This window comes from Massilia sp. Root133 (genome assembly GCF_001426525.1).
Taxonomy (GTDB): Bacteria; Pseudomonadota; Gammaproteobacteria; order Burkholderiales; family Burkholderiaceae_D; genus Telluria; species Telluria orientalis.
In genome coordinates this window covers 111291-158044 of sequence record NZ_LMEW01000009.1, presented here as the reverse complement: position 1 = coordinate 158044, position 46754 = coordinate 111291, and the positions used below count along the sequence as shown (strand labels likewise).

39 protein-coding genes and 1 pseudogene are annotated in these 46754 nt (G+C 65.7%); 7 read left to right on the top strand and 33 right to left on the bottom strand.

Features of this window, described 5'->3' with window-relative positions; genetic code table 11:
• Window positions 1-106 precede the first annotated feature (106 nt).
• Window positions 107-1750, bottom strand: coding sequence for an acid phosphatase (locus tag ASD28_RS09660; RefSeq protein ID WP_056126719.1), 1644 nt, complete (start codon window positions 1748-1750; stop codon window positions 107-109).
• Between the two features lie 190 nt (window positions 1751-1940).
• Between ASD28_RS09660 and ASD28_RS09655 the strand changes: the two genes are divergently transcribed.
• Window positions 1941-3311: a S41 family peptidase gene (locus ASD28_RS09655; protein WP_056126716.1), complete on the top strand. Its 1371-nt coding sequence runs from the start codon at window positions 1941-1943 to the stop codon at window positions 3309-3311.
• Window positions 3312-3582: 271 nt separating this feature from the next.
• On the opposite strand, the gene ASD28_RS09650 is transcribed toward ASD28_RS09655, so the two are convergent.
• Entirely contained in the window at window positions 3583-5103 is a 1521-nt protein-coding gene (locus ASD28_RS09650; RefSeq protein ID WP_056126714.1) for a CYTH and CHAD domain-containing protein, read from the bottom strand.
• A 303-nt stretch (window positions 5104-5406) separates the two neighbouring features.
• Between ASD28_RS09650 and ASD28_RS09645 the strand changes: the two are divergent.
• A pseudogene (locus ASD28_RS09645) lies at window positions 5407-6716 on the top strand (RNA-guided endonuclease InsQ/TnpB family protein).
• A 111-nt stretch (window positions 6717-6827) separates the two neighbouring features.
• On the top strand, window positions 6828-7043 hold the full coding sequence (locus tag ASD28_RS09640; protein ID WP_056126712.1) for a hypothetical protein: 216 nt from the start codon (window positions 6828-6830) through the stop codon (window positions 7041-7043).
• 9 nt (window positions 7044-7052) lie between these two features.
• Here ASD28_RS09640 and ASD28_RS09635 read toward each other — a convergent pair whose 3' ends face one another.
• The 5 genes from ASD28_RS09635 to ASD28_RS09615 all read right to left on the bottom strand — a co-directional run bounded on the left by ASD28_RS09635 (window position 7053) and on the right by ASD28_RS09615 (window position 12588).
• Entirely contained in the window at window positions 7053-8006 is a 954-nt protein-coding gene (locus ASD28_RS09635) for a hydroxymethylglutaryl-CoA lyase (RefSeq protein WP_056126710.1), read from the bottom strand.
• The gene (locus tag ASD28_RS09630) at window positions 8003-9214 is read right to left on the bottom strand and encodes a CaiB/BaiF CoA-transferase family protein (RefSeq protein ID WP_056126733.1); all 1212 of its coding nucleotides are present in this window, start codon (window positions 9212-9214) and stop codon (window positions 8003-8005) included. The genes ASD28_RS09635 and ASD28_RS09630 overlap by 4 nt, the downstream gene beginning before the upstream one ends.
• Window positions 9215-9230: 16 nt before the next feature.
• Window positions 9231-10508: an MFS transporter gene (locus ASD28_RS09625; protein WP_229412151.1), complete on the bottom strand. Its 1278-nt coding sequence runs from the start codon at window positions 10506-10508 to the stop codon at window positions 9231-9233.
• A gap of 191 nt (window positions 10509-10699) precedes the next feature.
• The gene (locus ASD28_RS09620) at window positions 10700-11596 is read right to left on the bottom strand and encodes a LysR substrate-binding domain-containing protein (RefSeq protein ID WP_056126732.1); all 897 of its coding nucleotides are present in this window, start codon (window positions 11594-11596) and stop codon (window positions 10700-10702) included.
• Window positions 11597-11616: 20 nt separating this feature from the next.
• Window positions 11617-12588 (bottom strand): AraC family transcriptional regulator, encoded by a 972-nt coding sequence (locus ASD28_RS09615; RefSeq protein WP_056126704.1) that lies wholly within the window; start codon window positions 12586-12588, stop codon window positions 11617-11619.
• A gap of 90 nt (window positions 12589-12678) precedes the next feature.
• Between ASD28_RS09615 and ASD28_RS09610 the strand changes: the two genes are divergently transcribed.
• Window positions 12679-13512 carry an oxidoreductase gene (locus ASD28_RS09610; RefSeq protein ID WP_056126703.1) on the top strand — a complete coding sequence of 278 codons (834 nt, stop codon included), beginning with the start codon at window positions 12679-12681 and terminating at the stop codon, window positions 13510-13512.
• Window positions 13513-13589: 77 nt separating this feature from the next.
• Here the strand turns inward: ASD28_RS09610 and ASD28_RS09605 are convergent, their stop codons facing one another.
• The 16 genes from ASD28_RS09605 to ASD28_RS09530 all read right to left on the bottom strand — a co-directional run bounded on the left by ASD28_RS09605 (window position 13590) and on the right by ASD28_RS09530 (window position 32063).
• Complete coding sequence (locus ASD28_RS09605; protein WP_056126701.1) at window positions 13590-14363, bottom strand: enoyl-CoA hydratase; 774 nt, start codon at window positions 14361-14363, stop codon at window positions 13590-13592.
• Between the two features lie 78 nt (window positions 14364-14441).
• Entirely contained in the window at window positions 14442-15638 is a 1197-nt protein-coding gene (locus tag ASD28_RS09600; protein WP_056126699.1) for an acetyl-CoA C-acyltransferase, read from the bottom strand.
• Window positions 15639-15667: 29 nt separating this feature from the next.
• Entirely contained in the window at window positions 15668-18085 is a 2418-nt protein-coding gene (locus tag ASD28_RS09595) for a 3-hydroxyacyl-CoA dehydrogenase/enoyl-CoA hydratase family protein (RefSeq protein WP_056126697.1), read from the bottom strand.
• 170 nt (window positions 18086-18255) lie between these two features.
• Window positions 18256-20046 (bottom strand): acyl-CoA dehydrogenase C-terminal domain-containing protein, encoded by a 1791-nt coding sequence (locus ASD28_RS09590; RefSeq protein ID WP_056126695.1) that lies wholly within the window; start codon window positions 20044-20046, stop codon window positions 18256-18258.
• Between the two features lie 35 nt (window positions 20047-20081).
• A complete protein-coding gene (locus ASD28_RS09585; RefSeq protein WP_056126731.1) occupies window positions 20082-20711 on the bottom strand; it encodes a TetR/AcrR family transcriptional regulator in 630 nt (209 codons plus the stop codon).
• Window positions 20712-20855: 144 nt separating this feature from the next.
• On the bottom strand, window positions 20856-21239 hold the full coding sequence (locus tag ASD28_RS09580; protein ID WP_056126693.1) for an RNA-binding S4 domain-containing protein: 384 nt from the start codon (window positions 21237-21239) through the stop codon (window positions 20856-20858).
• A 12-nt stretch (window positions 21240-21251) separates the two neighbouring features.
• Window positions 21252-22412, bottom strand: a complete 1161-nt coding sequence (gene clsB / locus ASD28_RS09575) for a cardiolipin synthase ClsB (protein ID WP_056126691.1) — start codon at window positions 22410-22412, stop codon at window positions 21252-21254.
• Between the two features lie 2 nt (window positions 22413-22414).
• Complete coding sequence (locus ASD28_RS09570; RefSeq protein ID WP_056126690.1) at window positions 22415-23242, bottom strand: endonuclease/exonuclease/phosphatase family protein; 828 nt, start codon at window positions 23240-23242, stop codon at window positions 22415-22417.
• A 107-nt stretch (window positions 23243-23349) separates the two neighbouring features.
• On the bottom strand, window positions 23350-23541 hold the full coding sequence (locus ASD28_RS09565; protein ID WP_056126687.1) for a hypothetical protein: 192 nt from the start codon (window positions 23539-23541) through the stop codon (window positions 23350-23352).
• A 279-nt stretch (window positions 23542-23820) separates the two neighbouring features.
• Entirely contained in the window at window positions 23821-25497 is a 1677-nt protein-coding gene (locus ASD28_RS09560; RefSeq protein WP_056126684.1) for an ATP-binding protein, read from the bottom strand.
• Entirely contained in the window at window positions 25494-26777 is a 1284-nt protein-coding gene (locus tag ASD28_RS09555; RefSeq protein ID WP_056126682.1) for an HD-GYP domain-containing protein, read from the bottom strand. The genes ASD28_RS09560 and ASD28_RS09555 overlap by 4 nt, the downstream gene beginning before the upstream one ends.
• 107 nt (window positions 26778-26884) lie before the next feature.
• Entirely contained in the window at window positions 26885-28561 is a 1677-nt protein-coding gene (locus ASD28_RS09550; RefSeq protein WP_056126680.1) for a diguanylate cyclase, read from the bottom strand.
• Between the two features lie 78 nt (window positions 28562-28639).
• Window positions 28640-29095, bottom strand: a complete 456-nt coding sequence (nudB, locus tag ASD28_RS09545; protein ID WP_056126678.1) for a dihydroneopterin triphosphate diphosphatase — start codon at window positions 29093-29095, stop codon at window positions 28640-28642.
• 79 nt (window positions 29096-29174) lie between these two features.
• Window positions 29175-30968 carry an aspartate--tRNA ligase gene (gene aspS, locus ASD28_RS09540; RefSeq protein ID WP_200948878.1) on the bottom strand — a complete coding sequence of 598 codons (1794 nt, stop codon included), beginning with the start codon at window positions 30966-30968 and terminating at the stop codon, window positions 29175-29177.
• Between the two features lie 85 nt (window positions 30969-31053).
• On the bottom strand, window positions 31054-31677 hold the full coding sequence (locus ASD28_RS09535; protein WP_056126674.1) for a DUF502 domain-containing protein: 624 nt from the start codon (window positions 31675-31677) through the stop codon (window positions 31054-31056).
• Window positions 31678-31754: 77 nt separating this feature from the next.
• Window positions 31755-32063, bottom strand: coding sequence for an FmdB family zinc ribbon protein (locus tag ASD28_RS09530; protein WP_056126672.1), 309 nt, complete (start codon window positions 32061-32063; stop codon window positions 31755-31757).
• A 292-nt stretch (window positions 32064-32355) separates the two neighbouring features.
• On the opposite strand from ASD28_RS09530, the gene ASD28_RS09525 reads away from it, so the two are divergent.
• The gene (locus ASD28_RS09525; RefSeq protein ID WP_056126670.1) at window positions 32356-33246 is read left to right on the top strand and encodes an AraC family transcriptional regulator; all 891 of its coding nucleotides are present in this window, start codon (window positions 32356-32358) and stop codon (window positions 33244-33246) included.
• Between the two features lies 1 nt (window position 33247).
• Here ASD28_RS09525 and ASD28_RS09520 read toward each other — a convergent pair whose 3' ends face one another.
• From ASD28_RS09520 to ubiE, 6 genes are all read right to left on the bottom strand, one after another.
• On the bottom strand, window positions 33248-34003 hold the full coding sequence (locus ASD28_RS09520; protein WP_056126668.1) for an SDR family NAD(P)-dependent oxidoreductase: 756 nt from the start codon (window positions 34001-34003) through the stop codon (window positions 33248-33250).
• A gap of 90 nt (window positions 34004-34093) precedes the next feature.
• Window positions 34094-34699 carry a methyltransferase gene (locus ASD28_RS09515; RefSeq protein ID WP_056126666.1) on the bottom strand — a complete coding sequence of 202 codons (606 nt, stop codon included), beginning with the start codon at window positions 34697-34699 and terminating at the stop codon, window positions 34094-34096.
• Entirely contained in the window at window positions 34699-36267 is a 1569-nt protein-coding gene (ubiB, locus tag ASD28_RS09510) for a ubiquinone biosynthesis regulatory protein kinase UbiB (protein ID WP_056126665.1), read from the bottom strand. Before ubiB ends, ASD28_RS09515 begins: the two co-directional genes overlap by 1 nt.
• Window positions 36267-36920, bottom strand: a complete 654-nt coding sequence (locus tag ASD28_RS09505; protein WP_056126663.1) for an SCP2 domain-containing protein — start codon at window positions 36918-36920, stop codon at window positions 36267-36269. Before ASD28_RS09505 ends, ubiB begins: the two co-directional genes overlap by 1 nt.
• A gap of 112 nt (window positions 36921-37032) precedes the next feature.
• Window positions 37033-37977, bottom strand: coding sequence for a Tim44 domain-containing protein (locus ASD28_RS09500; RefSeq protein ID WP_056126661.1), 945 nt, complete (start codon window positions 37975-37977; stop codon window positions 37033-37035).
• Window positions 37978-37986: 9 nt separating this feature from the next.
• Window positions 37987-38721, bottom strand: a complete 735-nt coding sequence (gene ubiE / locus ASD28_RS09495) for a bifunctional demethylmenaquinone methyltransferase/2-methoxy-6-polyprenyl-1,4-benzoquinol methylase UbiE (RefSeq protein WP_056126659.1) — start codon at window positions 38719-38721, stop codon at window positions 37987-37989.
• A gap of 274 nt (window positions 38722-38995) precedes the next feature.
• On the opposite strand from ubiE, the gene ASD28_RS09490 reads away from it, so the two are divergent.
• Window positions 38996-39199, top strand: a complete 204-nt coding sequence (locus tag ASD28_RS09490; RefSeq protein ID WP_036238916.1) for a cold-shock protein — start codon at window positions 38996-38998, stop codon at window positions 39197-39199.
• 52 nt (window positions 39200-39251) lie between these two features.
• Here ASD28_RS09490 and ASD28_RS09485 read toward each other — a convergent pair whose 3' ends face one another.
• From ASD28_RS09485 to ASD28_RS09470, 4 genes are all read right to left on the bottom strand, one after another.
• Window positions 39252-39677: a gamma-butyrobetaine hydroxylase-like domain-containing protein gene (locus ASD28_RS09485; protein ID WP_056126657.1), complete on the bottom strand. Its 426-nt coding sequence runs from the start codon at window positions 39675-39677 to the stop codon at window positions 39252-39254.
• A gap of 126 nt (window positions 39678-39803) precedes the next feature.
• Window positions 39804-40247, bottom strand: coding sequence for an HIT family protein (locus tag ASD28_RS09480; RefSeq protein WP_056126654.1), 444 nt, complete (start codon window positions 40245-40247; stop codon window positions 39804-39806).
• Complete coding sequence (locus ASD28_RS09475; RefSeq protein WP_056126652.1) at window positions 40244-44251, bottom strand: FAD/FMN-binding oxidoreductase; 4008 nt, start codon at window positions 44249-44251, stop codon at window positions 40244-40246. The genes ASD28_RS09480 and ASD28_RS09475 overlap by 4 nt, the downstream gene beginning before the upstream one ends.
• A 218-nt stretch (window positions 44252-44469) precedes the next feature.
• Window positions 44470-44973, bottom strand: a complete 504-nt coding sequence (locus ASD28_RS09470) for a YqaA family protein (RefSeq protein WP_056126651.1) — start codon at window positions 44971-44973, stop codon at window positions 44470-44472.
• A gap of 179 nt (window positions 44974-45152) precedes the next feature.
• On the opposite strand from ASD28_RS09470, the gene ilvA reads away from it, so the two are divergent.
• Window positions 45153-46685 carry a threonine ammonia-lyase, biosynthetic gene (gene ilvA, locus ASD28_RS09465; protein WP_056126649.1) on the top strand — a complete coding sequence of 511 codons (1533 nt, stop codon included), beginning with the start codon at window positions 45153-45155 and terminating at the stop codon, window positions 46683-46685.
• Window positions 46686-46754 lie beyond the last annotated feature (69 nt).

Below are 46754 nucleotides of genomic sequence, written 5' to 3'. Positions count from 1 at the left end.
ACAGCTATGCATGCACCAGCTTTTTTCACCGGAAGCTAACAGCAACCCCGTCCACCTACAAGAAAAATATGTGGGGAAGGGTCAGGCTCTGACCCCGAATTGTCGTTCAGCGGAAGCTCAGCGCACCGGTCAGGTCGCCCGGCGGACGCGCCCCGCGCGCCGCGAACGCCGCATTGCGTGCGGCCAGGCCTTCCAGCAGCGGCAGGCCGTGCAGGCGCGTGATGAAGCGCAGGATCGACGTCGTGTCGTAGAAGTTGTGGTCGACGGCGCCCTTCTTCGCGTACGGCGAGATGACGATCGCGGGGATGCGCGAACCCGGGCCCCAGCGGTCGCCCTGCGGCGGCGCGACGTGGTCCCACCAGCCGCCGTTCTCGTCGAAGGTGACGACGACGACCATGTCCTTCCATTGCGGCGACTTCTTGAGGTGCTCGATCACGTTGGCCACGTGGGCATCGCCGGACTCGACGTCCGAATAGCCCGCGTGCAGGTTCAGATTCCCTTGCGGCTTGTAGAAGCACACGGCGGGCAGCTTGCCTTTGACGGCGTCGGCGATGAATTTGTTCGAGATCGGGCTGTCGCCCATGCCGCCGTCGCGCAGGTGTTCGGCGCGCGCCGCGGTGCCCGGTCCGAACTGCCTGAAATAGTTGAGCGGCTGGTGATGGAACTGGAAGTTCGGCCGTTCGCCTTCGCCGCGGCCGTCCAGCGCCGCCTGCCATGCACCCGCATACCACGCCCAGCTGACGCCCTTCCCGGACAGCAGGTCGCCGATCGTTCGATACGTTTGCGGCGGCAGCACGGCCGGGTCCTGCGGATCGGCCAGGTGCGCATCGCCGCCCGGCGCCGGGCGCACCCAGCTCGGCTGGAACGGCGGCGCCATCGTGTTGACCGCGTAGCCGTCCGGCGTGATCGCGCCGTTGTTGACGAACTTCGGCTTGCCCTCCAGCGCGGACTTCGGCGAATCCGGCGCGAGCGCGAGGCGGACGCCCGTCGGGCCGTCTTCCAGCACGGCGATCTTCTTCGCGGCCGGCGTCGACGCCGCATCGAAGAACTCCGGCACGCGGCCGCTGATCAGGAACTGGTGGTTCAGGTAGGAGCCGCCGAACGCGCCCATGAAGAAGTTGTCGCACAGCGTGAATTCGCGCGCGATCTGCCACAGGCCCAGGTTCTTCGACGTCTCGCCGTAATGCCCCATCGTCAGCGCGCCGTTGTCGCCCCACGCGACGAAGCCGTCGTTCTTGCCGCCGTTGATCTGCATCTGGTTCTGGTAGAACAGGTGCCACAGGTCGCGCGTGATGATCGCTTCGGGCAGCGGCTTGCCGGCGGCGTCCGTCAGCCTGAAGGGCGCGTTCGGCAGGTGCTGGATGTCGTCTTCCCTGATCAGGTAATCCTTGCCGCCGATGTTCTGGCGCGCCGGCACCATGCCGCCCCAGATCTTCGGCAGCTCCGGCAGGACGCTGCCGTCGCGGTCCTTCTGCGGGACGGCGTTCGCCGCCGGCAGCGGTTGTGCGAGACCGGGGAAGTCGGCGAACAGGTTGTTGAAGCTGCGGTTCTCCAGGTAGATCACGACGACGTTCTTGACGTGCGCCTTCAGCTTGGCGTCCAGCGAGCCGGCGACCGGCTTGACGGCCCTGGCGGCGGGCTTCGCCTCGCTGGCCGGCGCGATCGATGCCGACAGGCCCACGGCGGCGGCGGCCTGGAAGATGCGGCGGCGCGCAGGGCTGGCGGGGTGGTCGTCGTCGTGATCCTGCATGGCGTTCTCCTGGGGCGCAAAGCATCGATTATCTGTTCTTTTTGCCATCAGGAAAAGAAAAAAGCCCGTCAATACGGGCAAAAACGACAGCAATCGCTTACAACGCCTTAACGCCGATTTACCCCCCTTTAACCGCGCTTAACACCGCCGCAAGCCAGAATCCTGGGAACGAATCGACGAAAGGAACACCATGAAACGCACCGCGCTCGCCGTCCTCGGCGCCCTCTCCCTGGCCTGCGCGCCCCTCGCCCACGCCGACGACACGGCAACGCCCTCCCTGAAGCTGCCGCAGGCGCAGGTGGAACGGCTGCTGGAGGTCTACGCCCTGATCAAGCAGAACTACGTCGGCGAGGCCGACGACAAGGCGCTGTTCGACGGCGCCCTGTCCGGCATGCTGGCCGCGCTCGATGCGCATTCGCGCTACCTGGACAAGGACGCCATGCGCGACGTCGGACGCGAGAACAGCGGCGAGTACGTGGGCATCGGCATCGAGGTCGAAGGCGACCGCAAGCAGTTGCGCGTGGTGTCCGCCACCGAAGGCTCGCCGGCCGAACGCGCGGGCATCCGGGCGGGCGACACGATCGTCTCCGTGGATGGCGCACCCGTCGCCGCGATGGCCAACGACGACGTCGCGCGGCGCATGCACGGCGCGCCGGGCACCGTGGTCGCCGTCGGCATCGCGCGCCGCAACAAGGTCGAGACGCTGCGCATCACGCGCGCCGACCTGCACAACGACACGGTGCGCGTGAAGATGGCGGCGCCGGGCCTCGCGTGGATCCGCATCTCGGAATTCGGCGGCGCCACGGCGGCCGACCTCGCGGCGGCCCTGAAAAAACTGGACAACCCGCGCGGCCTGATCCTCGACCTGCGCAACGACCCGGGCGGCCTGGTGTCGACGGGCGTCGCGGTCGCGGGCGCGTTCCTGCAGCCGGGCACTGTGCTGTTCTCGGCGCGCGGACGCGAACCGGGCGCCAACGCCACCGTCACCGTCGACGAGCGCTACTACCGCCAGCAAGGCCAGCCCGACGTGCTGGCCGGCCTGCCCGCGTGGGCCCGCACCGTGCCGCTGACGGTGCTCGTGAACGGCGCGTCCGCGTCGGCCGCGGAACTGGTCACGGGTGCCCTGCAGGACCAGCACCGCGCCACCGTCATCGGCACGCGCACGTTCGGCAAGGGTTCGATCCAGTCCGTCATCGGACTGGACGCGGACAGCGGCATCAAGTTCACCGTGGCGCGCTACTTCACGCCGAACGGCCACGAGATCCAGGCGCGCGGCGTCACGCCCGACATCGTCGTGACGCCGGCCGTCGCCGCCGACGACGACCTGCTGCTGCGCGAAGCGGATCTCGCGAAGCACCTGCCCGCGACGCAGCCGCTCGGCACGATGGCCGAAGCGAAGCGCGAGCCGGTCGAGTCCACGCGCACGTTCGGCACGCGCGACGACAAGGCCCTGCAGACCGCGGTGGCTGTCCTCACGCCCGAAAACAAGCGTTCGTCCACGCTCGCGGCCCTGTTGCGCCGCTGGAGCGGTGCGCCGCTGGCGGCGACCGCCGCGCCGTAACGATCACGTCACAATCCCGCGTCAGAATACGCATCGCTCCCAGGGAAGAGAGCACATGGCGGCTCGGCCGCCCTACCGGCGCCGGCGGTCGGGAAACATACCGGCACCAACACACCGTCGTTTCCGGCACGGCCGGAAACGACTTCTCGCGAAAGCGGGAACCTATGCTGAAGTTCTGCAGTCGGTACGTCGGAAGCATGCTGGTGCTTCCGACGTTCCGACTCCTGTTGCTCAGTATGGATTCCCGCGTGCGCGGGAACGACACGGCGTCTCAGAAGCCAGCCCTGGCGCGCAGACTCTCCTTGACGTGTCGGCGCGCGCGCGGCATCGCATCCAGCGCGCGCGCAGCCAGCACGCCTTCGATGAAGCCGAGCAGCCCCGCCTCCTGCGGCACGCGGTCGCGCAGTTGCGCGACCAGTTCGCGCGCGACGAACGCATCGTTGATCTCTCCCAGCTCGTCCTGCATTCCGCTCAAGAGATCGTGCCGTTTCGTCGCCTTGCGGTCGTGCGACAACGCGGCGAAGAACTCGCGCGCATAACGTTCCTTCTTGGCCGCGATGCGCACCTTGTGCAGGCAATCCGGCCGTTTCAGGTCGTAGCCGCGGGCGCGCTTGCGCACGCGCGCTGCCGCGTGCTGCACGAGCTGCGGCGCGGCCTTCGCGATCTGTTGTTCGAGCGGGTCGGCCGGCAGCGCAGTATGCTGCCAGCCCTTGCCCGCGATCCAGCCGCCCAGCGCCAGCATCAGGGTCGTGTAGCGCGGGCTGCCGACGGCCGAGCGCACGCGCGCCCGATGACGCTCCGCCTCCTCGCGCGCCGCCGCTTCCACGCGCGCCAGCGACGGCTTCTGTTCCTCGGTCAGCGGCAGGCGGGGCAGCACGGATTCGAGGAACACATCCCAGTTGCGCGCGTCGCCCAGTTCGCCGGCGAGCCATTCGATGTCGGCCGCCAGCGGTTCCGGCAGCGTCACGAGCCCGTCGACCATGTCGTGCGCCGCGCGCAGGCGGCGCAGGCCCACGCGCATCTGGTGCAGGCTCTCGACGTCGCCCGCCAGCACGCCCCGTTCGTTGGCCTGCATCTGCTGCAGGCAGTTTTGCAGGATGCTGCCCAGCGCCTCGCCCAGCGTGGCCTTGCGCTTGAGCGTCACGGGCGTGGCCTTGACGGCGTGCGCCTTGTCCTCGGTCGCCAGCGCATAGCCGCGCTCGGCCTTGCTGATGTTCTCGATGCGCACGGGTATCGCCTCGTGCACCCGCTGCGCCAGTTCGTACAGGCAGGCCGGATCGCCATCCTTCACTTCGAGCTCCAGCTCGCGCACGGCGGTCTTGCGCTCGCCGCGCTGCAGTTCGCCCACGTCCAGCGCGCACTCGACGTGCGTGCCGTCCGGCAGGGCCAGCATCCACGTCGTGCGCTTCGTGCGGTTGACGAAGACCGGCTCGGGGGCGAGCTGCTGGCCGTCCAGGCTGTGGGCGAGATCGGGCAGGGCTTCACGCAACTGCTTGCCGAACAGGTCCTGGTCGGGCACTTCGGACGCAATCTCGGCTTCCAGCTCGGTTCTCCGGTGCAGGCCGGCCACGGCGCTGCCGCCGCCCTTCAGGGTCTGCACGTGACGCGCGCCGGCGCTGCGCACGCGCAAGGCAAAACCATGCTTCCACAAGTCGAAGGCGCCGGTGTCGAAATAGCGGTCGACGTGTTCCTGGTCGCGTGGCTTCGATACGGCGTGCTCGCGCAGCACGGCGGATTTTTTCAGCTGCGCGGCGCTCGTCGCGCCCACGGCCAGTTTGATTTCACATTCCATCGGAGTCTCCTGTCATCCATCCTCTTACTGTAGCGCATCGCCTTCGAGGTCGACACACGAATCGGCGCTCACGTACCCGCATTGGATCAACACTGCGCGCAAGCGCGCGTGATGCAGAACAGGCCGGCGCTGGCCACACGCGCGCGTTCTACTGGGCCAACACGGATGTCTGGGAGTACGACTTTAGTCAAACTAAAAATAATTGAACGTGTCCAATCGTGATCATGGAACAGACGATTTCGAGCAGACTGTACAGTCTGCGCAACTTCCACCGCCAGCTGCGCGCGGCCCTGGAGAGCGAATATGCTGCTGGCGCACCGGATCAGGATTGACGCGACAGCGATCCAGCGTGATTATTTTGCGCGCGCGGCCGGCACCGCCCGCCGGGTCTGGAACTGGGCGCTAGCCGAGTGGAACCGTCAGGCCGCCTGTGGCCTGCGGCCAAACGCGATGGCACTCAAGAAGGTGTTCAATCGCATCAAGTATTCGGATCCCGACTGGCCCGACGCCGACGGCAAGCCGTGGCTGCGCGCCATCCACCGCGACGCCCATGCCCAGCCGTTCGCCAACCTCGCAAAGGCGTGGAGTCGTTACTTCGAGCAGCGCCGCGCCAGCCAGCCGGCGCACGCGCCGCGCTTCAAGAAGAAGGGCCGTTCAGCCGACGCCTTCTATTTGGCAAACGACAAGTTCCGGCTCGAGGGACGCAGTGCCGTGCTGCCGAAGGTGGGCCGCGTCGCGCTGCGGGAAGCGCTGCGTTGGGACGGCAAGATCATGGGCGCGAGTGTCTCGCGCGAAGCAGGTCACTGGTACCTGGCGGTTCAGGTCGACGTGCCGGACCACTTGACCCGGCGACGTCGCACGGGTGACGCCGTCACCGGCATCGACCTGGGCGTGACCAGCGCTGCCACGCTGTCCAGCGGCGAGAAGATCGCGGCGCCACGGCCGTTGAAGGCGGCGCTGCGGCGCCTGCGCATCCGCTCGCGCCGGCAGTCGCGCAAGCTCGATGCGGCCAAGGCCGCGGCCGGGATCGTCGGCCGTATCGGCAAGGGCACGCGCCTGCAGGCGTCGAAGAACCGGACCAAGGGTGCGCTGGCCCTGGCGCGGCTGCATGCGCGCATCGCGCGCGTGCGCATCAGGCGCTGGTGATCGAAGACCTGAACGTGCGCGGCATGCTGGCCAACGCGCGCCTCGCACGCGCGATCGCCGATGTCGGCTTTTACGAATTCCGACGCCAGCTGACGTACAAGTCGGGGCGCTACGGTACGCACATCGTGCTTGCCGACCGCTGGTACCCGTCCAGCAAACTGTGTTCGGGTTGCGATACCCGCAACGGGGTGCTGGCGTTGGGCGACCGGGCGTGGACCTGCGCCGGTTGCGGTGCGCGGCACGACCGCGACGTGAACGCGGCCATCAACCTGCAACGGCTCGCCACCGGCGCCTTCGCGGCGCGCACGGCGCTACCCGAGGCGAGCCAGGCGGTAACGCGTGGCACTGCCGCCGGCCTGGGGCCGGCGGGAGGCGGGGAAGTCACGCCGGTCAGGCACGAGCACGGTCAGCAGGACGGCTCGGGGCAGGAAGAGAACGCTGTGCACATTTGCACGCGAAATCGATAGCAGACCGACATCCGCGATAGCGACCAGGGCGGTAACGACCGCCACTGGGCCGACGCCATCGACCTGTTCTGGATCGAAACCTGTGGCAACCACGACGATGCGTGCCGCGTCGTGCTGATTTACGACACGCCCGCTACGGAATGGCTCGCCAATTCGGCGGCGATCCCGCAGTTCGGCTACCTCGACCTAGGCAAGCGCGAGTCGCAACGCGTGCTGGCCGTGCGCGCGACGGAACGGGCCTACCTCGACCTGCCCGTGTACGGCAGCGAGATCGTGGCCGGGCACGGGCGGACGGAGATCGCGCGTTGCGAGCGGGCGATACGCTGACGGGAGCGCTCAGGCCGCCGGCCGAGGGTGCAGGTCCAGCCTGCGGCCGGCCTTGACGATCTGGCTGGGCACCTCGTGGCCGACGAGGTCCTGCAGGCGAACCGCCGCCTGCAGCAGCCTGGCCAGGTCGACGCCGGTGTCGTAGCCCATCAGCTGGAGCGCGTGCACGACTTCCTCCGTGCACACGTTGCCGGTGGCACCGGGCGCATAGGGGCAGCCGCCGATGCCGCCGAGGGACGCGTCGAAGCGGTCGGCACCCGCGTCGATGGCGGCCAGCACGTTCGCGAGGCCCATGCCGCGCGTGTTGTGGAAGTGCAGCGTGAGTTCGATGCCGGGCCAGCGCGCGCGTACGGCTTCCGTCAGCGCGCGCACCTGGGTCGGATAGGCCATGCCGGTGGTGTCGCACAGCGTGATGCCCTGCACGCCCAGTTCGTCGACGAAGCGGGCGCACCAGTCCATCACGTCCTGCTGCGGCACGTCGCCTTCCATCGGGCAGCCGAAACTGCACGACAGCGACACGTTGACGGCGATGCCGTGGCGCCGCGCCAGTGCCGCGACGTCGGCCAGTCCGGCGAAGGATTGTGCACGCGTCATGCGCAGGTTGGACAGGTTGTGGCTTTCGCTGGCCGACATGACGAGATTCATCTCGACCACGCCCGCCGCGACGGCACGCTCGGCCCCGCGCACGTTCGGTACGAGAGCGCTGTAGACGACGCCCGGTGCGCGCGCGATGCCGGCGAACACGTCGGCCGCATCCGCAAGCACCGGCACGGCCTTCGGCGACACGAAGGAGCTGACCTCGAGCTTGGCGAGTCCCGCGCCCGACAGCAGGTCGGCCAGGGCGATCTTGTCGGCCGTCGGCACGAAGCGGCATTCGGCCTGCAGGCCGTCGCGCAGGCCGACTTCCTGGATGTGTATGCGGCGGCCGGCGATCCGGCGGCCGGCGCCAGTCCAGGCACTCATGCGACCACCTTGCGCGCGCGCAGCGCCGCGATCTGGTCCTCGGTGAGGCCGATCTCGCGCAGCACGGCATCCGTGTCCTCGCCCAGCCGCGGCGCCGCCGAGCGCACGCTGCCCGGCGTGCCCATCAGCTTCGGCACGATGCCCGGCACTTCCACCTCGTAGCCTTCCCGCGTCTGCTGCGTCAGGATCATGTCGCGGGCCCGGTAGTGCGGGTCTTCCGCGATGTCCTTTGCCGTGTAGACCTTGCCGGCCGGGACTTTCGCCGCGCCCAGCACGTCCAGCACGTCCGCCACGGTACGCTCCGCCGTCCACGCACCGATGGCCGCATCGATCTCGTCCACGCGCGCGACGCGGCCCGCATTGTTCGCGAGGTCAGTCGCGTCACCCAGGTCGGGCCGGCCGATCGCCTGCATCAGGCGCTTGAAGATGCTGTCGCCATTGCCCGCGACGAGCACATAGCCGTCGACGCAGCGGTAGGCGTTCGACGGGGCGATGCCCGGCAACGCGCTGCCCGCGGCCTCGCGCACGGCGCCGAACGCGCTGTATTCGGGGATCAGGCTTTCCATCACGTTGAACACGGCTTCGTGCAGCGCGACGTCGATCACCTGCCCTTTGCCGCCGTTGACCTTGCGGTGGTACAGCGCGGTCAGCACGCCGATGGTGCCGTGCAGCGCGGCCAGGGTGTCGCCGATCGAGATGCCGCAGCGCACCGGCACGCGGCCCGGCTCGCCGGTCAGGTGGCGCAGGCCGCCCATCGCTTCGCCGATCGCGCCGAAGCCCGGCAGGTCGCGATAGGGTCCCGTCTGGCCGTAGCCGGAAATGCGCAGCATGACGAGGCCGGGATTCAGTTCGGACAGCACGTCCCACCCCATGCCCCAGTTTTCCAGCGTGCCGGGACGGAAGTTCTCGACGAGCACGTCGGCTTCGGCGATCAGCTTGCGCGCGATGTCCTGCCCTTCCTCGCTTCTCAGGTCGAGGGCGAGCGAGCGCTTGTTGCGCGACTGGACCTGCCACCAGACGGAGGTGCCGTCCTTCATCATGCGCCAGTTGCGCAACGGGTCGCCCGCGCCCGGTGCCTCGATCTTGATCACGTCGGCGCCGAAATCGCCCAGCGTCTTGCCGGCGAACGGGCCGGCGATCAATTGTCCCATCTCGATCACGCGCACGCCCTGCAGGGCGTTGGCGGACATCGTGCCTGAAGCCGTCATGCTCATCTTGTCCTCGTCAGTTTGCAGATTGTTCGCGCTGGCGCAGCCGTTCGGGCAGGCCGAACGCCAGCACACCGGCGCAGACCACGCTCAGCGCCGCGATCACGTACAGGGCGGGCGTCGTGCTGCCGGTGACGTCCTTGATGCGTCCCACCATCACCGGGCTGACGATGCCGCCCAGCTGTCCCAGCGTATTGATCAGCGCGATGCCGCCCGCCGCGCCGGCGCCCGTCACCAGTTTCGGGGGCAGCGCCCAGAACGCGGGGATCGACGCTACCACACCCGCGCCCATCACGGCCAGTGCCGCGACCAGCAGGCCGGGTTGGTGGTCGAACAGGCCGGCGCCGCAAAAGCCCACGGCGCCCAGCAGCACGAGCCCGATCACGAACTTCGTGCGCTCGCCGCTGGCGTCCGACAACCGGCCCACGGCCACCATCGCGATCGCGCCGCACAGGTAGGGCACCGCCGTGAGCAGGCCGATGGTCGTCGGGCTCGTGGTGCCGGCGCTGCGGATCATGTGCGGCGCCCAGAAGTTCAGGCCATAGGAACTCACCTGGATCAGGAAGTAGACGAGGCCCAGCGTGAAGAAACCCGGCGTCTTGAGGGCGCCCAGCAGCGAGTGGCTGCCGATGCTCCGGTTCTGTTCGGCGATGCGCGCGGCCAGCAGCGCGCGTTCCGCGGGCGCAAGCCAGGACGCATCCTCGACGCGGTCCTTCAGCACGAGGAACACGACGGCGCCCAGCAGCACGCACGGCAGGCCGCCCACGAGGAACAGCCAGTGCCAGCCGGACATGCCCAGCACGCCGTCCAGGTGGGCCAGCACGAGACCGGCGGCCGGTGCGCCGACGAGGCCGGAGAATGCCGACGCGAGGAACAGCATCGACGTGATGCGGCCGCGGTAGGCGGTCGGGAACCATAGCGTGAGGAAATACAGCACGCCGGGCGCGAAGCCGGCCTCCATGGCGCCGATCAGGAAGCGCAGCACGTAGAACTGCCACTCGGTCTGCACGAGCGCCATCAGCGCGGTGGCAAGGCCCCACGAGACCATGATGCGTGCGATCCAGCGCCGCGCGCCGACCTTGTACAGCATCATGTTGCTGGGGACTTCGAACAGGACGTAGCCGACGGAGAACAGGCCGGCCCCGAGGCCGTACGCCGTGTCGGACAGCGACAGGCTGCTCTGCAGCGCGAACTTGGCGAAGCTGATGTTGATGCGGTCGAAAAAGGCGAACAGGTAGCAGATCATGATGAGGGGCATGATGCGCCATGCCACCTTCGCCACGATCCGCGCCATGTCCGGCACGGCGGCGTCGGCCGCGCCCGCCGGGGCGGAAAGAATCTTGCTCATTGTTGTCTCCGGATGGATAGTCGTCGAATGAAACACGCTCTTGGTGGCGTGATGGTGCGATTCTGGCAGCACTCCCCCAGGCGCGGAATGATCAAGGTGTGAACCCCGCTTTCGCGTTTCGCGAAAGCTCCCCGGTGCTACGCCCCGGCGCCCAGATGGTCGACGAGCAGGCGCGCGTGGCGCGGCAGGGTTTCCAGGTCGCGCACGCCGATCAGGAGCTGGCGCCGCGCCCATGCATCCGTCAGCGGGATCTGGCGCAGGTTCAGCGAGCGCACGAGCGCGCGCACGGCGTCGGCGGGGAGCACCGCGACGCCCAGGCCGGCGGCCACCATCTGGCACATCGCATCGAAGCTGCGCACCTGGATGCGCACGCGCAGGCGCCGGCCCATCGCTTCCGTCTCGGCCTGCAGGCGCTGCGCCAGCGAGGTGCCCTGCGACAGGCTGACGACATCGAAATCCGCCGCCTCCTCGAAGCCCAGGCTGCGCCGGCGCGCGAGCGCATGGCCGGCCGGGACCACGAGCACGAGGCGGTCTTCGCGATACGGCATCAGGTGCAGGCCGAGGGCCGGGGTGCGGTCGGCGAAGATGCCGATGTCGGCGCGGCCCTCCAGTACGCCCAGCACGATCTCGTTGCTGTTGAGCTCAGCGAGCTCGATCCGGATCGCCGGGTTGGCCCTGGCGAAGGCGGCGATGTCGGCCGGCAGGAACTGGGTGATGGCGGAGGTATTGGCCCACAGGCGCGCCACGCCCACGATCCCGCTGGCGTGGTCGTGCAATTCGGCGGCGAGGAGGTTCACGTCGCCGAGGATGCGCTGCGCGTGCCGGGCGAGCGCCAGGCCGGCCGCGGTGGGCGTGATGCCGCGCGAATGGCGCTCGAACAGCGCGGCGCCGACGGCGGCCTCCAGGTCGGAAATCCGCTTGCTCGCCGCCCCGACGGCCAGGTTGGCGAGCAGCGCGCCCTTGCTGATGCTGCCGGAGCGCACCACGTGGCTGAACAGGGACAAAGAGACGAGGTCGAGGCGGTGCAGGTTCATGAAACCATTGTGCACCAGGTTCAGTGCGACGACACGAATTCGGCGCCGGGAAACGCCGGCGGAATGGCAAAGGTTGCCCGCATCCGTTTGGCCTCCGCTGCCGGGGCCAAGCCGAACAGCCGCCGGAACTCGCGGCTGAACTGCGATGGACTCGTATAGCCCACCGCGTGGCACGCCGCTTCCGCGGTCAGGTCCCGGCGCACCATCAGCAGGCGCGCCTGGTGCAGCCGCGTCGACTTCAGGTACTGCATGGGCGACGTCTGCGTGATCGCCTTGAAGTGGCTGTGGAAAGCTGGAATGCTCATGCCCGCTTCCCGCGCCAGCTGCGCCAGGTCGAGCGCTTCCGCGTAATCGGCATGGATGCGGCGCAACGCCCGGCCGATCTTTCCGTACTGGCCTTTCAGCGCGAGCGCCTCGCGCATCGAACGTCCCTGCGCGCCGGTGAGCACCCGGAAATACAGTTCGCGCAGCAGGCCCGGCCCCAGTACGGCCGCCTCCAGCGGCCGGTTCAACGCTTCCAGGAAACGCAGTACCGAGCCACGCATGTCCGCATCGATGGGGCTCGACAACATGCTCTGCGGCGCCTGGGCAGGTTCGGCCGAGGGATGGCGGTCGATGTGCAGCATCAGGTCCGCGGCGACGGCGAAATCGAGGTGCAGGTACAGCGCGAGCAGCGGCTGCGCCGGCGTCGCATCCGTCTCCATGTCGAACGGCACGGGCACGGAGACCGCCAGGTAATGCTGCGCATCGTAAACATACAGTTTGTCGCCGAAGTAGCCGCGCTTGCGGCCCTGGCAAACGATCACGATACCGGGATCGTAGAGCACCGGCGTGCGCGTCAACGCGCGGTCGGAACGCAGGATCCGCACGGTAGGCAGCGCCGTGAGGTTGTAGCCCTCGTTCGGCGCCAATGCGCGTAGCAGCTCGACCATGCGCCGCTGCGCGTGGCCGGATGGATCGTCGCTTTCATCCGCGGCTGTCGGCTTTGGCATAGTTTTAGGCAAGAAAAACAGTCGACTTTGGCTTATCTGGTGATGCCACCAAGAATAACATGCGGCCTTCATCAACTCGGAAAAGACGACATGACACCCAATAAACTCCTGCTGATCACCGGCGTCAGCAGCGGCTTCGGCCGCGCTCTTGCGCAACAGGCGCTGGCCGACGGTCACCGCGTGGTGGGCACGGTCAGGAACGCGCAGGCCGCGGAAGCGTTCGCGGCAATGTGCCCGGCGCGCGCCCACGCGCGCATCCTCGACGTGACGCAATTCGATGCAATCGACGGCGTCGTCGCGGACATCGAAGCGAACGTCGGCGCCGTCGATGTCCTCGTCAACAACGCCGGCTACGGGCACGAAGGCATCCTGGAAGAATCGCCGCTGTCCGACATGCGCCGCCAGTTCGACGTCAACGTCTTCGGGCCGGTCGCCATGATGAAAGCCGTGCTGCCGTTCATGCGCGCCCGCCGGCGCGGCCATATCGTCAACATCACGTCGATGGGCGGCTACATCACGATGCCCGGCATCGCCTACTACTGCGGCAGCAAATTCGCGCTGGAAGGCATCTCGGACACGCTCGCCAGGGAAGTCCGCCCATTCGGCATCGCCGTGACCGCGATCGCACCAGGCTCATTCCGCACCGATTGGGCCGGCCGCTCGATGCAGCGCAGCGCACGCTCGATTGCCGACTACGACGCGCTGTTCGACCCGGTGCGCAAGGCGCGTGAGGACAAGAGCGGCAAGCAGCCGGGCGATCCGGCCAAGGCGGCCCGCGCGATACTGGCCGTGATCGAGGCAGACGCGCCGCCGACGCACCTGCTGCTCGGCAGCGACGCGCTGCAACTGGTGCGGGGCAAGCTGGCCGACCTGGGGCGCGATCTGGATGCCTGGGAAGAGGTCTCCGTCTCGACCGACGGTTGATGGCGCGCCCAATGCCAGTCACTCAAGCCACAAACTCGTCGTTCCCTAACTGAATGGCATTGATGGCACGCCCGGGTTTAATCGAACTTCGAAAAATCCGGCTTGCGCTTCTCGAAGAACGCCGTGAAGGCTTCCTTGGCCTCGGCACCGGTCAGCATGGCACTGAACCGTTCGTTCTCCGCCGCGATGGTGTCTTTCACCAGCGCTGCACGCGAGCGCTTCATCAAGGCCTTGGTCGTGCGGATCGACGCCGCCGGCAGTTTCACGAGTTTGGCGGCCTGCCCTTGCGCGAACGCGAGCAGCTCTGCGGCCGGCAGCACGCGCGCCACGATGCCCATCTCGAACGCTTCCTGCGCGCCGAAGGCTTCGCCCAGCATCAGCTTTTCCGCCGCGCGGGTGTAGCCGGCCGATTGCGCGACGAGCAGCGACGACGCGAATTCCGGGCACAGGCCCAATTGGGAAAACGGCATCGAGAACCTGGCGTTGTCGGCGCAGTAGACGAGGTCGCAGTGCATCAGCAGCGTGGTGCCGATGCCGACGGCCGCGCCGGCGACGGCCGCGACCACCGGCTTGCTGCAGCCTTCCAGCGCGCGCATGAACTGGAACACGGGACGGGATTCCGTCATCGCGCCTTCGCCCACGTTGTGCAGGAAGTCTTCCAGGTCGTTACCGGCCGTGAAGATCTCGGGTTTGCCCGTGATGAGGATCGCGCGGATGGCGGGGTCGGTGTCGGCCGCGCGCAGCGCGTCGGCCATGGTCGTGTACATGGCGCCCGTGATGGCGTTCTTGCGTTCCGGGCGGTTGAATTCGAGGGTGAGGATGCCGTCGGCGGTGGTGGTCAGGATGTCCATTCGGTGTCTCGCTTGTTCGTATAAAAAAAGGGTGGGAACGGTTGTGCCGCACCCACCCTTCCGTTCACGTCGTGTGGATTACACGCGTTCGATGATGCCCGCCGCGCCCATGCCGGCGCCGACGCACATGGTGACCATGCCGTACTTCAGGTTGTTGCGGCGCAGGGCGTGGACGACGGTCGCGGCGCGGATCGCACCGGTCGCGCCCAGCGGGTGGCCCAGGGCGATCGCGCCGCCCATCGGGTTCACTTTGCTGGTGTCCAGGTTCAGGTCGCGGATGACGGCCAGTGCCTGTGCCGCGAAGGCTTCGTTCAGTTCGATCCAGTCCAGCTGGTCCTGGGTGATGCCGGCGGCGGCCAGCGCTGCGGGAATCGCGACCTTCGGACCGATGCCCATGATCTCCGGCGGCACGCCGCGCACGGCGAACGACGAGAACTTGGCCAGCGGGGTCAGGTTGTGCTCGCGCAGGATCTTCTCGCTGACGACGATCAGCGCGCCGGCGCCGTCCGACATCTGCGACGACGTCGCGGCCGTCACGCTGCCCTTGGCGGCGAAGACCGGCTTGAGCTTCGCCATGCCTTCCATGCTGGCGTCGGCGCGCGGGCCTTCGTCCAGGTCGACGGTGCGGCGCTTGACCTTGATCTCGCCCGTCGCCAGGTCCGGCGTGCGGGTGACGATTTCCACCGGGGTGATCTCGTCCTTGAACAGGCCGGCCTGCTGGGCGGCGATCGCCTTGCGGTGCGATTCCAGGCCGAAGGCGTCCTGATCTTCGCGGCTCACCTTCCACTGGGCGGCGACCTTCTCGGCCGTCAGGCCCATGCCGTAGGCGAGACCCACGTTCTCGTCCTTGAACGTCTCCATGTTGATCGACGGGTGGTGGCCCATCATCGGCACCATCGACATCGATTCGACGCCGCCGGCGATCATCACGTCGGCCTCGCCGACGCGGATGCGGTCCGCGGCCATGGCCAGCGCCGTGATGCCCGAGGCGCAGTAGCGGTTGACGGTCACGCCGCCGACGGTGTTCGGCAGGCCCGCCAGCACGACGGCGTTACGGGCCACGTTGAAGCCCTGCTCCGCTTCCGGGAACGAGCAGCCGACGATGGCGTCGACGATCAGCGCCGGGTCCAGGTTCGGCACGGCGGCCATCGCGCCGCGGATGGCGGCCACCAGCAGGTCGTCCGGACGGGTCTTGTTGAAGAAGCCGCGCGGCGCCTTGCCGATCGGGGTGCGGGTCGCTGCGACGATGTATGCGTCTTGAAGTTGTTTGCTCATGTCAGTAGTCCTTAGTGTCCGCGCCGCGATCAGTTACGCACCGGTTTGCCGTTTTGCATCATGCCCATGATGCGTTCCTGGGTCTTCGGATTGTTCAGCAGCGAAACGAATGCCTTGCGTTCCATGTCGAGCAGCCACTGCTCGGACACGACGCTGCCCTGGTCGATGTCGCCACCGGAGACGATCTCCGCGATCGTGTCGCCCAGCTGGTAGTCGTACGCGGAGATGAAGCCGCCGTCGCGCATGTTGACCAGCTGGCCGCGGATCGTGCCCCAGCCGTAGCGGCCGGTGACCGTGACCGGGCGGCGCAGCGGTGCGCGGTAGCCGGCGTCGAACATCGAGCGCGCGGTGACCTTCGCCACGTGCAGCAGTTCGTACGGGTTGAAGACGATGACGTCGTCGTCCTTCAGGTAACCCATCGCCTTCGCTTCCAGGGCCGATTTCGACACCTGCGCGGTGGCCGCGTTGGTGAAGCCGGTCTTCAGGAATTGCAGGATGTCGTTGCCCTTCGATTCATTGGCCGCGCGCACTGCCGCTTCCTTCAGGCCGCCGCCGGCCGGCACCAGGCCGACGCCCACTTCCACGAGGCCGATGTACGACTCGATCGAGGCGACGCGCTTCGATGCGTGCAGCGCCATCTCGCAGCCGCCGCCCAGGGCGAGACCCGCCACCGCGGCCACGACCGGGATGTTCGAGTATTTCATCGCCATGAACGTGTCCTGCAGTTCCTTGACGATCGGGTCCATCGCTTTCGCGCCGCCCGCCATGAAGGCCGGCAGGGCCGATTGCAGGTCGGCGCCGGCCGAGAACGCGCCGCCGTCGGCCGCATCGGTATTCCAGATCACGATGCCCTTGAAGCCCTTCTCGGCTTCGGCCAGCGCGCGCTGGATGCCCTTGATGACGCCGTCGCCGATCACGTGCATCTTCGTCTTCAGCGAGATGACCAGCACCTCGTCGCCCGAGTGCCACAGGCGCACGGAATCGTCTTCGAACACGGTGGTGCCGGCGGTCTTCGGATCGTCGCCGCCCGCGCCCACGACCGGTGCGCGGAACTGCTGGCGTTCATAGACCGGCAGGTCGGAACGCGGCACATAGGCGTTCTTCGTGACGGAGTACGAACCTTCCGGCGTGTGCACGCCCTTCTCCGCAACCGGGGCGCTGAACACCCATGCCGGCAGCGGTGCATCGGTCAGGGCCTTGCCCGCTTCGATGTCTTCCTTGACCCACTGGGCGATGGTGTTCCAGCCGGCGGCCTGCCACGTTTCGAACGGGCCGACGCTCCAGCCGAAGCCCCAGCGCATCGCGAAATCGACGTCGCGCGCGTTGTCGGCGATCGAGTCCAGGTGGAAGGCGATGTAGTGGAAGGCGTCGCGGAAGATCGCCCACAGGAACTGCGCCTGCGGGTTGGTCGATTCGCGCATCGCCTTGAATTTCTTGACCGGGTCCTTCTCTTTCAGGATGCGTGCGACGATGTCGGCCGCCTTGGCGCCGCCCGGCACGTATTCGCCGGTGGCGGTGTCCAGGCGCAGGATGTCCTTGCCGACCTTTTTATAGAAGCCGGCGCCGGTCTTCTGGCCCAGCGCGCCCTTCTCGATCAGTTTGGCCAGCACGTCCGGCGTCTTGTACACGCCGAAGAACGGGTCGTCCTGCAGGTTGTCCTGCATCGTCTTGATGACGTGGCCCATCGTGTCCAGGCCGACGACGTCCGCCGTGCGGAACGTGCCCGACTTGGCGCGGCCCAGCTTGGCGCCGGTCAGGTCGTCGACGACGTCCACGGACAGGCCGAATTTCTCGGCTTCGTGGATCGTGGCCAGCATGCCGAAGATGCCGACGCGGTTGGCGATGAAGTTCGGCGTGTCTTTCGCACGCACGACACCTTTACCCAGCACGGACGTCAGGAAGGTCTCGAGCTGGTCGAGGATTGCCGGCTTCGTGGCGGCGGTCGGGATCAGTTCGACCAGGTGCATGTAGCGCGGCGGGTTGAAGAAGTGCACGCCGCAGAAGCGCGATTTCAGCTCGGCGTCGAAGCCTTCGGCCAGCTTCTCGATCGACAGGCCCGACGTGTTCGACGCGAAGATAGCGTTCGCGCCGATGTGCGGGGCGACCTTCTTGTACAGGTCGTGCTTCCAGTCCATGCGCTCGGCGATGGCTTCGATGATCAGGTCGCAGCCGGCCAGCACGTCGAGGTTGTCCTCGTAGTTGGCGACTTCGATCAGGGCCGCGTCTTCCTTGTTGCCCAGCGGGGCCGGCGACAGCTTCTTCAGGTTCTCGATGGCCTTCAGGACGATGGCATTTTTATTGGCGTTACCGCCGGAGCCTTGCTCCGGCTTGGCCGGCAGGTCGAACAGCACGACCGGGACCTTGGCGTTGACGCAGTGCGCGGCGATCTGCGCGCCCATCACGCCGGCGCCCAGCACGGCGACTTTCTTGACGATGAAATTGGACATACTCGTGATCCTTTGGTTAGTTGTCGGCTCCGGCACTGCCGGAGCCGACTTCCCGCGGAGGCGGGAACCCAAGTTTGCATGCGCAGACACTGCGCGGAACTTGGATCCCCGCCTGCGCGGGGATGACGGGTCAATGTAGCGTTCGTACTTGGTTGTACGTGATGGTTTTACTAAAACAGGTCGGCGTCCAGCGCCATCAGGTTCGACGAACCCGAACGTGCCTGGCGGATCAGCATCGCGGTTTCCGGGTACAGGCGGGCGAAGTAGAAGCGTGCGGTCGCCAGTTTCGATTCGTAGAACTTGTCGCCCGAATCCTTCTTGGCCAGCGCGATCTTCGCCATCTGCGCGAAGAAGTACGAGAACACCATGTGGCCCACGACGCGCAGGTAAGGCACGGCGGCGGCGCCCACTTCGTCCTGGTTCTGGAAGGCCTTCATGCCGATTTCCATCGTCAGCTTGCCGACCTTCTCGCCCAGTTCGCCCAGCGGGCTCACGAATTCGGACATCTGCTCGTCCAGGCCGTTGTCTTCGACGAACGCCTTGATCTTCTCGCCGAACGCGCGCAGCTTGGCGCCGTTGTCCATCAGGATCTTACGGCCCAGCAGGTCCAGCGACTGGATCGTGTTGGTGCCTTCGTAGATCATGTTGATGCGGGCGTCGCGCACGTACTGCTCCATGCCCCACTCGGCGATGTAGCCGTGGCCGCCGTACACCTGCATCGCTTCCGACGTGGCGATCCAGCCGTTGTCGGTGATGAAGGCCTTCACGACCGGGGTCAGCAGCGCGACTTCGCCGGCGGCTTCCTTGCGGACTTCTTCGTCCGGGTGGTTCAGTTCGCGGTCGATCTGCAGCGCGACGTACGAGGTCAGCGCGCGCGCGCCTTCGGCATACGCCTTGGCGGTCAGCAGCATGCGGCGCACGTCCGGGTGGACGATGATCGGGTCAGCCGGCTTGTCCGGTGCCTTCGGGCCCGACAGGCTGCGCATCTGGATGCGGTCCTTGGCGTACACGAGCGCGTTCTGGTACGCGACTTCGGTCAGGCCCAGCGACTGCATGCCGACGCCCAGGCGGGCGGCGTTCATGAACACGAACATCGCGTTCAGGCCCTTGTGCGGCTGGCCGATCAAGGTGCCGATCGCGCCGTCCAGGTTCATCTGGCAGGTCGAGTTGCCGTGGATGCCCATCTTTTCTTCGATGGCGCCGCAGGTGATGCCGTTGCGGGCGCCGACCGAACCGTCGGCGTTCGGCAGGAACTTCGGCACGAGGAACAGCGAGATGCCTTTCGAGCCTTCCGGCGCGTCCGGCAGGCGGGCCAGCACCAGGTGGACGATGTTTTCCGACATGTCGTGCTCGCCGGCCGAGATGAAGATCTTCGAACCGGTGATGCTGTAGGTGCCGTCGGCCTGCGGTTCGGCCTTCGTGCGCAGCAGGCCCAGGTCGGTGCCGCAGTGCGCTTCGGTCAGGCACATCGTGCCGGTCCACTCGCCCGAGACGAGCTTCGGCAGGTAGAACTTCTTCTGGTCGTCGGTGCCGTGTTCCTTCAGGCACTCGTACGCGCCGTGCGACAGGCCCGGGTACATGGTCCATGCCTGGTTCGACGAGTTCAGCATCTCGTAGAACGAGTTGTTCAGCGAGACCGGCAGGCCCTGGCCGCCGTATTCCGGATCGCAGGCCAGCGCAGCCCAGCCGCCTTCCACATACTGTTTATAGGCTTCCTTGAAACCCTTGGGCGTGGTGACGGTCTTGGTGGCGGCGTCGTAGTGGCAGCCTTCGCGGTCGCCGCTGTGGTTCAGCGGGAACAGCACTTCCTGCGTGAATTTCGCGCCTTCCTCCAGCACCTGGTTGATGATGTCGGCGTCGATCTCCTGGTACGCCGGCAGGTTCTTGAATTCTTCGGTGACGTTGAGGAACTCGTGCAGAACGAACTGCATATCACGAAGTGGCGCGACGTACTGACCCATGGTTGTTCTCCTGACAGGTGAATATTTTGTGTGAATTACTGGGCGCTGGCGGTATCCGCCTGGCTGTTTTGCTTGTTGGGATTGCGGTAATCTTCGACCAGGCGCGCGAAGCCGCGGTGTGCGCGGTCGACCGTGCCCGGGATGCGCAGGAAGCGCGCATCGTGGTGCACCGCCAGCACGAGGCCATACATCTCGTACACGAGTTGCTCGGGGTCGGTGCCAGGCTTCAGGTCGCCGCAGTCGATCGCCTGTTGCGCGCAGCGCAGCAGGGCGCCCTGCCACGTGCGGACCATGGCGACGAGTTCTTCGCGGATCGGCCCCGGGCGGTCGTCGTATTCGACGGCACCACTGATATAGATGCAGCCGGACGCGATCTCGACCGAGACGCGCTTGAGCCAGCGATTGAACATCGCCTCCAGGCGCGGCAGGCCGCGGGATTCTTTCAGGCTGGGGAAGAAGACTTCCTGCTCGAAGCGGCGGTGGTACAGCTTGAGCACGTCGATCTGCAGGTCTTCGCGCGACCCGAAGTGCGCGAACACGCCCGATTTGCTCATATTCATGCGGTCGGCCAGCAGGCCGATCGTCAGGCCTTCCAGACCGTCGCGGCTGGCGAGCTCGAGCGCAACATCGAGGATGGCGGCCCGCGTCATCTCGCCCTTGCGCATGCTCATGCTTTTCGCTGTCGTATTAATAATATGCCTCGCGTAAGAGAGGATTTAATCTGATCGAAAAAATCCGAACGCTCGTACTATTATCTACCAGCCGTGAAATGTCAAACGGGAACTTAGAGGCGACGTTCTAGTGTGTCGTCAGCCGCCCGCACGGGTGATGGCGCGGCGGTCGCGCTTGGTCGGGCGGCCCTTGATCGTGCTGCCCGGTTCGGGGAACAAACGGCGTGCTTCCTGATCGTTTTCCCTACGGACGATACTCTCTTCCGTCTCGCGGTACAACGCCTGGGCGACGGGTGCCGGCCCACGCTTGTCGGACAGGCCCAGCACGACCACCTCCCAGCGGTTCGAACCGTTGTCGATGAAAATCTTATCATCGACTTTCACGGAGCGGGCGGGTTTGACGGGCTCGCCGCCGATCCGCACGCGGCCCCGGTCGACCGCATCCGCCGCCAGCGAGCGCGTTTTAAAAAAACGCGCGGCCCACAGCCATTTGTCGATCCTTACGTTGTCACTCTCTGTCATAGCGTCTTTCCATCATGCGTAGCCGATCGCGACGACCCGCATGGTCAATTTATAGAGAAGATAGGCCATTTCGTGGCCGCAGCGGCGCACCCAACCGAGTTGCCGCAGATCATCCAGGCACACCTGCACGCCATCGGCCACGCCCCGCTCGATCTGACGGGCCAGCGTGCCGGCAAATTGCGCATCGCGCACGACGACGTTCGCTTCCTGGTTGACGAACAGCGACAGCCCGTCGCAGTTGCTGGAGCCGACCGTGGCCCAGTTGTCGTCCACGACGCAGACCTTCGCGTGCAGCTGCGTCTTGCGGTACTCGACGATGCGCACGCCGGCCGCCAGCAGCTGCGGGTAGAACGACGACGCGACGGCATCCTGCATGCGGAACTCGCCGACACCGATCATCAAGCACACATCGACGCCGCGCCGCGCGGCCTGGCACAGCGCCTCGCGGAACTTGCGGCCCGGCGCGAAATACGGCGTGGCCATCAGCACGCGCTTGCGCGCACGGCCGATCGCCTGCAGGTAGGCGCGCTGGATCGTGCGGCGGTTGCGCAGGTTGTCGCGCACGACGAACGCGGCGCGCATCGGATGGTCGCCCAGCGCGGCCGGCTGCTTGCGCATTTCCCGAAACAAATTGATCCGTCGGACCAGCGGCAGATGGCCGGCCCGCGCCCACTGGGCCTGGGCTTCGCGGTGGATTTCCGCGACGAGCGGCCCCTGCACGCGCACGGCGAAATCCCAGCGGGGTGCCGGCAGCGGCGCGTGCGGCTCGTAATCGTGCAGGTTGTCGTCGTTCGTATTGATGCCGCCGACGAACGCGACTTCGCGGTCCATGACGGCGATCTTGCGGTGGCTGCGCGCGGCACCGCGCTTGAACCACGGATTGAACATCCGATAATGCACGCAGACCGCACAGAATTCCTCTTTCAGCCGCAAGGCGACGCGGTTGCCGGTGCCGAACCAGTCGGCCAGCACGCGCACCTTGACACCGCGCTGCGCGGCACGGATCAGCGCGTCGGTGACGGCGCGCGCCGTGTCGTCCTCGGCATAGATATACGTCTCGTACAGGATCTCGTGCCGGGCCGCGTCGATGGCGGCCAGCAGCGCCGGGAAATAAGTGCTGCCGCTTTCGAGGAGAGTAACGTCGTTGTTGGCTACATACGTAACGGTGCGCATCGCTATGCCAGCTGCAGGTTGGCCACGATCGGTGCGTGGTCCGACAGGCGCGCCCACTGGGGGCCGTGCAGCACTTCGGCATGCTCGACCTGGAAGCCGCGCACATAGATCCGGTCGAGCCGGAACCAGGGCAGCGCGGCAGGAAACGTCCGCGCCGGCACCAGGCGTTTTTCGCGCCCGGCCGCATTCCGCACCATATCACCGATCCGCGCGCCGAACCGCGCCGGCCGCTCCAGTTCATCGAATACCTCAACGACACCCAGTTTCAACCGCAGGCAATCGCTCAGGGTATTGCGCCAGTCGTTGAAGTCGCCGGCGATGATAACGGGCTCGTCCGGACGTGCGGAGTCCTGCACGCACTGGACCAGCGCCTCGGTCTGGCGCCGGCGGCTGACTTCGAACAGGCCCAGGTGCACGACGTAGCAGTGGACATTGCCGGACGGGGTCTCCAGCACGCAATGCAGGATGCCGCGCTGTTCGTAGGCGTGGTCGGAGACGTCGTGGTTGTTCTGGTTCGAGATCGGAAACCCGGACAGCAGCGCGTTGCCGTGGTGGCCATGGTCGTACACGGCATTCATACCGTAGGCGGCATGCAGGTTTTCACCCGCAAAGAACTCGTGCTGAGCCTTTTCGGGCCAGTGATGATGGGGGGTGCGCACCTTTTCGCCGTAGCGGGCCTGGTAGCGGTCGTGCCGGCCCTGCACCTCCTGCAGGAACACGACGTCCGCATCGAAGGCACCGATGGCTTTTTTCAGCGCCAACACGCGCGGCGTACTACGGAAGGAAGAGACGCCCTTGTGGATGTTGTAGGTCGCAACACGGATTTTCATGGGAACATTGTAACCCCATCAGTCCGTGCCTTTCCGGGGCGGGGAGCGCAATCGTGCGCCGGTGGGCGCCTTTCCCGGCTTCTGGCCGGGAAAGGCGTTGGGACTGCTCAGGGGGCGACGGCGCGCATGTAATCGCCGTTCGGCAGAGGACGCGCTTCCGGTGGGATGACGGGGTCGCGGTAGACCGGATTGGTGCGCAACGGACCCATCAGGCGGAGACCGCTCAATAGCTCGATGCACAGGTAATCGTTATCGACGCCAACGTCCTTGACCTTCTGCTCGTGTCTGCGTTCGCTCATGATTCCTCCCTTTGTTGGACATTGCTAAATTGAAAAGTCGCCAGAAACGACTTGTGGAACTTAATGAAATCATTTCTAGCTGTCAAACAAGCGATTGTATTGTGTGCATCAAATTTGAGGAAATTTAATTCCGTTTGTACAATGGAGAAAAACTGCCCGATGTAACAATCGAGCAGAATTGGCCATGCCAAAACTCTCAAAATTACGCGGATTGATGAGTTCGCAGGACGGTTTCCTGAATTTTGACTCGGCCAGCCCCAGGAAGTTCCAGGTTGGCGATTAGATGACGACGCCCGCCTCGGGCACCGGCTGGAAGCGCGGCAGGACGACGCGGAACAGGGTTCCCTTGCCCACTTCGCTCTGCACCTCGAAGCGGCCGCCGTGCTTCTGCACGATCCCGTACGACAGCGACAGGCCGAGACCCGTGCCTTTGCCCACCGGCTTGGTCGTGAAGAAGGGCTCGAAGATGCGGCCCAGCCGGTCCTCGGGGATGCCGGTGCCGGTGTCCTCCACCTCGATCCACACGTGCTTCTCGTCGTGGCCCGTGCGCAGCGTGATGCGGCCGTGCTTCTCGATCGCGTGCGCCGCATTGACCAGGAGGTTCATGAAGACCTGGTTCAGCTGCGACGGGTAGCATTCGATCTGCGGGATGCTCCCATACTCCTTGGTCACCTCGGCCTTGTACTTGATCTCGTTCCAGACCACGTTCAGGGTGCTGTTCAGGCCCGCCTCGATGTCGGCGTACTGCAGGTCGCCGCCGTCCACGTGCGAGAAATCCTTCATGTCCTGCACGATGCGCCGCACGCGGTCGATGCCGTCGAGCGATTCGCGCAGCAGCGGCTCCAGGTCCTCGCGCAGGTACTCGGCGTCGACTTCGTCTTTTACCCGCGCGATGCCGGCGCGGTCTTCGGGGCTGAACGCGCCTTCCAGCGCCGCGTAGCTGTCGAGCAGCCGCAGCATGCCCTGGGCGTACCGCTGCAGGCTGCCCAGGTTCGAATTGACGAAGCCGATCGGGTTGTTGATCTCGTGCGCGACGCCGGCCGCCAGCACGCCGATTGACGCCATCTTCTCCGACTGCAGCAGCTGGCTCTGGGCCTCGCCCAGCTTCTTGATCAGCTCCGCCTGGCGCGCCTTTTCCTTTTCCAGCGTGGCATTCGCCTCCTGCAGGGCGCGCGTGCGTTCGCGCACCTTCGATTCGAGCAGGTCGCGCGACTCGCGCAGCGCTTCCTCGGCCCGATGGCGCTCGGTGACGTCGGTGTAGCCGAAAACCCGCCCGATGATGCGCTCGCCCAGGAACTGCGGACGCGAGCGGCATTCGAAGAAGCGGCCGTTCTTCAGGCGGAACAGGTCCTGCGTCTCGGTCGTATCGGCCACCTGGCGCAGCTGGCTGCGGATCAAGTCGCCCTGCTCCACCTGGCCCGCGATGTATTCGACGATGCCGTCGTCGTCGCCGGCCTGCAGCAGCGCGGCCGGGATCTCCCACATCGCCGAGAACAGGCGGTTCATGCTCGTGATCTTGCCGTGCCAGTCGACCACGAGGATGCCGTCCGCGGTGGACTCCAGCGTCGTGCGCAACTGGGCCAGGGTCTGCTCGAGCAGGGCCTCGACCTGGCGCTCGTGGCGGCAGTCCTGCGCGCGCACGAGCAGCAGCGGGCGGTCGCCGTCGTGGAGTACGTCCACCGACTTCATCACCGTCAGCAGCGACGTGTCGGCGCACAGGTACTCGCCCTCCTGCGCCTCGAAGCCGAGATACTGGCCGCCGCGCACCTCTTCCCAGTAGAACACGTCCTGCAGCGAGCTTTCGATGTCCGTGATGAGCATGTCGCGCAGCTGCGCGGCCGCGTAGCCGAGCGTCTGTTCGACCTTGCGATTGGCGACGAGGATGCGCAGGTCGGCCGGGTCGACCAGCATCACCATGTGCGGGCTGTGGTCGACCATCAGCTGGTGCAGGTTCATGGCTGGCTCCTCCGCGCCGGGTCACCCGCGTCGAAGTAATAGCTGACGCGTTTGCGCGGGCTGAGGTAGTTGTAGATGTCCTTGGGCACCTGGGACGGGCGAATCGACTTCACGATGTTCAGGTCCGGCTGCGTCTCGAGGTTGACGACGATCGCTTCCTCGCGCGGCACGCTGGCCTCGTAGATCATCACCTGCGGCCTGGTCGGCTTGGCGGTGTTGACGTTGACGCACATGCCGACGACGCCGTTGGCCAGCTGGACGATCGTGCCCGGCGGGTACACGCCGAGGCAGCGGATGAACACCTGCAGCAGCTTCGGGTCGAAGCGGCTGCGCATCTTGGCGAACATCAGCGACAACGCCTCGTGCGGCGTGAGCGAATCGGCCGGGTTGCGCGGGTTGCACAATTCGTCATAATGGTTCGCGATCGCGACGATGCGGGCGAGGATGCTGATCGCCTCCCCTTGCAGGTGGCGCGGATAGCCGCTGCCGTCGAACATCTCGTGGTGGTCGCGGATGATGGCGAGCGCGGGTGCCGCGAGGCCCAGCTTCCTGCCGATCTCGTAGCCACCCTCGCAATGCGTTTCGACCAGCGCCTGCTCGGCGTGGTTGTAGGCATCGAGCTTGTTCAGCACCTTGTCCGGGATGTTCTTCGTCCCGACGTCGTGGAACAGCGCGCCCATGCCGAGCAGGCTGGCCACCTCGTGCGGCAGCTTGATGTCGCGCGCGATCATCATCGACAGCATCGTGACGTTGAGCGAGTGGACATAGATTTCCTCGCCGCCCAGCTTGTCGCCCATCAGGTTGATCGCCAGCTCGGGCGCGGACAGGATCGACTCCGTGATCTGGCCGATCAATTTGCCGGCCACGCGGACCGTTTCGGCCGGCTGGGAAAACAGGTTGCGGTCGATGTCGCGGATCGCGCGCGCCGTGTTCACGAACGCCTGCTCGATGCGGGCCGCGTTCTCGCGCTGCTCGCGGATGCGTTCCATCATCTCCCGTTTCGCCGCCATGACCGGCGACTCGGCACGCGCCTCCGGCGACACCGGCGCCGCCGGCACAGGCTGCGCCGCTGCCGGTGCGGCCGTGGGCACGGGCCCGTCGCTGAGCGCGGGATCGACGCGGACCGTGGCCAGGCCCAGGCCGCGCAGGATGCGCAGCTGGTCCTCGGTCTTGACCTTGAAATGGCTGAACGCGAACGGGTGCTGGAACCATTTCAGGTCCAGGTAGACATACAGGCCGATCTGGACCTGGTCGATTGGGATAGTGACTGTATCGGCCATGAAAACGCCTCCTTCCAGACCGAAAGTATCAACTCCCACCCATTTCGGTCAAGAAACATTTGTTGCCATGTGGAACTGATGACACAATCCCGGCGGCGGCGCCACAATCAGGCGCCCGTCATCACCCGGTTGCGGCCCTGCTGCTTGGCGCGGTACAGCGCCTTGTCGGCTGCCCAGAACAGCGCCTCGGCATCCTGGGCGTGGGCGGGATAGGCCGCGACGCCGAACGACGCCGTCACCTTCTGCGGTCCCTCGCCCTCGGGGTGCGGCACGATGGCGGCCAGCGCGATGCGGATCGCCTCCGCGCGCGTGCCCGCGTCCGCCGCCGCGCACTCCGGAAGCAAGAGTACCATTTCCTCGCCGCCGTAGCGACAGGCGATGTCCCCTTCGCGGATACCGAGGCGCAGCTGCTGCGCGATGGTGCGCAGCACGGCGTCGCCGACGGCGTGGCCGTAGTCGTCGTTGACACGTTTGAAATGGTCGATGTCGACCAGCACGAGGCTCACGGGCACGTTCTTGCGGCGCGCCCGCGCCAGCTCGCGTTTCAGCGCGGCGTCGAAATGGCGCCGGTTGAACAGGCCCGTGAGCGGATCGAGCACCGATTGCCGGCGCAGCGATTCGCGCAGGCGCGCATTCCCCAGCGCCAGCGCGAGCTGCTCGGCGACCGTCACCGCGAGGCGTTCCTGTTCTTCGTAGGCCGGACCGGCGGCCAGGCCCTCGAGGTGCAGCATGCCCACGAGTTCATCGTGCGTGACGAGCGGGATGCACAGGCGTGCGGTCGTTTCATCCACCGGCCTGCGGTAGTGCGCGCACGGCAGGTCGTTGGAACTCGCCGTGCGGTAGCGCGCCCCGTGGCGCAGCGACCAGCAGGACTCGATGTCGATCTCGGACGGCTGCTCGGACGGCGTGCCCCATTGCGTGTGCCGGTCCAGCACATGTTCGTCCTCGTCGCGCAGCAGGAACAGCGTGCCGGACACGCCGGGCAACAGCTTCGGCAGCGAGCGCGCGATCACGGGCGCGGCATCGGGGACCGACGGCACGGCCTCCACGGCGCGCAGCAGTTCCGCGACAAATTTCAGTTCGCGGTTGTGGCGTGTCGTGAGCCCGACCGCCTCCGCAAGCTGGCCGGTCTGCGTTTCCAGCTGTCCGGCGATGGCGCGGCGCGCGCGCAGCATGCGCATGATGAGCAGCAGCAGGATCCCCAATGCGACGATGTTGCAGGCCGTGGCAGCGACGCTCACGGTGAACGAACGTGCGGAGCGGGCCAGCAGGTCGGCCTGCAGCGCGTCGTGCCGCGCCATGCTGCGCGCATCTTCCGCCGCCACGAGCCGGCGCATGTCGTCCATGTACTGCTTGCCGCGCAGGGAGCTGACGACGCGTTCCGTCGCCTCAAATCCCGCGCGGCGGCGCAGCTGGATGGTCTCGTCGAGTTCCGCCAGCTTCAGTTCCGCGAGGCGCGCGATGCGCCACGCGGTGGCCCGCTCGGCATCCGTGGGCGCCTTGTCCTTGGCGTCGTGCAGCACTCCGGGCAGCGTGCGCCGGACCTGTTCGTACGGTTCGAGGAAGACGTCGTTGCCAGTGATGACGAAGCCGCGCTGCGCCGTCTCGGCGTCGCGCATGGATGTCAGGATGTCATCGAGGCGCTGCTGCGCGCGCAGTTCGGCGCGCGATTGCGCCAGCAGATCGTTGACGGAGCGGTTCAGCCAGAACGGCACCGCCGCGATCAACACCATGACGATGAAGACGGCCAGGGCGACGAACTTCAGATGTCTTGCGCTGCGCATGCGAGTAGGCGGCTTTCGATTGCTATAAGGCAAGGGAAAATAGCACAATTCCCGCCACGCACGATTGAGAAACAAGCGTTATTTGTCGTCCACGTGGCGGGGCAATTGCAGGATCGCTTCCGCGTTCGACGAGGAGAAGCACTGATCTGCCGCTTCCAACAACGGCAACCATGCATATTGCAGATGCTCGCGCGGCGCGAGGGTAATCGGGATGTCGCGCGGGACGCAGACGGAGAACACGTGTTCCGTGTTGTGGGTGACGCCGGGCGCGTAGCGGTGGCGCCAGGTCTGGTAGATCTCGTAGACGTTGGACAAGAGCCAGTCCTTGAGGACGATGCGCTCGCCGTCGGCCACGATGCCCGTTTCCTCGAACAGTTCGCGCGTGGCCGTTTCCAGCAGCGGTTCGTCGGGACGGTCGAGGGAACCGGTGACGGATTGCCAGAAGCCGGGGCGGTCGGCGCGTTCGATCAGCAGGACGTCCAGGTCGGCGGTGTGGATGACGACGAGGACGGATTCCGGGATTTTATGGGACATGGCGTGATTGTAACGCAGCCCAATAACGTCGTCCCCGCGGAAGCGGGGACGACGAATCAAACCGTGACGACGGTTTTACTTACGCGACCTTCGGCTCGTTACGCAGACGGATATGCAGCTCTTTCAGCTGCTTCTCGTCGACTTCCGACGGCGCGTTGGTCAGCAGATCCTGCGCGCGCTGGGTCTTCGGGAACGCGATCACGTCGCGGATCGACTCGGAGCCGGTCATCAGCGTGATCAGGCGATCCAGGCCGAACGCCAGGCCGCCGTGCGGCGGGGCGCCGTACTGCAGGGCGTCGAGCAGGAAGCCGAACTTCAGCTGCGCTTCTTCCGCATCGATCTTCAGCGCCCGGAACACCTTGCTCTGGACTTCTTCGCGGTGGATACGGATCGAGCCGCCGCCCAGTTCCCAGCCGTTCAGGACCATGTCGTAGGCCTTGGCGATGCAGGCGCCCGGGTTCGTCTCGAGCATGTCTTCGTGGCCGTCCTTCGGTGCCGTGAACGGGTGGTGCGTCGCGTTCCAGCGGTCGCCGTCCTCGTCGTACTCGAACATCGGGAAGTCGATGACCCACAGCGGCGCCCACTTGTCTTCGAACAGGCCGGCCTTCTTGCCGAATTCCGAGTGGCCGATCTTCACGCGCAGCGCGCCCATCGAGTCGTTCACGACCTTGGCCTTGTCCGCACCGAAGAAGATCAGGTCGCCGTCTTCGGCACCGGTCAGTTCCAGCACTTTCGCCAGGACGTCGTCCGAGATGTTCTTGACGATCGGGGACTGCAGGCCGTCGCGGCCCTTGGCCTTCTCGTTGACCTTGATGTAGGCGAGGCCCTTGGCGCCGTAGATGCCGACGAATTGCGTGTACGCGTCGATTTCCGAACGCGGCATCGAACCGCCCTGCGGCACGCGCAGGCCGACGACGCGGCCGCCCACCATGTTGGCGGCGTTGTTGAAGACCTTGAATTCGACGGTCTTCATCAGCTCCGTCAGTTCGGTGAACTGCAGCTTCACGCGCATGTCCGGCTTGTCCGAACCGTACGACCCCATCGCGGTCGCGAAGTCCATCACCGGGAACGGGTTCGGCAGGTCGATGCCGGCGGCGTTCTTGAAGACGACGCGCATCATGTCTTCGAACAGGTCACGGATTTCCTGCTCCGTCAGGAACGACGTTTCGCAGTCGATCTGGGTGAATTCCGGCTGGCGGTCGGCGCGCAGGTCTTCGTCGCGGAAGCACTTGGTGATCTGGTAGTAGCGGTCGAAGTTGGCGACCATCAGCAGCTGCTTGAACAGCTGCGGCGACTGCGGCAGCGCGAAGAAGTTGCCCGGGTTGACGCGCGACGGCACCAGGTAGTCGCGTGCGCCTTCCGGCGTGGACTTGGTCAGCATCGGGGTCTCGATGTCGATGAAGCCGAGGTTGTCCAGGTACTTGCGCACTTCCATCGACACCTTGTAGCGCAGGCGCAGGTTGTGCTGCATCTGCTGGCGGCGCAGGTCGAGCACGCGGTGCGTCAGGCGCGTGGTTTCCGACAGGTTGTCGTCGTCAAGCTGGAACGGCACCGGCACCGAAGCGTTCAGCACTTCCAGCTTGGTGGTGTTGATCTCGATCTTGCCCGACTTCAGGTTGGCGTTGGCGGTGCCCTCCAGGCGGTTCACGACGGTGCCCGTCACGCGCAGGCAGTACTCGTTGCGCACGTGCTCGGCGACCTTGAAGACCTCCGCATTGTCGGGGTGGCAGACGACCTGCACGAGACCTTCGCGATCGCGCAGGTCGATGAAGATCACGCCGCCGTGGTCGCGACGACGGTGCACCCAGCCGCACAGGCTGACGGTTTGGCCCAGCAGCTCTTCGGTCACGAGGCCGCAGTAGTGAGTACGCATGGAGGACATAGTTTTTCGATCCTGGTTGGTTGATTCGGTGGGCCCGCTCATGGCTGGCCCTGGATTCTTTGCTGCGTTGTTGGTTCTATTCCGCGGTGGCGGGGGCGTGCGCCCCGGCCGCCGCATCTAGCGGCGGCGGCGGCGCCACGACGCCCATCGAGACGATGTACTTGAGGGCCGCGTCGACCGACATGTCCAGTTCCACGACGCGGCTCTTTTCCATCATCAGGAAGAAGCCGGACGTCGGGTTCGGGGTGGTCGGCACGTACACGCTCACGTACTCGCCCACCAGGTGGTTCTTGACGTCGCCGCCCGGCACGCCGGTCAGGAAGGCGATCGTGTACGAATTCTCGTGCGGGTACGGGATCAGGACGGCCTTGCGGAACGCGTTGCCCGACGACGAGAACAGCGTGTCCGACACCTGCTTGACGCTGCCGTAGACCGAGTTCACGACCGGAATGCGCTGCAGCAGCCGCTCCCACATGCGCACGAACCATTTGCCGACCAGGTTATTGGTCAGCACGCCGGTCAGGAACACGATGGCCAGCGTGATGATGGCCCCGAGGCCAGGGATGTACGTGCGCGGCTGCCACTCGCTCGGCACGAGCACGAGCGACTGGTCCAGCGTGCTGATCACGAAGTTCAGTACCCAGGCCGTGATCGCCAGGGGAACCAGGACCAGCGCGCCTGTAATGAAATATTTACGCATCGATTGTCGTGACGGATCTCGTCCGAGGATTTGTCGGGTGCTCATTATGCGCCGGCCGCGATGGGCCGGCGCCGCGGTCAGGTACTGCTGCTGTCCTTCGCCGGCGCGGCGGCCGGCGCCGGCGCGGGCGACGCGTCGGTGCTGCTGCCCGTGCCATTGTCGGACGACGTCGCCGCCGGGGCCGTGCCCGTTGCCGGCGCAGAGCCACCGCGGAAGTCGGTCACGTACCAGCCGGTACCTTTCAATTGGAAACCGGCGGCGGTGACTTGCTTCTTGAACGATGACTTGCCGCACGAAGGGCAAACGGTCAGAACCGGATCGGAAATCTTTTGCAGCACATCCTTGGCAAAACCGCATTCATCGCAGCGGTAGGCGTAAATCGGCATCTGAATACTCCGCAAAAATCATCAAAACCCTGAATTATAAAGCTTTTGCGGCACCGATGGACGTCTGGCCGGCTTGGTGCATTGTGGAAACAGTGTTGTTTTTCGTCAGCGCACGATTGTTTTCTGTTTGCCGAACGTCAACTTAACTGATTAAATAGCATTCTTAGCAGCAATGCTGCACAAGGATTAAGAAACAGAAGTTTGCGCGACCGGCTTCCGGCCCGCCGCAATACCGCAGAAAAGCACTTCACTCAGGGCCCGCTTGCGGGCCCTTTTCTTTACCATAGTCCACATGGACACTTCACTGCTCGATGTCGTGCGCAGGTACGCGGACACCCACGTCGGCCGCGACGGTGCCGCGTCGACGCCGATTCGGGGCCTCACGGCGATCCGCGCGGCCGCACGCACCGAACTGAGTTACCAGATCCAGCGCCCGCTGGTATGCCTGGTGCTGCAGGGCGCCAAGCACGTCACGATGGGCACGCAGTCCTTCACCTTTCGCGCCGGGGACTCCCTCGTCATCACCGCCGACGTGCCGACGGTCAGCCAGGTCACCGAGGCGAGCCTGGCCGCGCCCTATTATTCGCTCGTGCTCGACCTGGACCCGGCCGTCATCGCCACCCTGGCGACGGACATGGCGGCGAGCGGCGACGCCGACGGCGCGCCGGTGCGGATCGAGTCGACCGACAGCCACGCCGCCGACTCGGCGCTGCGCCTGATGCGCCTGCTCGACCGCCCGGCCGCGCTGCCGGTGCTGCAGCCGGCCCTGATACGCGAGTTCCACTACTGGCTGCTGGCCGGACGCCATGGTGCAGCCATCCGGCGCCTGGGCCTGCCGGACAGCCACGTGCGCCGCGTCGCCCGCGCCGTCGCCCTGCTGCGCGCCGAGTACACGCAGCGGCTGCCCGTCGAGAAGCTGGCCGAGGTCGCGGGCATGAGCCCGTCCGCGTTTCACCAGCACTTTCGCGCCGTGACGTCGCTCTCCCCGCTGCAATTCCAGAAACAGCTGCGCTTGATCGAGGCGCGCCGCCTGATGCTCGCCGAAGGTGTCAATGCCAGCCATGCCGCGTATGCGGTCGGCTACGAAAGCGTGCAGCAGTTCACGCGCGAATACGGGCGCATGTTCGGCAAGCCGCCGATGCGCGACGTCGCGGACGCGCAGCAGCGCCTGGACGCCGCCTGAATCAGATCGCCTGGCCGCCCGACACTTCGATGCGCTGACCGGTCATCCAGCCGTTGCCGTCGCCCAGCAGGTTGGCGATCACCGGTCCGATGTCGTCCGGCACGCCCACGCGACCGAGCGCCGTCATCTGCGCGAAGACCGCATTCAGGTCGGGCGTGTCGCGCACGGCGCCGCCGAGGAAATCCGTCTCGATGGCACCCGGCGCCACCGTGTTGACGGTGATGCCGCGCCGGCCCAGTTCCCGGGCCAGATACACGGACAGCACTTCGACCGCGCCCTTGGCCGCCGCGTACGCGCCAAAGCCGGGATACGACACGCGCGTCAGTCCGGACGACAGGTTCACGATGCGGCCGCCGTCCGCCAGCAGCGGCAACAGCGCCTGCGTCAGGAAGAACACGCCCTTCACGTGGACGTTCATCAGACGGTCGAACTGCGCCTCCGTCGTGTCTTCGATCGCGGCCATGTCGCCGTGGCCGGCGTTGTTGACGAGGTGGTCGACACGGTCGCGCTGCCAGACGTCGCGCAGGCCGGCGCGCACGTGCTCGACGAACAGCGGGAAGCGGGCCGTGTCCCCGACGTCGAGCTGCAGCGCCAGCGCCCTGCGGCCCAGCGCGCGGATCTCGTCGACGACCGCACGGGCATCGTCCGCGCGGTTCTGGTAAGTGAGGATGACGTCGCCGCCGCCGCGGGCGATGTGCAGTGCGGTATTGCGGCCAAGGCCGCGGCTGGCGCCGGTAACGATGGCGATCTTTGCCATGATGTGCTCCTGTCGGTGATTGAGGAGCAGCGAGTATCGGGCGCCGTGGGGCCCGGTCGTTGCCGGAAACCGGGCCGTTTTTGCCTGATTCTACAAGCGCCGCCAGATCATCCAGCGTTCCTTGCCGGTGAAGACAGGGATCGAATCCTCGACCGGCTCGTCGGCGATGCACTCGAACGCGGGCTTCAGCAAGGCATCGAGCTCATCACGCGCGATACCGAACGGCGGCCCCTTCGCCACATCGTCAAAGAAGAAATAGCCAGCCAGCAGGCCGCCCTGCCCCAGCAGTTCCGCCCAGCGCCGCGCCACGTCCGGCCGGCGTGCCCGCGGCAGCGCGCACAGGAACGCCTGTTCGTAGACCAGGTCCAGCGGCTTCTCCGGCGCATAGGCGAAGAAATCGGCTTGCCGGATGCGGTCCGCCCACGGTCCGGCCAGCGCGCGGGCGCGCGCGACGGCTTCGGGCGAAAAATCGATGGCGGTGGCGTCCCAGCCGGCCTCGCACATCAGCGTCAGCTCGTGCGCGGAGCCGCAACCGGGAATCAATGCCGACAACGGACGCGCCGATGCGGAGACGAACCGCCGCAACGCCGCCGGCACCCCGCCCCGTTCCCACGGCGTGAAATCGCGCTCGAAGCGCTCGTCCCAGAATTGCGGCGACAGCGGATCGCGGCTGGCGAAAGCGGGCGGCGCCGCCATCACGGCGTCCAGTGCAGGTGCCCGGCGACCTCCAGGCCGACGACGATCACCGTCAGCACGCCCGTCACGCAGGCGAGGAAGGCCAGCAGGCGATTGGTGCGGCGCTGCTGGTCGACCAGCTTGGCCATCAGGTCGCCCATGTCGAGGTCGCTGTACGCCCGCTTGTGCAAGACCTGGTGCACGAGGCGCGGCAGCTGCGGCAGGATCTGGCCGAAGCGCGGTGCCTCCGCCTTCAGGCGCTCGGCCATGCCACGCCAGCCGACCTGCTCGGCCATCCAGCGCTCCAGGTACGGTTTCGCCGTCTTCCACAGGTCGAGGTCCGGGTCGAGCTGGCGGCCCAGCCCCTCGATGTTCAGCATGGTCTTTTGCAGCAGCACGAGCTGCGGCTGCACTTCGACGTTGAACCGGCGCGACGTCTGGAAGAGACGCAGCAGCACCTGGCCGAACGAAATGTCCTTGAGAGGACGATCGAAGATGGGTTCGCACGTCGCGCGCACGGCGGCTTCAAGTTCGTCGACGCGGGTCTCGCGCGGCGCCCAGCCCGATTCGATGTGCGCCTCGGCCACGCGCTTGTAGTCGCGGCGGAAGAAAGCGAGGAAGTTCTGCGACAGGTAATCCTTGTCGAAGTCGTTCAGGGTGCCCACGATGCCGAAGTCCAGCGCGATGTAGCGCCCGAACGTATCCGGATCGATCGACACGAGGATATTACCCGGGTGCATATCCGCGTGAAAAAAGCCGTCTCGAAAAACTTGCGTGAAGAAGATTTCGACACCGTCGCTGGACAATTTCTTGAGGTCGACGCCGGCCGCGACGAGGCGGTCAGTCTGCGAGATCGGGATGCCGTTCATGCGTTCCATCACGATCACGCTGTTGGAACAATAGTCCCAGTACATCTCCGGCACCATCAGCAGATCGGAATTCGCGAAATTGCGGCGCAACTGGCTCGCGTTGGCGGCCTCGCGCATCAGGTCGAGCTCGTCGTGCAGGTATTTGTCGAACTCGGCCACGACCTCGCGCGGCTTCAGGCGACGGCTGTCGGCCCACACCTTTTCGATGACGCCGGCGGCCATCTGCATCAGGGCAATGTCTTCGTCGATTGTGGTCTTCATGCCCGGGCGCAGCACCTTCACCGCGACCTGCTTGCCATTCTTGAGCTCGGCAAAGTGCACCTGGGCGATCGATGCGGATGCCACCGGGGTACGCTCGAACGATGCGAACAGCGTCTCCGGCGAGGCGCCGAGGGAACGCGTGATCTGGGCGACGGCCAGGTCGGAATCGAACGGCGGCACGCGGTCCTGCAGCAGCGACAGTTCTTCGACGATATCCGGCGGCATCAGGTCGGGCCGGGTCGACAGCACCTGGCCGAATTTCACGAAGATCGGGCCCAGCTCTTCCAGCGCGAGACGCAGGCGGATCGCGCGCGGCGACGTGATGCGGCGCCAGAAGAAGACGGTATTGATCAGGCGGGCGGTACGGGGTACGTGGAGGCCGGAAATCGCGATCTCGTCCAGGCCATACTTGACGATGACGGTGAAGATCTTCAGCAGGCGCAGGAATTTCAGGATCATCAGTGGTCCGAAGGCGTGTCAGGGGTCGTCGGAACGGGAGCGATGCTGCGCGCGGCAAGCTTCTGCTCCAGTTTGGCGATGCGCTTGGCCGTGCGCTCGACGTCGTCGCGCAGGCGGCCGACGTCGTCGGCGAAATCATCGACTGTCGCCGGGCGCACGAGCACGCGGCGTTCTTCCAGCAGGAATTCGGCGACGTTTTCCGCGAGCCGGCGTCCGGCCGTGGCCGCGCCCGTCACCGCCGAGCGCGCACCGCCGGCCAGGCGCACGGCGCCGATCGGCCCCACCACGCGCTCGAGATCGTGCTCGGCATCCCAGCGCAGGCCCTTGGACAATTGCGAGATCGTGTTGGCGAACTCGGCATCGCCCTCGATCCGTACGTACGAAAACGCACGGTCGCGGTTCTGCAGGATCAGCGGCAGGTCGGAGAGCTTGACGTGGATGGTGACGCTGGCCGGGTCGTCGACGCCCGCCGTCTCGAGCATGCCGTCGCGCGCGACGCGCATGCGCAGGGCGAGGTGCCCGGTATCGATGACGGCGGTCTTGCCGGCATGGCGCATCAGCGCGTCGCGCGCCCACGCTTCCTGTGCCAGCAGGTGATTGATCGTCGCTACGGCCGGGGCCGACGGCGACAGGAAAGAGGGAGTCGAAGACATGACGTGTTTTGTGCTCACAAAATAAAACCGCCCGGCATAGGTCGGGCGGTTTCGATCTTACCAGTTCACCAGAGCATAAACCCTGGAGCACGGAACTTTTCTTGCGAAAATTTCAAGTGATCTGCTGAATGCCCGCCAGGACCCAGCCGCCGTTGCCGGCCAGCGGCTTGGCCAGGTTCCAGACTTCGACGAACGGTTCCGGCGCCGCGCCCGGCGCGTTGCGGATCATGCCGTTGAACTGGACGCTCGCCAGGTAATCGCGGTCGGTCGTCTCGATGCCCAGCAGCTGCGAATCGATGTTGACGACTTCCGTGTAGTCCGGCTGGCCGCCCCGTTCCTGGATCTGCAGCGACAGTTCGGCGTACACCTCGGGCGACGTGAATTCGCGCAGGTCGGCGAGGTCGCCGCGGTCCCAGGCCGCTTGCATGCGGATGAACGAGGACCTGGCGTGGCGCAGGAACGCTTCCGTGTCGAACCCTGCCGGCACGCCCCACTGCTCGTGCGCGGGCGCCGCCTTGTCGAGCGACGGCGCATTCGAGAAGCCCGACTGGAAGCCGCCCTGGTTGCCGGCATAGGCATTGTTCAGGCCCGAACCGATTTCCGGCGTGGCCGAGGCCGGCACGGGATTCTGGTTAAAACCCGTAAAAGTCGGGTTGGCCGGCGTGTCCTTGCGGCGAAACATGCGGATGATGAACATCACGGCGAACACGAGCAGCAGGATCATCAGCAGCGACGACAGGGCGCTGGCCATCGCGCCGCCGATGCCGAAGTGCGAGAACAGCGCACCCAGGCCAAGGCCCAGCAATGCACCACCCAGCACGCCTTTCCACATGCTCGGCCGCTTCTGCGGCACCTGGGCCGGCGCCATGGGGGCCGGCGCCGGACGCTGCTGGTACGACGGCTGCTGGGCAGGCGTCGGCGCCGGCGCGGGTGCGCGCATGCGGCTCACGGACTGCGACTGGCGGCCGAACGAACGGCCACCGCCGACCGGACGCGCATCGGCGACGCTCGACAGCGTCATCAGCGCGATCATCATGCTGGCCAAAAACTTTTTCATCAGCTCACCTCAAAGTTTGATGCCGGTGTGCAGTGCGGCCACACCGGCCGTCAGGTTGTAGTACTGTACTCTTTCCAGGCCCGCCGTTTCCATCATGCCCTTCAGCGTTTCCTGGTCCGGGTGCATGCGGATCGATTCCGCCAGATACCGGTAGCTTTCCGCATCGTTGGCGATGCGCTGGCCCAGCCACGGCAGCACCGAGAACGAATACACGTCGTACGGTTTTTGCAGCGGCGCCGCCACTTTGGAAAACTCCAGCACCAGCAACTTGCCGCCCGGCTTGAGCACACGGCGCATTTCCGCCAGAGCCTGATCCTTGTGCGTCATGTTGCGCAGGCCAAAGGCCACGCTGACGCGATCGAAATAATTATCCGGGAACGGCAGTTTCTCCGCGTCACACAGTAAGGTGGGGGTGACCAGACCTTTGTTCAATAGACGATCGCGGCCCACGCGCAGCATCGACTCGTTGATGTCCGTGAGCCACACCTCGCCGCTCGGCCCCGCCGCCTTGGCGAATGCCTTCGACAAGTCGCCCGTACCGCCGGCGATGTCGAGCACCTTGAAGCCGGGACGAATGCCCGCCTGGGCGATGGTGAACGCCTTCCACACGCGGTGCAGGCCGGCGGACATCAGGTCGTTCATCACGTCGTATTTGGACGCGACCGAGTGGAATACCTTGGCTACCTCGTGGACCTTCTCGTCTTCCGAGACGGTCTTGTAGCCGAAATGGGTGGTGTTGGTCATAGTAGCAAGCCGTTTAGTCTTGCCACATTATACAAGCGGGGGTCCGCCGCCCGGCTTAAAGATGACTTACCCGGGCGAACGCGAAGAAAACGTTTGCGTCGACGTCAATGTCGGCTTTACCACACACGATAACAATCGTGCATCCCGATTGTTAAAACTCTGCTTATAATGGTTTTCGCTCGCGCACAGTCTGGAACAGGGATGTTTATCGCTTAACCATGTGCTGCCGGCGATACTTCATTACTTGTTAAAAAAATTCTTGAGAGAGAGACACATGGCGACTGGCACCGTGAAATGGTTCAACGACGCAAAAGGCTTTGGCTTCATCAAACCTGACGATGGTGGCGACGATCTGTTCGCACACTTCTCGGCCATCAATTCGGCAGGCTTCAAATCGCTGGCGGAAAACCAGCGCGTCACCTTCGACGTGACCTCCGGCCCGAAAGGCAAGCAGGCCGCAAACATCCAGCCGCAGTAATTCCAGGCCGGTAAACGAAAAAGCGCCGTGTGCAAACCGGCGCTTTTTTCGTTTAGTGGCTACATCCACCGCTGCCGCAACCGCCGCCCTTCGGCCCGGCCGCCGGCACGGCACTGGCCTCGCGGCCGCTGTCGCCTTCATACCCCGCCGCGTGCAGGCGGCCCAGGTAGTCCTGCCACAGGACGTCATGCTCGTTGCCCAGCTTGTACAGATAATCCCACGTGAAGATGCCGGACTCGTGGCCGTCCGTGAACAGCGGCTTGACGCCATAGTTCCCGACCGGCTCGACGCCGCGGATGCCCACATCGCGCTTGCCGACCTGCAGCACTTCCTGGCCCGGGCCGTGGCCCTTCACTTCGGCCGACGGCGAGTACACGCGCATCAGCTCGAACGGGATGGAGAACGCGGCGCCGTCGTCGAAGGCGATTTCCAGGATCTTCGATTGCTGGCGGATGGTGAGGTTGGTGGGGGTGGGCATAATAGGATCGGGAGCGTTAATTACCGTCGCTCCCGCGAAGGCGGGAGCCCACGTTCTGCGCGCATCACGTCGGCGCTTGCGAAATTGGGTCCCCGCCTTCGCGGGGACGACGTGGATAGGCGAATTTTACCGCTTAATGAAGCGGCGCTTGATCGCTTCCGCCAGTTGCGGCACCAGTGCCCGGCGCGCGACCAGCACCGCCTCGTCCGTCGTGCGCTGCGCCTGCGCCCACACGGGCGCGGGGAAGTGCGCGTCGTCGGCGTAGCGCGGGATCACGTGCCAGTGCAGGTGCGGCACCACGTTGCCGAGGCTCGCCACGTTGACTTTCAGCGGCTGCATCACCTCGCGCACGGCGAGTTCGAGCTTCCACACCGCGTCGTTCAGCAGCAGGCGATCCGCATCCGCGAGGTCGCTCACTTCGCGCACATGGTCTTTCCAGATCACGCGCGCGAAGCCGGGGTAGTTGGCATCGTCGACGAGGATGACTATGAACTTGTCGTTGTCGACGACCGTCGAAGGTGTGGCAACTGAGGACAACTCGCACAGCTCGCAGCCCACCACGCGCGTCATACAAGCACCCGCTCGATGCCGCCGTTGTTGGCGTTGGCCACGTAGTTCGGCATCCAGTTCTCGCCCAGCAGGTGACGCGCCATCTCGACGACGATGTAGTCGGCCGTGGTGCCCGAATCGTCGTTGTAGCGCGACAGGCCCTGCAGGCAGGACGGGCAGCTCGTCAGGATCTTGACGTCGCCGCCGAAACCGTCGGCGCGCAGCTTGTCGGCACCCTTCACCATTTCCTGCTCCTTGCGGAAGCGGACCTGGGTCGAGATGTCCGGACGGCTCACGGCGAACGTGCCCGACTCGCCGCAGCAGCGGTCGTTCTTCTCGATCTTGACGTTGTCGACGGTCTGCACGAGCGCGTTCACGGTCTTCATCGAATCGCCCAGCTTCATCGGGTTGTGGCACGGTTCGTGGTACATGTAGCGCATCCCCGTCACGCCTTCCAGCTTGACGCCCTTCTCCAGCAGGTATTCATGGATGTCCATGATGCGGCAGCCCGGGAAGATCTTCTCGAACTCGTAGGTCGCGAGCTGGTCGTAGCAGGTGCCGCACGAGACGAGGACCGTCTTGATGTCGAGGTAGTTCAGCGTGTTGGCCATGCGGTGGAACAGCACGCGGTTATCCGTCATCATCTTGTCGGCCTTGTCGTACTGGCCGGCGCCGCGTTGCGGATAGCCGCAGCACAGATAGCCCGGCGGCAGCACGGTCTGCACGCCCACTTCCCACAGCATCGCCTGCGTGGCCAGGCCCACCTGCGAGAACAGGCGCTCGGAACCGCAGCCCGGGAAGTAGAACACGGCTTCCGTATCGGCGTTGGTGACCTTCGGATTGCGGATGATCGGGATGACCTTGTCGTCCTCGATGTCCAGCAGCGCGCGCGCCGTCTTCTTCGGCAGGTTGCCCGGCATCTTCTTGTTCACGAAGTGGATCACCTGCTCGCGGATCGGCGCCTTGCCGGTCGTCGGAGGCGGTGCCTTCGTCTGCTCTTTCGCAACGGCCTTCAGCACGGTCGCGCCGAGACGCTGGGCCTTGTAGCCCCAGTCGATCATCCCCTTGCGCATCGCGTTGATCGTCGTCGGATCGGTCGCGTTCAGGAAGAACATGCCCGCGCGGTGGGCCGGCTTGAAGCTGCGCTTGTCCATCTTGCGCAGCAGGTTACGCATGTTCATCGAGACGTCGCCGAAGTCGATGTTGACCGGGCACGGCGTCACGCACTTGTGGCACACGGTGCAGTGGTCGGACACGTCCTCGAATTCTTCCCAGTGGCGGATCGACACGCCGCGGCGCGTCTGCTCTTCGTACAGGAACGCTTCGATCAGCGCGGACGTCGCGAGGATCTTGTCGCGCGGCGAGTACAGCAGATTCGATTGCGGCACGTGCGTCGTGCACACGGGCTTGCACTTGCCGCAGCGCAGGCAGTCCTTGACGCTGTTGGCGATCTCGCCGATGTCGCTCTGCTGCATGATCAGCGACTCGTGGCCCATCAGGCCGAACGACGGCGTGTACGCGTTGCGCAGGTCGGCGTACGTGGTCTCGCTGTTCAGCAGCTTGCCCTTGTTGAAGCGGCCTTCCGGGTCCACGCGCTGCTTGTAGTCGCGGAAGTCGCGGATCTCGTCTTCGGTGAGGAATTCCAGCTTCGTGATGCCGATGCCGTGTTCGCCCGAGATGACGCCATCCAGCGAACGCGCCAGCTTCATGATGCGCTCGACGGCCTTGTGCGCGTCCTGCAGCATCGCGTAATCGTCCGAGTTCACGGGCAGGTTCGTGTGCACGTTGCCGTCGCCGGCGTGCATGTGCAGCGCGACGAACACGCGCGAACGCAGCACGCGCTTGTGGATCGCGGTGGCCTCAGCCAGGATCGGCTCGTAGGCCGCGCCATTGAAGATGTGGCGCAGCGGCGCGCGGATCTCCTGCTTCCACGAGACGCGCACGGTATGGTCCTGCACGACGTCGAACAGCTTCGCGCCCGGCTGCTGCGCGAGGCGCGCCTGGAACGTGCCGGCGAGACCATCGAGGCCGACGTCGGCGAGCTTGTCGAGCACGTCGCCCAGCGGCTGGTCGAGGTTCGCCGTGATCCAGGTCCAGCGCGCCGCGACGCGGCCCAGCAGCTCGTCGGCCTGCTGCGGACGGTCGCCGAGGATCTCTTCCTTCGACACGCCTTCGCCCGTCGCGTCGTCCGCCTTCGTCACTTCCAGGTTCCCGGCCGCGAAATAGGCGTGCAGTTCCTCGACGAGCTGCAGCTTGTTCTTGATCGACAGCTCGACGTTGATGCGCTCGATGCCGTCGGTGTACTCGCCCATCCGGTTCAGCGGAATGACGACGTCTTCGTTGATCTTGAAGGCGTTCGTGTGGCGCGCGATGGCCGCGGTGCGCGAGCGGTCGAGCCAGAATTTTTTACGTGCTTCCGGGCTGACGGCGACGAAGCCCTCGCCCACGCGCGTGTTCGCAAGACGCACGACTTCCGACGTGGCCAGCGCGACGGCGTTCTCGTCGTCGCCGACGATGTCGCCGAACAGCGCCATCTTCGGCAGCGTGCCGCGCTTCGATTTCGTCGCATAGCCGACGGCGCGCAGGTAGCGCTCGTCCAGGTGTTCCAGGCCCGCGAGGCGCAGGCTGGCGAATTCCGGCTTGCCGCTCTTCGGCAGGCTGTCGAGGTAATCCTTGATCTCGACGATCGACGGGATCGCATCGCGCGCCTGGCCGAAGAATTCCAGCGCGACGGTGCGCGTGAACTTCGGCATCTTGTGCAGGATCCAGCGTGACGACGTGATCAAACCATCGGTGCCCTCTTTCTGGATGCCCGGCAGACCGGCGAGGAATTTGTCGGTGACGTCCTTGCCGAGGCCTTCCTTGCGGAAGCGGCGGCCTTCGATGGCCAGCGTCTCGGTGCGGAACGGCGCACCTTTCGGCGCGCCCTTTTCCGACGGGTGTGTCCATTCGAGCTTGAACGTCGCGACCGGGGCGTCGTGGATCTTGCCCAGGTTGTGGTCGACGCGCGTGACGTCGAGCCAGTCGCCGTTGGGGTCGACCATGCGCCACGACGCCAGGTTATCGAGCGCCGTGCCCCACAGGACGGCCTTCTTGCCGCCCGCGTTCATCGCGATGTTCCCGCCGATGCACGAGGCGTGCGCGGACGTCGGGTCGACGGCGAACACGAAGCCGGCCTTCTCGGCCGCCTGCGACACGCGCTGCGTGACGACGCCGGCGCCCGTGAAGATGGTCGCGTAGTCGCGGTCGACGCCCGGCAGGCGCGTCATCTCGACCTCGCCCATCTGCAGCAGCTTTTCCGTATTGATCACGGCCGACATCGGCGACAGCGGAATCGCGCCGCCCGTGTAGCCGGTACCGCCGCCGCGCGGGATGATGGTCAGCCCGAGTTCGATACAGCCTTTCACGAGGCCGGCCATCTCGTCTTCCGAGTCCGGCAACAGGACGAGGAACGGGTATTCGACGCGCCAGTCGGTGGCGTCCGTCACGTGCGACGTGCGGTGCATGCCGTCGAAACGGATGTTGCGCTTGTCGGTGTAGCGGCCCAGCACGGCCTTGGCGCGCTTGCGCAGGTCGTAGGTGTCCGCGAATTCGCGGCCGAAGTCGTCAACGGCCTTGCGCGCGGCGACGAGCAGCTGCTCGACGGCGGCGCTGCGGCGCGCGGCGGTGGCCGGATCGGCTTCGCCGGCATCGACGGTCAGGCGGCGCTTGTCGACTTCCGCCAGGCGGTGATGCAGTGCCTCGATCAGCTTGGCGCGGCGCTTCGGGTTGTCCAGCAGGTCGTCCTGCAGGTATGGATTGCGGCGCACGACCCAGATGTCGCCCAGGACTTCGTACAGCATGCGGGCCGAGCGCCCGGTCTGGCGGGCACCGCGCAATTCATCCAGCAACTGCCACGATGACTCGCCCAGCAGACGGATCACGATCTCGCGATCGGAGAACGACGTGTAGTTATAGGGGATTTCGCGCAGCCGGATGGGTGCGTTTTCTTCGAGCAGGGCGTGGATATTGGCAGGAGCGTTCATGGGGAGATCGACTGTCGTACTGACGCGTAGGACTCTCTATTCTAGCTTATTGCGATGCACCACGCTGGGGAAGGAATAATTTTTGCAATGGCGAAAAAGCAGAAACGGGCGGAAAACGACGCTTTCGCGCAAATTTGTTTTGGTTGAATGCAAGATTTTCCAGCAAAAACTCGGCGTGATGAAACAACAGGCATCTTATCCACGCCGGATGGACCCGTTCATCCGAACAGCTTGCTGCTCATCGCCCCCAGCCACTTCCACCACCCGTCCGGCACGTACAGCAGCGTGACCGTCATGAACACATAGCGCCCGAACTTGCCGATGGCCATATAGATGACGCTGGGCCAGAACGGCAGGTGCAGCCAGCCCGCCAGCGTGCACAGCGGGTCGCCGATGCCCGGCACCCAGGACAGCAGCATCGTCTTCGCGCCGTAGCGTTTGAGCCAGTGGAACCAGCGCGACGAGCGTTCCTTCGCGAAGGCGACCTTGGCGCGGTAGCCGATCCAGTAGTCGACGATGCCGCCCAGCGTGTTGCCCAGGGTGGCGACGAGGACGGTGGGCCAGAACATCGCGGGATTCGCTTTCACGACGGCGAACACGGCGGGCTCGGAGCCGAGCGGCAGCAGGGTTGCGGAAACGAAGGCGATGAGGAATACCGACGTCAGCCCGACGGTGGGCACGGCGAGGAATTTCAGCAGCCATAGGACGGCGGATTCGATCATCGGCAGGAAAGGATGGACGGCGGACGGATAAGTTGAGTACATTATAATGAGGAGAAACACCTCGCAACGACACGGTACGCCAGGCTCTACCAAGCTTACGTGCCGCACTGCTCGCCTCGGTTACCCACCAAGCAGGACAGTCAGCGTCGCCCCGGAACCCGAACAGCCCCGCACCGATCATGACTACCGACTACCTCAAGAAAATCCTCACCGCGCGCGTCTACGACGTAGCCGTCGAAACCCCGCTGGAGTACGCCCCCAGCCTGTCGAAGCGCACCGACAACAAGATTTACCTGAAGCGCGAGGACATGCAGAGCGTGTTCAGCTTCAAGCTGCGCGGCGCCTACAACAAGATGGCCAACCTGTCGGAATCGCAACTGAAACGCGGCGTGATTTGCGCGTCGGCCGGCAACCACGCCCAGGGCGTCGCCATGTCGGCGGCGCGGCTGAACTGCCGTGCCGTGATCGTGATGCCGACCACCACGCCCAGCGTGAAAGTGGATGCGGTGCGCGCGTTCGGCGGCAGCAACGTGGAAGTCGTGCTGCACGGCGAGTCGTACACGGATGCGTTCAACCATGCGCAGATGCTAGAAAAGGAACAGAAGCTGGCGTTCGTGCACCCGTTCGACGATCCGGACGTCATCGCCGGCCAGGGCACGATCGGCGTCGAGATCCTGCGCCAGCATTCGGCGCCGATCCACGCGATCTTCCTCGCGATCGGCGGCGGCGGCCTGATCAGCGGCGTGGCCGCCTACGTAAAACAGATCCGCCCCGACATCAAGATCATCGGCGTGCAGACGAACGATTCGGACGCGATGGCGCGCAGCCTGAAGGCCGGCGAACGCGTGACCTTGCCGGACGTCGGCCTGTTCGCGGACGGCACCGCCGTGCGCCTGGTCGGTGCCGAGACCTTCCGCCTGTGCCAGGAACTGGTCGATGAAATCATCATCGTCGACAACGACGCGCTGTGCGCCGCCATCAAGGACGTGTTCACCGATACGCGCAGCATCGTCGAACCGTCCGGCGCGCTGGCCATCGCGGGCGCGAAGGCCTACGTGGAACGTTCGCAGATGTCGAAGAATCCGGTGCGCGGCGAGACGCTCGTCGCCGTCGCGTGCGGCGCCAACATGAACTTCGACCGCCTGCGCTTCGTCGCCGAGCGCGCCGAACTGGGCGAGGCGCGCGAAGCCGTGTTCGCCGTGACGATCCCCGAGCAGCGCGGCAGTTTCAAACGCTTCTGCGCGCTGATCGGGCCGCGCAACGTCACCGAATTCAACTACCGCATCAGCGACGAGCGCGAGGCGCACGTCTTCGTCGGCGTGCAGATCGGCAGCCGCAGCGAGTCCGGCACCGTCGCGCGCACGTTCGAGGAGCACGGTTTCCGCACCCTCGACCTCACGCACGACGAACTGGCCAAGCAGCACGTGCGCCACCTCGTCGGCGGCAAGAGCGGGCTCGCGCACGACGAACTGCTGTACCGCTTCGAATTCCCGGAGCGCCCGGGCGCGCTGATGCGCTTCCTGGACAGCATGGCGCCGAACTGGAACATCTCCCTGTTCCACTACCGGAACCAGGGCGGCGACGTGGGCCGCATCCTCGTCGGCCTGCAGGTGCCGTCCGGCGAAATGGACGAGTTCCGCCAGTTCCTCGCCACGCTCGGTTATCGCTATTGGGACGAGAGCGCGAATCCGGTCTACAAGCTGTTCCTGTAATGCATGGCGCGGTGATTGATGCCCCCGGCATCAATCACTGGATGTGTTAACCGGGCGCGCAACGATTGC

What these genes read in the sequence shown, in the direction of transcription:
- ubiB (WP_056126665.1), bottom strand. Translation starts at nt 36,267, where the DNA reads ATGATCCTGAAATTCCTGCGCCTGCTGAAGATCTTCACCGTCATCGTC.
- ASD28_RS09595 (WP_056126697.1), bottom strand. Translation starts at nt 18,085, where the DNA reads ATGTCCAATTTCATCGTCAAGAAAGTCGCCGTGCTGGGCGCCGGCGTG.
- ASD28_RS09520 (WP_056126668.1), bottom strand. Translation starts at nt 34,003, where the DNA reads ATGGCAAAGATCGCCATCGTTACCGGCGCCAGCCGCGGCCTTGGCCGC.
- ASD28_RS09615 (WP_056126704.1), bottom strand. Translation starts at nt 12,588, where the DNA reads ATGCCAAAGCCGACAGCCGCGGATGAAAGCGACGATCCATCCGGCCAC.
- ASD28_RS09585 (WP_056126731.1), bottom strand. Translation starts at nt 20,711, where the DNA reads ATGCGCAAGGGCGAGATGACGCGGGCCGCCATCCTCGATGTTGCGCTC.
- ASD28_RS09600 (WP_056126699.1), bottom strand. Translation starts at nt 15,638, where the DNA reads ATGAGCAAACAACTTCAAGACGCATACATCGTCGCAGCGACCCGCACC.
- ASD28_RS09555 (WP_056126682.1), bottom strand. Translation starts at nt 26,777, where the DNA reads ATGGCCGATACAGTCACTATCCCAATCGACCAGGTCCAGATCGGCCTG.
- ASD28_RS09660 (WP_056126719.1), bottom strand. Translation starts at nt 1,750, where the DNA reads ATGCAGGATCACGACGACGACCACCCCGCCAGCCCTGCGCGCCGCCGC.
- ASD28_RS09475 (WP_056126652.1), bottom strand. Translation starts at nt 44,251, where the DNA reads ATGAACGCTCCTGCCAATATCCACGCCCTGCTCGAAGAAAACGCACCC.
- ASD28_RS09635 (WP_056126710.1), bottom strand. Translation starts at nt 8,006, where the DNA reads ATGAGTGCCTGGACTGGCGCCGGCCGCCGGATCGCCGGCCGCCGCATA.
- ASD28_RS09470 (WP_056126651.1), bottom strand. Translation starts at nt 44,973, where the DNA reads ATGATCGAATCCGCCGTCCTATGGCTGCTGAAATTCCTCGCCGTGCCC.
- ASD28_RS09480 (WP_056126654.1), bottom strand. Translation starts at nt 40,247, where the DNA reads ATGACGCGCGTGGTGGGCTGCGAGCTGTGCGAGTTGTCCTCAGTTGCC.
- ASD28_RS09560 (WP_056126684.1), bottom strand. Translation starts at nt 25,497, where the DNA reads ATGAACCTGCACCAGCTGATGGTCGACCACAGCCCGCACATGGTGATG.
- ASD28_RS09565 (WP_056126687.1), bottom strand. Translation starts at nt 23,541, where the DNA reads ATGAGCGAACGCAGACACGAGCAGAAGGTCAAGGACGTTGGCGTCGAT.
- ASD28_RS09515 (WP_056126666.1), bottom strand. Translation starts at nt 34,699, where the DNA reads ATGGCGGCGCCGCCCGCTTTCGCCAGCCGCGATCCGCTGTCGCCGCAA.
- ASD28_RS09625 (WP_229412151.1), bottom strand. Translation starts at nt 10,508, where the DNA reads ATGGCGCGGATCGTGGCGAAGGTGGCATGGCGCATCATGCCCCTCATC.
- aspS (WP_200948878.1), bottom strand. Translation starts at nt 30,968, where the DNA reads ATGCGTACTCACTACTGCGGCCTCGTGACCGAAGAGCTGCTGGGCCAA.
- ASD28_RS09505 (WP_056126663.1), bottom strand. Translation starts at nt 36,920, where the DNA reads ATGTCTTCGACTCCCTCTTTCCTGTCGCCGTCGGCCCCGGCCGTAGCG.
- ASD28_RS09580 (WP_056126693.1), bottom strand. Translation starts at nt 21,239, where the DNA reads ATGACAGAGAGTGACAACGTAAGGATCGACAAATGGCTGTGGGCCGCG.
- ASD28_RS09620 (WP_056126732.1), bottom strand. Translation starts at nt 11,596, where the DNA reads ATGAACCTGCACCGCCTCGACCTCGTCTCTTTGTCCCTGTTCAGCCAC.
- ASD28_RS09630 (WP_056126733.1), bottom strand. Translation starts at nt 9,214, where the DNA reads ATGACGGCTTCAGGCACGATGTCCGCCAACGCCCTGCAGGGCGTGCGC.
- ASD28_RS09570 (WP_056126690.1), bottom strand. Translation starts at nt 23,242, where the DNA reads ATGAAAATCCGTGTTGCGACCTACAACATCCACAAGGGCGTCTCTTCC.
- ASD28_RS09590 (WP_056126695.1), bottom strand. Translation starts at nt 20,046, where the DNA reads ATGGGTCAGTACGTCGCGCCACTTCGTGATATGCAGTTCGTTCTGCAC.
- nudB (WP_056126678.1), bottom strand. Translation starts at nt 29,095, where the DNA reads ATGTCCCATAAAATCCCGGAATCCGTCCTCGTCGTCATCCACACCGCC.
- ASD28_RS09530 (WP_056126672.1), bottom strand. Translation starts at nt 32,063, where the DNA reads ATGCCGATTTACGCCTACCGCTGCGATGAATGCGGTTTTGCCAAGGAT.
- ASD28_RS09490 (WP_036238916.1), top strand. Translation starts at nt 38,996, where the DNA reads ATGGCGACTGGCACCGTGAAATGGTTCAACGACGCAAAAGGCTTTGGC.
- clsB (WP_056126691.1), bottom strand. Translation starts at nt 22,412, where the DNA reads ATGCGCACCGTTACGTATGTAGCCAACAACGACGTTACTCTCCTCGAA.
- ubiE (WP_056126659.1), bottom strand. Translation starts at nt 38,721, where the DNA reads ATGACCAACACCACCCATTTCGGCTACAAGACCGTCTCGGAAGACGAG.
- ASD28_RS09535 (WP_056126674.1), bottom strand. Translation starts at nt 31,677, where the DNA reads ATGCGTAAATATTTCATTACAGGCGCGCTGGTCCTGGTTCCCCTGGCG.
- ASD28_RS09610 (WP_056126703.1), top strand. Translation starts at nt 12,679, where the DNA reads ATGACACCCAATAAACTCCTGCTGATCACCGGCGTCAGCAGCGGCTTC.
- ilvA (WP_056126649.1), top strand. Translation starts at nt 45,153, where the DNA reads ATGACTACCGACTACCTCAAGAAAATCCTCACCGCGCGCGTCTACGAC.
- ASD28_RS09655 (WP_056126716.1), top strand. Translation starts at nt 1,941, where the DNA reads ATGAAACGCACCGCGCTCGCCGTCCTCGGCGCCCTCTCCCTGGCCTGC.
- ASD28_RS09605 (WP_056126701.1), bottom strand. Translation starts at nt 14,363, where the DNA reads ATGGACATCCTGACCACCACCGCCGACGGCATCCTCACCCTCGAATTC.
- ASD28_RS09485 (WP_056126657.1), bottom strand. Translation starts at nt 39,677, where the DNA reads ATGCCCACCCCCACCAACCTCACCATCCGCCAGCAATCGAAGATCCTG.
- ASD28_RS09500 (WP_056126661.1), bottom strand. Translation starts at nt 37,977, where the DNA reads ATGAAAAAGTTTTTGGCCAGCATGATGATCGCGCTGATGACGCTGTCG.
- ASD28_RS09525 (WP_056126670.1), top strand. Translation starts at nt 32,356, where the DNA reads ATGGACACTTCACTGCTCGATGTCGTGCGCAGGTACGCGGACACCCAC.
- ASD28_RS09550 (WP_056126680.1), bottom strand. Translation starts at nt 28,561, where the DNA reads ATGCGCAGCGCAAGACATCTGAAGTTCGTCGCCCTGGCCGTCTTCATC.
- ASD28_RS09650 (WP_056126714.1), bottom strand. Translation starts at nt 5,103, where the DNA reads ATGGAATGTGAAATCAAACTGGCCGTGGGCGCGACGAGCGCCGCGCAG.